General features: G+C 61.1%; 54 protein-coding genes and 3 tRNA genes (1 of these 57 only partly in view). 44 read left to right on the top strand and 13 right to left on the bottom strand.

Annotation, left to right across the window (positions count from 1 at the left end):
- On the top strand, positions 1-1466 hold the 3' portion of the coding sequence (gene typA / locus ACESSC_RS07375; protein WP_373162231.1) for a translational GTPase TypA. Its footprint begins 373 nt before the window's first position; only the last 1466 of its 1839 coding nucleotides appear in the window; its start codon lies off the left edge, out of view; it ends in the stop codon at positions 1464-1466.
- Between the two features lie 129 nt (positions 1467-1595).
- On the opposite strand, the gene ACESSC_RS07370 is transcribed toward typA, so the two are convergent.
- The 4 genes from ACESSC_RS07370 to ACESSC_RS07355 all read right to left on the bottom strand — a co-directional run bounded on the left by ACESSC_RS07370 (position 1596) and on the right by ACESSC_RS07355 (position 4128).
- The gene (locus ACESSC_RS07370; RefSeq protein ID WP_117716206.1) at positions 1596-2741 is read right to left on the bottom strand and encodes a DUF8173 domain-containing protein; all 1146 of its coding nucleotides are present in this window, start codon (positions 2739-2741) and stop codon (positions 1596-1598) included.
- Between the two features lie 106 nt (positions 2742-2847).
- Complete coding sequence (locus tag ACESSC_RS07365; RefSeq protein ID WP_229057814.1) at positions 2848-3537, bottom strand: trimeric intracellular cation channel family protein; 690 nt, start codon at positions 3535-3537, stop codon at positions 2848-2850.
- Between the two features lie 361 nt (positions 3538-3898).
- Positions 3899-3989: transfer RNA gene (locus ACESSC_RS07360), tRNA-Ser, on the bottom strand.
- 48 nt (positions 3990-4037) lie between these two features.
- A tRNA-Ser gene (locus tag ACESSC_RS07355) sits at positions 4038-4128 on the bottom strand.
- A gap of 505 nt (positions 4129-4633) precedes the next feature.
- Between ACESSC_RS07355 and rpsF the strand changes: the two genes are divergently transcribed.
- From rpsF to carB, 12 genes are all read left to right on the top strand, one after another.
- On the top strand, positions 4634-4927 hold the full coding sequence (gene rpsF / locus ACESSC_RS07350) for a 30S ribosomal protein S6 (protein ID WP_006235831.1): 294 nt from the start codon (positions 4634-4636) through the stop codon (positions 4925-4927).
- 48 nt (positions 4928-4975) lie between these two features.
- On the top strand, positions 4976-5428 hold the full coding sequence (locus tag ACESSC_RS07345; RefSeq protein ID WP_006235830.1) for a single-stranded DNA-binding protein: 453 nt from the start codon (positions 4976-4978) through the stop codon (positions 5426-5428).
- A 72-nt stretch (positions 5429-5500) separates the two neighbouring features.
- Complete coding sequence (gene rpsR / locus ACESSC_RS07340) at positions 5501-5767, top strand: 30S ribosomal protein S18 (protein WP_006235829.1); 267 nt, start codon at positions 5501-5503, stop codon at positions 5765-5767.
- 15 nt (positions 5768-5782) lie between these two features.
- Positions 5783-6322, top strand: a complete 540-nt coding sequence (gene rplI, locus ACESSC_RS07335; RefSeq protein WP_022094073.1) for a 50S ribosomal protein L9 — start codon at positions 5783-5785, stop codon at positions 6320-6322.
- Positions 6323-6540: 218 nt separating this feature from the next.
- A complete protein-coding gene (gene dnaB, locus ACESSC_RS07330) occupies positions 6541-7938 on the top strand; it encodes a replicative DNA helicase (protein WP_006235827.1) in 1398 nt (465 codons plus the stop codon).
- Positions 7939-8031: 93 nt separating this feature from the next.
- Positions 8032-9318, top strand: coding sequence for an adenylosuccinate synthase (locus tag ACESSC_RS07325; protein ID WP_055251352.1), 1287 nt, complete (start codon positions 8032-8034; stop codon positions 9316-9318).
- A 118-nt stretch (positions 9319-9436) separates the two neighbouring features.
- Positions 9437-10741, top strand: a complete 1305-nt coding sequence (purD, locus tag ACESSC_RS07320) for a phosphoribosylamine--glycine ligase (RefSeq protein ID WP_373162226.1) — start codon at positions 9437-9439, stop codon at positions 10739-10741.
- Between the two features lie 21 nt (positions 10742-10762).
- Entirely contained in the window at positions 10763-11458 is a 696-nt protein-coding gene (locus ACESSC_RS07315) for an NUDIX domain-containing protein (RefSeq protein WP_195404258.1), read from the top strand.
- Between the two features lie 247 nt (positions 11459-11705).
- Positions 11706-13478, top strand: a complete 1773-nt coding sequence (locus tag ACESSC_RS07310; RefSeq protein WP_373162224.1) for an ABC transporter ATP-binding protein — start codon at positions 11706-11708, stop codon at positions 13476-13478.
- A gap of 19 nt (positions 13479-13497) precedes the next feature.
- The gene (locus ACESSC_RS07305) at positions 13498-14463 is read left to right on the top strand and encodes a hypothetical protein (RefSeq protein ID WP_117584038.1); all 966 of its coding nucleotides are present in this window, start codon (positions 13498-13500) and stop codon (positions 14461-14463) included.
- Positions 14464-14670: 207 nt separating this feature from the next.
- Positions 14671-16110, top strand: a complete 1440-nt coding sequence (gene carA, locus ACESSC_RS07300; RefSeq protein ID WP_117646149.1) for a glutamine-hydrolyzing carbamoyl-phosphate synthase small subunit — start codon at positions 14671-14673, stop codon at positions 16108-16110.
- Between the two features lies 1 nt (position 16111).
- Entirely contained in the window at positions 16112-19426 is a 3315-nt protein-coding gene (gene carB / locus ACESSC_RS07295; RefSeq protein WP_373162220.1) for a carbamoyl-phosphate synthase large subunit, read from the top strand.
- Between the two features lie 172 nt (positions 19427-19598).
- On the opposite strand, the gene ACESSC_RS07290 is transcribed toward carB, so the two are convergent.
- The gene (locus tag ACESSC_RS07290) at positions 19599-20381 is read right to left on the bottom strand and encodes a GntR family transcriptional regulator (RefSeq protein ID WP_373162218.1); all 783 of its coding nucleotides are present in this window, start codon (positions 20379-20381) and stop codon (positions 19599-19601) included.
- Positions 20382-20690: 309 nt separating this feature from the next.
- On the opposite strand from ACESSC_RS07290, the gene ACESSC_RS07285 reads away from it, so the two are divergent.
- The 10 genes from ACESSC_RS07285 to ACESSC_RS07240 all read left to right on the top strand — a co-directional run bounded on the left by ACESSC_RS07285 (position 20691) and on the right by ACESSC_RS07240 (position 27397).
- Positions 20691-21128 carry a PTS sugar transporter subunit IIA gene (locus tag ACESSC_RS07285; protein WP_373162215.1) on the top strand — a complete coding sequence of 146 codons (438 nt, stop codon included), beginning with the start codon at positions 20691-20693 and terminating at the stop codon, positions 21126-21128.
- Between the two features lie 72 nt (positions 21129-21200).
- Positions 21201-21689, top strand: coding sequence for a PTS sugar transporter subunit IIB (locus ACESSC_RS07280; RefSeq protein ID WP_373162213.1), 489 nt, complete (start codon positions 21201-21203; stop codon positions 21687-21689).
- Between the two features lie 72 nt (positions 21690-21761).
- Positions 21762-22616: a PTS mannose/fructose/sorbose/N-acetylgalactosamine transporter subunit IIC gene (locus ACESSC_RS07275; protein WP_373162210.1), complete on the top strand. Its 855-nt coding sequence runs from the start codon at positions 21762-21764 to the stop codon at positions 22614-22616.
- 65 nt (positions 22617-22681) lie between these two features.
- Positions 22682-23440 (top strand): PTS system mannose/fructose/sorbose family transporter subunit IID, encoded by a 759-nt coding sequence (locus ACESSC_RS07270; RefSeq protein WP_373162272.1) that lies wholly within the window; start codon positions 22682-22684, stop codon positions 23438-23440.
- 195 nt (positions 23441-23635) lie between these two features.
- Positions 23636-23959, top strand: coding sequence for a hypothetical protein (locus ACESSC_RS07265; RefSeq protein WP_373162208.1), 324 nt, complete (start codon positions 23636-23638; stop codon positions 23957-23959).
- 87 nt (positions 23960-24046) lie between these two features.
- Positions 24047-24487: a MarR family winged helix-turn-helix transcriptional regulator gene (locus tag ACESSC_RS07260; protein WP_373162205.1), complete on the top strand. Its 441-nt coding sequence runs from the start codon at positions 24047-24049 to the stop codon at positions 24485-24487.
- 306 nt (positions 24488-24793) lie between these two features.
- Positions 24794-25036 (top strand): hypothetical protein, encoded by a 243-nt coding sequence (locus ACESSC_RS07255; RefSeq protein WP_373162203.1) that lies wholly within the window; start codon positions 24794-24796, stop codon positions 25034-25036.
- A gap of 379 nt (positions 25037-25415) precedes the next feature.
- Entirely contained in the window at positions 25416-25880 is a 465-nt protein-coding gene (gene purE / locus ACESSC_RS07250; protein WP_373162200.1) for a 5-(carboxyamino)imidazole ribonucleotide mutase, read from the top strand.
- Positions 25881-25915: 35 nt separating this feature from the next.
- Complete coding sequence (locus ACESSC_RS07245; RefSeq protein ID WP_373162197.1) at positions 25916-26914, top strand: class B sortase; 999 nt, start codon at positions 25916-25918, stop codon at positions 26912-26914.
- 87 nt (positions 26915-27001) lie between these two features.
- Positions 27002-27397: a molybdenum cofactor biosynthesis protein MoaE gene (locus ACESSC_RS07240; RefSeq protein WP_199411110.1), complete on the top strand. Its 396-nt coding sequence runs from the start codon at positions 27002-27004 to the stop codon at positions 27395-27397.
- Between the two features lie 90 nt (positions 27398-27487).
- On the opposite strand, the gene ACESSC_RS07235 is transcribed toward ACESSC_RS07240, so the two are convergent.
- Positions 27488-28717, bottom strand: coding sequence for a putative ABC transporter permease (locus ACESSC_RS07235; RefSeq protein WP_117776583.1), 1230 nt, complete (start codon positions 28715-28717; stop codon positions 27488-27490).
- Between the two features lie 286 nt (positions 28718-29003).
- Between ACESSC_RS07235 and purF the strand changes: the two genes are divergently transcribed.
- The 13 genes from purF (at position 29004) to ACESSC_RS07170 (ending at position 40055) form a co-directional block, all read left to right on the top strand.
- Positions 29004-30674, top strand: a complete 1671-nt coding sequence (gene purF / locus ACESSC_RS07230; RefSeq protein ID WP_373162194.1) for an amidophosphoribosyltransferase — start codon at positions 29004-29006, stop codon at positions 30672-30674.
- Positions 30675-30831: 157 nt separating this feature from the next.
- Positions 30832-31935, top strand: coding sequence for a phosphoribosylformylglycinamidine cyclo-ligase (gene purM, locus ACESSC_RS07225; protein ID WP_373162193.1), 1104 nt, complete (start codon positions 30832-30834; stop codon positions 31933-31935).
- Entirely contained in the window at positions 31925-32623 is a 699-nt protein-coding gene (gene purN / locus ACESSC_RS07220) for a phosphoribosylglycinamide formyltransferase (RefSeq protein WP_373162190.1), read from the top strand. The genes purM and purN overlap by 11 nt, the downstream gene beginning before the upstream one ends.
- Positions 32624-32766: 143 nt before the next feature.
- Positions 32767-33111 carry a type II toxin-antitoxin system RelB/DinJ family antitoxin gene (locus tag ACESSC_RS07215; protein ID WP_373162187.1) on the top strand — a complete coding sequence of 115 codons (345 nt, stop codon included), beginning with the start codon at positions 32767-32769 and terminating at the stop codon, positions 33109-33111.
- Positions 33108-33575 (top strand): PIN domain-containing protein, encoded by a 468-nt coding sequence (locus ACESSC_RS07210; RefSeq protein ID WP_373162186.1) that lies wholly within the window; start codon positions 33108-33110, stop codon positions 33573-33575. Before ACESSC_RS07215 ends, ACESSC_RS07210 begins: the two co-directional genes overlap by 4 nt.
- Positions 33576-33640: 65 nt before the next feature.
- On the top strand, positions 33641-34105 hold the full coding sequence (locus ACESSC_RS07205; protein ID WP_373162184.1) for a PTS sugar transporter subunit IIA: 465 nt from the start codon (positions 33641-33643) through the stop codon (positions 34103-34105).
- A 135-nt stretch (positions 34106-34240) separates the two neighbouring features.
- On the top strand, positions 34241-35461 hold the full coding sequence (locus ACESSC_RS07200; RefSeq protein ID WP_373162181.1) for a peptidylprolyl isomerase: 1221 nt from the start codon (positions 34241-34243) through the stop codon (positions 35459-35461).
- A gap of 54 nt (positions 35462-35515) precedes the next feature.
- A complete protein-coding gene (locus ACESSC_RS07195; protein ID WP_373162179.1) occupies positions 35516-35959 on the top strand; it encodes a GatB/YqeY domain-containing protein in 444 nt (147 codons plus the stop codon).
- Positions 35960-36230: 271 nt separating this feature from the next.
- Positions 36231-36962, top strand: coding sequence for an amino acid ABC transporter ATP-binding protein (locus ACESSC_RS07190; protein WP_055251548.1), 732 nt, complete (start codon positions 36231-36233; stop codon positions 36960-36962).
- 8 nt (positions 36963-36970) lie between these two features.
- Entirely contained in the window at positions 36971-37846 is an 876-nt protein-coding gene (locus ACESSC_RS07185; protein ID WP_373162176.1) for a transporter substrate-binding domain-containing protein, read from the top strand.
- A gap of 25 nt (positions 37847-37871) precedes the next feature.
- Positions 37872-38618 carry an amino acid ABC transporter permease gene (locus ACESSC_RS07180; protein WP_373162175.1) on the top strand — a complete coding sequence of 249 codons (747 nt, stop codon included), beginning with the start codon at positions 37872-37874 and terminating at the stop codon, positions 38616-38618.
- A 3-nt stretch (positions 38619-38621) separates the two neighbouring features.
- On the top strand, positions 38622-39260 hold the full coding sequence (locus tag ACESSC_RS07175) for an amino acid ABC transporter permease (RefSeq protein ID WP_055285379.1): 639 nt from the start codon (positions 38622-38624) through the stop codon (positions 39258-39260).
- A 171-nt stretch (positions 39261-39431) separates the two neighbouring features.
- Positions 39432-40055: a cytidylate kinase-like family protein gene (locus ACESSC_RS07170; protein ID WP_055251542.1), complete on the top strand. Its 624-nt coding sequence runs from the start codon at positions 39432-39434 to the stop codon at positions 40053-40055.
- A gap of 460 nt (positions 40056-40515) precedes the next feature.
- Here the strand turns inward: ACESSC_RS07170 and gltA are convergent, their stop codons facing one another.
- The 5 genes from gltA to glmU form a co-directional block, all read right to left on the bottom strand.
- The gene (gene gltA / locus ACESSC_RS07165; protein WP_089572633.1) at positions 40516-41925 is read right to left on the bottom strand and encodes an NADPH-dependent glutamate synthase; all 1410 of its coding nucleotides are present in this window, start codon (positions 41923-41925) and stop codon (positions 40516-40518) included.
- On the bottom strand, positions 41916-42755 hold the full coding sequence (locus tag ACESSC_RS07160; RefSeq protein WP_373162173.1) for a sulfide/dihydroorotate dehydrogenase-like FAD/NAD-binding protein: 840 nt from the start codon (positions 42753-42755) through the stop codon (positions 41916-41918). Before ACESSC_RS07160 ends, gltA begins: the two co-directional genes overlap by 10 nt.
- A 372-nt stretch (positions 42756-43127) precedes the next feature.
- Positions 43128-43757: an aminoacyl-tRNA hydrolase gene (gene pth / locus ACESSC_RS07155; RefSeq protein ID WP_195246394.1), complete on the bottom strand. Its 630-nt coding sequence runs from the start codon at positions 43755-43757 to the stop codon at positions 43128-43130.
- A gap of 225 nt (positions 43758-43982) precedes the next feature.
- Positions 43983-44969: a ribose-phosphate diphosphokinase gene (locus tag ACESSC_RS07150; RefSeq protein WP_089573682.1), complete on the bottom strand. Its 987-nt coding sequence runs from the start codon at positions 44967-44969 to the stop codon at positions 43983-43985.
- Positions 44970-45161: 192 nt separating this feature from the next.
- Positions 45162-46574 carry a bifunctional UDP-N-acetylglucosamine diphosphorylase/glucosamine-1-phosphate N-acetyltransferase GlmU gene (gene glmU / locus ACESSC_RS07145; RefSeq protein ID WP_373162171.1) on the bottom strand — a complete coding sequence of 471 codons (1413 nt, stop codon included), beginning with the start codon at positions 46572-46574 and terminating at the stop codon, positions 45162-45164.
- A gap of 204 nt (positions 46575-46778) precedes the next feature.
- Between glmU and ACESSC_RS07140 the strand changes: the two genes are divergently transcribed.
- The 3 genes from ACESSC_RS07140 to ACESSC_RS07130 are packed head-to-tail and all read left to right on the top strand — an operon-like array spanning position 46779 to position 50018.
- Positions 46779-47657, top strand: coding sequence for an energy-coupling factor transporter transmembrane component T (locus ACESSC_RS07140; protein ID WP_373162271.1), 879 nt, complete (start codon positions 46779-46781; stop codon positions 47655-47657).
- The gene (locus ACESSC_RS07135) at positions 47657-49300 is read left to right on the top strand and encodes an ABC transporter ATP-binding protein (RefSeq protein WP_373162170.1); all 1644 of its coding nucleotides are present in this window, start codon (positions 47657-47659) and stop codon (positions 49298-49300) included. Before ACESSC_RS07140 ends, ACESSC_RS07135 begins: the two co-directional genes overlap by 1 nt.
- A gap of 4 nt (positions 49301-49304) precedes the next feature.
- Positions 49305-50018 carry a DUF6580 family putative transport protein gene (locus ACESSC_RS07130; protein ID WP_373162168.1) on the top strand — a complete coding sequence of 238 codons (714 nt, stop codon included), beginning with the start codon at positions 49305-49307 and terminating at the stop codon, positions 50016-50018.
- A 536-nt stretch (positions 50019-50554) separates the two neighbouring features.
- On the opposite strand, the gene ACESSC_RS07125 is transcribed toward ACESSC_RS07130, so the two are convergent.
- Complete coding sequence (locus tag ACESSC_RS07125) at positions 50555-51373, bottom strand: exodeoxyribonuclease III (protein WP_373162166.1); 819 nt, start codon at positions 51371-51373, stop codon at positions 50555-50557.
- A 135-nt stretch (positions 51374-51508) separates the two neighbouring features.
- Between ACESSC_RS07125 and ACESSC_RS07120 the strand changes: the two genes are divergently transcribed.
- The 3 genes from ACESSC_RS07120 to ACESSC_RS07110 all read left to right on the top strand — a co-directional run bounded on the left by ACESSC_RS07120 (position 51509) and on the right by ACESSC_RS07110 (position 54789).
- Positions 51509-52261 (top strand): NAD-dependent protein deacylase, encoded by a 753-nt coding sequence (locus tag ACESSC_RS07120; RefSeq protein ID WP_373162164.1) that lies wholly within the window; start codon positions 51509-51511, stop codon positions 52259-52261.
- Between the two features lie 95 nt (positions 52262-52356).
- Positions 52357-54087, top strand: coding sequence for a dihydropteroate synthase (folP, locus tag ACESSC_RS07115; protein WP_373162162.1), 1731 nt, complete (start codon positions 52357-52359; stop codon positions 54085-54087).
- Positions 54088-54789 (top strand): hypothetical protein, encoded by a 702-nt coding sequence (locus tag ACESSC_RS07110; protein WP_373162159.1) that lies wholly within the window; start codon positions 54088-54090, stop codon positions 54787-54789.
- A 195-nt stretch (positions 54790-54984) separates the two neighbouring features.
- Here ACESSC_RS07110 and ACESSC_RS07105 read toward each other — a convergent pair whose 3' ends face one another.
- Positions 54985-55758 (bottom strand): type III pantothenate kinase, encoded by a 774-nt coding sequence (locus tag ACESSC_RS07105; RefSeq protein WP_373162157.1) that lies wholly within the window; start codon positions 55756-55758, stop codon positions 54985-54987.
- Between the two features lie 196 nt (positions 55759-55954).
- Here ACESSC_RS07105 and ACESSC_RS07100 point away from each other — a divergent pair.
- Both ACESSC_RS07100 and ACESSC_RS07095 read left to right on the top strand, forming a co-directional pair.
- Positions 55955-56031 (top strand) — tRNA-Met (locus ACESSC_RS07100).
- Between the two features lie 187 nt (positions 56032-56218).
- Positions 56219-56443, top strand: a complete 225-nt coding sequence (locus ACESSC_RS07095; protein ID WP_373162155.1) for a hypothetical protein — start codon at positions 56219-56221, stop codon at positions 56441-56443.
- The last annotated feature ends 116 nt before the right edge of the window (positions 56444-56559 follow it).

Genomic DNA, 56559 nt, shown 5'->3' with positions numbered 1-56559 from the left:
TGATCGTCATCAACAAGATCGACCGTCCGGGTGCCAACCCCGAGAAGGCCTACAACGACTGCCTGGACCTTATGGCCGACCTGGGCGCTACCGACGACCAGCTTGAGTTTGCCATGGAGCATGTCATCTACGCCAGCGGCGTCAACGGCTTTGCCCGTCATGATCCCGAGGACGGCAACATGGACATGTACCCGCTGCTCGACATGATCATCGACGACATGCCCGCACCCGAGGTTGACGAGACCGCTCCGCTGGCCATGCAGTGCGTGACCATCGATCACTCCAACTTCGTCGGCCGTATCGGCATCGGCCGCGTGTACTCCGGCACCATCCACCAGGGCGACCAGATCTTGGTCGTCAAGAACGACGGCTCCAGCGCCACCGCTACCGTCAAGCAACTCTTTACCTTCGACTACCTGGGCCGTACCGAGTGCCAGGAAGTCGGCGCCGGCGACATTGCCGCCGTTGTGGGCATCGACCGCACCGATATCGGCGATGTCTACACCGACCCCGAGAATCCCGTCGAGCTCGAGCCCATCGAGATCGACCCGCCGACCCTGTCCATCGTCTTTGAGGCTTCGACCTCCCCGCTCGTCGGCCGCGACGGCGATATCGTTGGCGCCCGTCAGCTCAAGGAGCGCCTGTTCAACGAGGCCGAGAACAACGTGACCATGAAGATCGAGGAGCTCGAGGACAAGAGCGGCGTCGAGGTCTCGGGCCGCGGCATTCTGCACCTGTCCGTTCTGATGGAGTCCATGCGCCGCGAGGGCTTTGAGTTCCAGGTCGGTCGTCCGCGCGTTCTGTTTAAGAAGGACGAGAACGGCAACAAGATGGAGCCTGTCGAGCAGGCCGTCGTCGAGTGCCCGGACGAGTGCTCGGGCAAGGTCGTTGAGGTCTTCGGCACCTCCGGTGGCATCATGACGAGCATGGATACCTCGGGCATCGTGACGCACCTTGAGTTTAAGATCCCGACGCGTGGCATCATGGGCCTTAAGAACCGCATCATGAACGTCACCCACGGCGAGGGCGTGTTCTACCACACCTTCCTGGAGTATGGCCCCTACGCCGGCGAGATCGGCAACCGCCAGAACGGCGCCATGATCTCCATGACCACCGAGAAGGCCGTTGCCTACGCCCTGGGTACGCTGCAGGAGCGCGGTCAGCTGTTTGTTGAGCCGGGTACCGAGTGCTACGAGGGCATGATCGTGGGCGAGCGCAGCAAGGCCGGCGACATGGTCGTCAACATCGCCCGCACCAAGAACCTGGGTAACCAGCGTTCCTCGACCTCCGACATCTCCGTGCAGCTGGTGCCGCCTCGCACCTTCTCTCTGGAGGAGGCGCTGGAGTACATCGCCGACGACGAGCTGGTGGAGATTACTCCCAAGAACATCCGCCTGCGCAAGCGTCTGCTCAACGCCACCGACCGTAAGAAGGCAGCCGTCCGCGCCGGCCAGGTCAACAAATAAGCGCTGGGGCTTATAACTGCCAATAAGAAAGGGCGTCGACCGCAATGGTCGGCGCCCTTTTTGGTGCAATGGGATCAGGTTGCTTTGCGCCACCACAAAGGTGCCTGGCCCTTTTGTGGTGGTTGGCGGCTAGGCGGTGGGGAGTTCCGGCGTATTAGCCGGCTGTTGCGACTTGAGGTGAGCGTTGCGCCAGATGATCTGGATAACATAGCCGAGCGTGAAGACAAAGGCCACGCCGCTGATGAAATCGCCTACGAGGGGGATTGCCGTAAGTGCACCTGCGATCACGCCGCCGGCGGCCGCCATGGCGTAGCGGTTCTGGCTGTGTCCGACCATGCGCGCGATCGCGCACCCTGCAAAGGCACTCGACACCAGCGCGATGCCAATAACACCGCACATGAGGGCTCCGGCAAGCGACAGACCAGCGATAGAGATAATTAGCAGTAGGACGGCGGGGACGATAGCAATCGTGCCCAGAAGACCGCTCACCCACAGGGGCATGGGGCGCTGGTGGAGCATGCCGGCGGCGCTGGCGGTTGCGCGCGGAAAGACGAGTTCGAGCAGTAGGGCGACAAAGCAGGCCGAGAGTGCCGCGGCGACGATACCGCCGATGACATCGTTAACGGTGGAAGTATCCTCGCTCTCGGTGCGGTCGATCTTGAGCGCGCCGACCTCGGCTCCCGCGGCGCGCTCGGGGTCCTCGGAGACGTGCGCGTTCACGGTGCCGGTGATGTGGGCGTTCTTGCCCAGGATGAGCTTATCGGCCCAAACCTCGACATCGCCCTCGACGGTGCCATCGATAGTCACCGTATCGCCCGCAAGCGCTGCCGACTTGGTAGAGCCGCGCAGGGCAACCGTCTCGCCTATCGCATAGAAACAGTTGGTGGTGCTGTCGGAATTGAGCACGACATGCTGGCCGGCAACGGTCACGCTGCCATCAACCGTAGTCTTGGCAATGTCGATGGTGCGCGCCGCCAAGCGGACGGCGCCGCCCACCGTGCAGTCGCGGATGGAGAGGCTCTCGCCTGCTGCAATTATGTCGCGGCCGATGGACGCATCGTCCAAGTTGAGGGCCTGACCTGCCCAGTACAGGTCACCTTCGACGCCTGACGAATTGGCGTCATTGTCGGTCGCAAGTACGTTGCCTGCGGTGTCTGTGCCGGCGAACGACGCCGTGGGAAGTGCGGTGACCGCTAGGGCGACGAGCGCGAATAGGATCGTGATGCGGACCCACGCTTTACGGCGCTGGGTCGACGGGAATTGATTACAGGGCATAGTGAATCCTTCGTCAGATGCTCGACATACACCTAACAGGGTACCCAACGCGTGGGCGCTCTAAAAGAACCTCTCGGTTGCATTTCGAAGGGTCGTGCCGTGCTGTTTACTTTTTACGGTGCAAGAAGCGCGCGATATCTTCTTCGGTGGGGCTTTTGATGTCAAAGCGCAGCGAGAGCCAGCGCAGACCCATGGTCACGACAACGCATACGACCAGCGCGGCGACATTGCTCATAATGCCGCTCATAACGAGACACACATAGCTTGTCGATCCGGCGATGGCGGCGATGGCATAAAAGTTAGTGCGTTGGAAAATGCCCGGAACCACGCCCATAAAGCCGTCGCGCAACATGCCGCCGCCCACCGCGGTGAAAAAGCCCATCATGATGCACACCGCCGGTGCAAAGCCGTAGACCAGCGCCTTGTCTGCTCCAGTGGCGGCGTAGATGCCGACCGAGATGATGTCGAGCAGGGGAATGAGTTTTTCGGGCTTGTCGACGATTGCCGGGAAAATATAGATGATGGCTGCCGTGGCAATGGAAAGCGGCAGCGCCATTGGCTGGTTGAGGATGTAGACGTTGCCCACCTGCAGCGTCATGTCGCGTAAAAGACCGCCGCCCAAGCCACAGACCACGGCAAGCGCGACCGCGCCCACCAGATCGAGCTTGTGCTCGCGCGCGACCAACACGCCCGAGATTGAAGCCGCGACGACGGCGAACATTTCGAGCCAAAACGGGATGGCGACCATGGCATCTGTGGCGTGTGAGGTAACGGTCATAGCGGCGACGACGGGCAAGATGGGGTCCTTTTGGTTGCGGGTTTAGACAATGCCCGTACATAGTACATGGTTGGCGGGCGTGGTGATCCTATTGCTCGGTAAACGGTCGGGACTGGGTGGGGGCGTAGGTTCCATGTTTGGGGATCTGGGTCGATGCTGAACGCGATGGGGGCGTGGCTGAATAGGAGGGATGTCCAAATTTTGAGCTTTGCTCAAAATTTATCCGGTCGGCTTACGCCGACCGCGCTGCGCTAAAAACGCGCCACGGGCGCGTTTTCTTTACGCTCCGCGCCCTGGCGGGTTCGAATCCCTCCTCCTGCGCGTTATTGAAATGTGCCCGAAAAGAAAAAGCCCCATTGCTGGGGCTTATACCATCTAATGGCGGAGGAGGAGGGATTCGAACCCTCGTGACCTTATACAGGCCAAACGGTTTTCGAGACCGCCGCATTCAACCACTCTGCCACCCCTCCGCGTGGGGTAAAAACAAAGCAGGCTCGAAGGCCTGCTTTGGAATTAACTGGCGGAGAGTCAGGGATTTGAACCCTGGAGACGCTTTTGACGCCTACACGATTTCCAATCGTGCTCCTTCGGCCACTCGGACAACTCTCCGTTAAATGCGAAAGTCAGTATACACGAGGAATCGCAAAGTGCAAACAGAAAAGTTGGCATTTTTTAAAACGCTTGGCCGTGCTTGGCGCTGCAGTGGGGCTTGAGGTCCCAAAAAACGGCTTCCGACCAGCGTGGTTGATCAACTCAATTGTTCAAAAAAGGGTATTCATAAGCGACTTGGCAATGAATTTAAAAATCTTTGGGTGGTGCTGTGGGCCACTGGTATGCATTTTGCGACCACAGCCTTGTGCCCGCTGACCTGCGGCTTGGCTCAGCTTGTCCCCACGGCACCGTATCTTGAACACAGATCCGTCAAGCATTTGGTCAGCATTTGGTTGGAATGCGCATGAAGTGCCGTGTGAGCATGGACATATGTGGAGGTCATGAGGTTGTAGCTGCATATTCTTGCAGCCTAGGAGGTTGAAAGATATTATTACCAAGTCTTTTCCTGCTTCAGGCGCACCTTCACGACCTGAAGCCACATTTGCCCAGAGGAGGTGACAATATGAAGGCTTATGAACTGCTGTTCTTTGTTGACCCGTCGCTCGACCCCGAGACTCGTCTCGCTGTTATGAAGCGTATCGATACCACGATCGCTGAGGGCGCTGGCAAGGTCGACTCCGTTGACGAGTGGGGCAAGCGCAAGCTCGCCTACGAGATCAACGACCTCACCGATGGTGACTACACCCTCATCAACTTCCACGCAGATCCTACCCAGATCGCCGAGCTTGATCGCGTCCTGCGCATCACCGACGCTGTGGTCCGCCACATGATCGTCCGTCGCGACGACCAGGAGTAAGACTGTCGTTTTGGACTGGGCTTGTGCCCCAAGAGGAAGTAGTGAGTTATGAGCATCAATCGAGTGAACATCACCGGTAACCTCACCCGCGATCCCGAGCTGCGCGCCACCGCCGGCGGAACCCAGGTTCTGTCCTTTGGCGTCGCCGTGAACGATCGTCGCCGCAACGCGCAGACTGGCGAGTGGGAGGACTATCCCAACTTTGTCGACTGCACCATGTTCGGCACCCGCGCCGAGGCCGTGAGCCGTTTCCTGGCAAAGGGAAACAAGGTCGCGATCGAGGGCAAGCTGCGCTACAGCTCTTGGGAGCGCGACGGCCAGCGCCGGAGCAAGCTTGAGGTCATCGTCGATGAGATCGAGTTTATGAGCTCCCGTGGTGGCCAGGGTGGCTACGACCAGGGCGGTTACGCCCCCGCAGCTCCCGCGCCCGCAGCACGTCCTGCCGCACCGGTGGCTACGCCGCCCGCGGTCGACGTCTACGATGAGGACATCCCGTTCTAAGGGTTGTTCACCTATTTTTGAGTGAGAGGCGGCTTCGGTTCGCCGAAGTTGCCAAACGAAAGGTATTTTGACATGGCTAATGATTTTTCTGCACGTCAGCCGCGTCGTAAGTACTGCCAGTTCTGCAAGGAGAACACTGAGTTCATCGACTATAAGGACACTCAGCTTCTCCGTAAGTACATGACCGACCGTGGCAAGATTAAGCCCCGTCGCGTCACTGGCGCTTGCACGCAGCATCAGCATGACATCGCCAACGCCATCAAGCGCGCCCGCGAGATGGCTCTCCTGCCGTACACCGTCCCCGTGGTTTCCTCTCGTGGCAACCGCGACCGCGGCTAAGAAGGGAGACGCATCATGAAGGTTATTCTTCTCGATGAGATCAAGGGCAAGGGCGGCGAGGGTGACGTCGTAGAGGTCGCTCAGGGTTACGCTGAGAACTTCCTGTTCCCCAAGAAGCTCGCTGTTGCCGCCACCAAGGGCAACCTCAAGCAGCTTGACGAGCGTCGCAACAACATCGCCAAGCGCGAGGCCGTCCGTCTGGCTACCGCCAACGAGACCAAGGCTGCCTTCGAGGGCAAGACGGTCACCGTTGACGTCAAGGTCGGCGACGAGGGCATCCTCTTTGGCTCCGTTACCGCCGCTATGATCGCTGACGCCATCAAGGCTCAGCTCGGTATGGACATCGACCGCAAGCGCGTCGAGCTCGGTAAGCCCATCAAGGTTGCCGGTGCCCACACCGTTGCCATCTCGCTGTACCGCGAGATCAAGGCCGAGGTTGTCGTTCTCGTCGGCGTTACCGCCGAGGAGCTCGCTGCCGAGGCTGAGGTCGAGGAGGCCGCTGAGGTCGCCGAGGCCGAGACCGCCGAGGTCGAGACTGAGGCTGCTGCCGAGTAGCATTTGCTGCAACGCAACAATCTTGTTCTAAGAAGGGCGCTCTGGGAAACCAGGGCGCCCTTTTGTTTTTTGCGCTGAGTGAGTGTCATGGTGAACGTTGCGTCGAAGTCCTGTATACAGGACCGTTCATCCGTTTGGTTCGGTGATGATTGGCGGCGCGCGGCGCGTTTTGGGACCGTGGCTGATACTATGGATGCTCGCAAGCGATATGAATGAGGATGCTCATGGCATATGACGATAGGGAGACCGGGCTGACGGTTGAGGACCGCGGCTCCAAGTTGGGTCTTCCCCAAAACCAAGATGCAGAGGCCAATGTACTGGCCGCTATGCTGCTATCGCCCGAGGTGGTCGAAGAGGCCCAGGTCGAGCTGCAGCCCGATGACTTCTACCGGCCCATTCATAAGACCATCTATACCGCGATGGTCGATATGTACAACAGCCGCATTCCCATCGACTCCATCTCGCTGATCGATTACCTGCGAAGCATCAACAAGCTTGATGCCGTGGGCGGCGAGGCCTACATTTTGGAGTTGATGGGTCAGACCCTGTCGCTCGTCAACTGGCAGCACCATGCCGCTATCGTTCGCCGCGATTCGATGCTGCGTGAGCTGATCGGCGCCACCAACGAGATCAACGCGCTGGCCTATAACGCTCCCACCGATACCAAAGAGGTCGTGGAGCTGGCCGAGAGCAAGTTGCTCAAGGTCACGGCGCGCGAGGTCAAGTCGAGCTACAAGACGCTGACCGAGTTTATGGTCGAGGCCTATAACGAGGCCGAGGAAGTGTGCCAGGCAGGCGGCCAGGCTGCGGGCGTGCCCACGGGCTTCCCGTCGCTCGACCGCATGCTCATGGGTTTTCGCGAGGGCCAGCTCATCATCATCGGCGCCCGCCCTGCTGTGGGTAAGACGTCGTTCGCCCTGAATCTGGCGCTCAACGCTGCCGCGGCCGGTTATACCGTCGGCTTCTTCTCGCTGGAGATGTCGGGCAAGGAAATTGCCCAGCGTCTGATTTGCGCCTACGCCATGATTTCGATCAGTGACTTCCGCATGGGCCGCATTAGCCCCGAGCAGTGGGCCAATATCAACGAGGCCACGCAGACCTTGTCCAAGCTCGATATTCTGATTGACGATACGCCCGGCACCACAGTGACCGAGATTCGCGCCAAGAGCCGCCGCATGCTCCACAACAAGGAGAAGGCCATCATCATCCTGGACTACCTGCAGCTGGTGAGTCCTCCGCCGGGACGCCGCTCCGAGAGCCGTACCGTCGAGGTCTCCGAGATGTCGCGTGGTCTGAAGATCATGGCCAAGGAACTCAAGATCCCGCTCATCGCGCTGTCGCAGCTCTCGCGTCAGGTCGAATCCCGTACCGGCAAGCGCCCGCAGCTTTCCGACCTTCGTGAATCGGGCTCCATCGAGCAGGACGCCGATATCGTTATGTTCTTGGACCGCTCCGCCGACGAGGCCGAAGCCTCGCGCGACGATCGACCCGACGAGGGCGTTACGCGTATCGTCGTGGCCAAGAACCGTTCGGGCCCGATCGGCGACGTCGACCTGATGTTCCTGCCGGCATCCACCAAGTTCTATGAGCTTGATGGGGCACATGCCGAGGAGTAGGACAGGCGCCCGTTGCACGGGTATACTGGGAATGTTTTGTGCTTCTGCGTGCCGGCGTGGCGCGTAGACAGTCCATGAATGTAAGGAGTAAACATGCCGTCAACCGTTTTGGTCGGTGCCCAGTGGGGCGATGAGGGCAAGGGTAAGATCTGCGACCTGGTCGCCGGCGACTTCGATGCCGTCGTGCGCTACTCGGGCGGCAACAACGCCGGCCACACCATCGTCGTCAACGGCAAGAAGTACGGCCTGCACCAGGTGCCCTCCGGCATCATGTATTCCGACCATGTGTCGGTGATCGGTAACGGCTGCGTCGTCAACCCCAAGGTTGTCCTTGAGGAGATCGACATGTTCGAGGCCGACGGCATCACCACCAAGAATCTCAAGATTAGCGGCAACGCGCATGTCATCATGCCGTACCACATCGACCTGGATGGCGCCTTTGAGCAGAAGCTCGGCAAGAAGAACATCGGTACCACCAAGCGCGGTATCGGTCCGTGCTATCAGGACAAGATGGCCCGCATTGGCCTGCGCATGCAGGATATGCTGGACGAGGCGCTGTTCCGCGACAAGCTGGAGACCGCTCTCGCCCGCGTGAACCCCGAGCTTGAGCTCATCTACAACCTGCCCACCTACACCGTGGACCAGATTTGCGACGAGTACCTGCCCATGGCCGAGCGCCTGCGTCCCTACATCACCGAGACGAGCCTGCTGCTCAACAACATGATCGATGAGGGCAAGGACCTGCTGTTTGAGGGCGCCCAAGCGACGTTGCTCGACATCGACCACGGCACCTATCCGTACGTGACGTCTTCCAACTGCACCGCCGGCGGCGCCATCACCGGCTCCGGCGTGGGCATGAAGAACGTCGACCGCGTGCTGGGCGTCATGAAGGCCTATATCACCCGCGTCGGTTCGGGCCCCATGCCCACCGAGCTTTCCTATGAGTCCGAGGCCGGTCACACGCTGACCGAGGAGGGCTATGAGTACGGTGTGACCACCGGTCGCCGTCGTCGCTGCGGCTGGTTCGACGGCCCCATCGCCAACTACGCCTCACGCGTCAACGGCCTCACCGATATCGCCCTGACTAAGCTCGACGTGCTTTCGGCCTTCGACACCATCAAGGTGTGCGTGGCCTACGACGTCGATGGCGAGCGCTACACCAGCGTGCCCGAGCATCAGGTGCGCTTTGAGCATGCCAAGCCCATCTACGAGGAGCTCCCCGGCTGGAAGTGCGACATCACCGGTTGCCGCAGCTTTGATGAGCTGCCGCAGGAGGCTCAGGACTACGTGGCGTTTATCGAGGATCTGGCACACACCCGCGTGACGTTCATTGGCGTCGGCGCCGGTCGCGAGCAGATCATCAACCGATTCTGGAAGTAATCGGGACTATTTGGTTATTGCGATATACCCCTTTGCAGCCCAAGCGGGCGGCCGAGGGGTATATTTGCTTGCAAAGGGCTCGCGCGGAGCGGGCCATTCATCCATAGAGGAGGCACCCTTGAAGGCGGACACTCAAACCATCGACATCCTGTTGTTGGGCAGCGGCGGCCGTGAGCATGCTTTGGCAGCTAAGCTCGCAGCATCACCGCGCGCCGGCAAGCTCTACATCGCGCCGGGCAACGGCGGCACCGCGAGCTGCGGCGAGAACGTTGTTCTCGACGACTGCGATCCTGCGGCCGTGGCGGCGTTTGCGCAGAGCCACGGATGCGGACTCGTGGTAATTGGCCCCGAGGCTCCGCTCGTGGCGGGTGTGGCCGACGCCGTGCGCGCGGCGGGTATTCTCTGCTTTGGCCCGGGTGCCGAGGGCGCCCAGATGGAGGGCTCCAAGCTGTTCTCCAAGCAGCTCATGGAGCGCGCGGGCATTCCGACGGCAGCCTACGGCTCGTTTACCGACGAGGCTTCGGCTCTCGCCTACGTGCGCGAGCAGGGCGCCCCGCTGGTCGTCAAGGCCGACGGCCTTGCCGCGGGCAAGGGCGTCATCGTGGCGATCGAACTTGAGCAGGCCGAGGAGGCCGTGCGCGAGTGCTTTGGCGGCACCTTTGGCGATGCCGGCAACACCGTGGTTATCGAGGAGATGCTGACCGGCCCCGAGTGCTCGCTTTTGGCCTTTACCGACGGCAAGACCGTGCGCCCCATGGCCACCTCGCAGGACCACAAGCGCGCGCTCGAGGGCGACAAGGGTCCCAACACCGGCGGCATGGGCGTCTACAGCCCGGTGCCCATCGTGACCGACGAGGAGCACGCCACCATGGTGGCGGTCATGGAGCAGACCGTGGCCGAGCTTGCTGCCGAGGGCATCGACTACCGCGGCTGCCTGTATGGCGGCTTTATGCTCACCCCCGCCGGCCCCAAGGTGCTGGAGTTCAACGCCCGCTTTGGTGATCCCGAGACTCAGGTTGTGCTGCCGCGCCTTAAGAACGACCTGGTCGAGGTCATGCTCGCCTGCGCCAACTGCGAGCTCGATCAGATTGAGCTCGACTGGCGTGACGAGTGGGCCGTGGCCGTTGTCCTGACGAGCGCGGGCTATCCCGGCAGCTACGAGAAGGGCAAGGTCATCACTGGCATTGAGGATGCCGAGGCCATGGAGAACGTGACCGTTTACCACGCGGGTACTGCCGTGGTGGACGGCCAGCTCGTGACCAATGGTGGCCGCGTGCTTGCCGTGACCGCTCTGGGCGACACGTTTGAGAACGCTCGCAACCTTGCCTACGAGGCTTGCGAGAAGATTGATTTTGAGGGCAAGACCCTGCGTCACGACATCGGCCTGCGCGCGCTGCGCGGCCGCGACGCCTGGGATGCCTAAAATCCGAGAGGAATGAGACGGATGGACGAGAAGAACGAAGAGCTCGTGGACGCGCAGATCGTCGAAGAGGACAGCCGCATGTATGGGCACGCCGAGGGCGAGCCTGGTGGCGAGGTCGCTGACGAGCCGGCGCTGGTGCTGGGCGACGACGACCCGCACGATGCCGAGCTGCACGAGAAGATTCTTTCGGAGGAGTGCGCCTGGAAGGGCAAGATCCTCGACGTCCACCGTCTTGAGGTTGAGCTGCCCAACGGTCGCCGCAGCGCCCGCGATATCGTTCGCCATCCGGGTGCGGCGGCCGTCGTGGCGCTGACCGAGAGCGGCAAGATCGTACTGGTGCGTCAGTACCGCACCGCCATCGACCGCGTGACGGTCGAGATTCCCGCCGGCAAGCTCGATCCAGGCGAGGATCCGCTCGATTGCGCCAAGCGCGAACTGCATGAGGAGACGGGCTTTAGGGCTGGTCGTATTCGCTTTTTGACGTCGATTGTCACGTCCTGCGGTTTTTGCGATGAGATCATCCGCATCTACTTGGCTACCAAGCTCGAGTTTGATGCGCCCAACCCCGATGATGACGAGTTTGTCAACGTGGACCTGGTGCCGCTGCACGAGCTGATCGACGCCGTGCTCGACGGCAAGATCGAAGACGCCAAGACCGTCGTAGGCGCGCTTGCCTGCGACAGCATCGCGCACCGCTTGGGCGGAGCGGAGCTCTAGGTTACGCGGTTTTACCAAACCGCGTAACGAGTCGACGCTGCAAACGCCCCTAAGCGGCAATCTGCCTTTCAATCGTCGCTCGCGTACCGAAGTACGCGTCGCTCCTCTTTCAAGGCACCTTGCTCGCTTAGGGACGTTTTCGCTGACGCTGCCAGAACATCGGCGTTATGCTTGTTGGGACGCTTTGTTTTCAGCCTGACCGGTTCAACCGGATTTCTCACGCTATTTATTTCTCTTCGAGGATTGCATGTTTAAAAGGTTTCTCTCGTATTACGAGCCCCAGATGGGGCTTTTTGTTGCTGATACTGTTTGCGCTCTGGTGCTTGCCGCCATTGACCTGGCGTTCCCCATTATCCTGCGCAATTTGACCGGTGGGCTATTTACTCAGGGTCAGGCTGCCATTATGCAGGCGCTCGGCATGATCGCGGTGGGCTTGGTGTTGATGTATGCCGTCCGCTGCGCCTGCCGCTACTTTGTGAGCTATTGGGGTCACGTGATGGGCGCGCGCATGGAGTCCAAGATGCGCGAGGACCTGTTCGACCAGTATGAGCGCTTCAGCTTTGCGTACTTCGACCGCAACAGCTCGGGCGACATGATGAGCCGCGTGGTCAACGACCTGTTCGATATCTGCGAGGCGGCGCATCACGTGCCCGAGTGGATCATCATCTGCGGCATCGAGATTATCGGCTCGTTTGTGATCCTCTTTACCATCGCCCCGGTGCTGGCGCTCGCCATGGCCGTGGTGACGGCGGCGTTTTCGGCCATCATGTTTTGGCAGAACATGCGCATGCGCGAGGTCTTTAGCGACAACCGCAAAAAGATCAGCGGCATCAATGCGCAGCTGCAGGATTCGCTGGCGGGCATGCGCGTGGTCAAGAGCTTTGCCAATGAGGAGACCGAACGCTTCAAGTTCCGCGCCTCAAACAATCGCTATCTTTCGTCCAAGGAGAACATGTATCACGCCATGGGCGTCTATACCGCGACGTATGGCCTGCTTTCGGGTGTGCTCTATGTGATCGTGGTGCTGCTGGGCGGCTGGCTGGTCGCCCAGGGGCAGCTGCAGGCGGTCGATATGGCGACCTTTGCACTCTATATTTCGCTGTTCTGCACGCCGCTCGAGACACTCGTCAATTCGGCCGAAACGTATCAGAAGGCTATCGCCGGCTTTAAGCGTATGGACGAGGTGCTCTCGACCGCGCCGGATATCCAGGACAAGCCGGGCGCTACGGATCTGCAGGTGACTGCCGGCGCCGTGGAGTATCACGACGTGTGCTTTAACTACGAGGATGTTGAGCTGGGCGAGGGCGATGCCGACGAGCGTCCCGTTATCGACCATATGGACCTGTCCATCAAGCCCGGGCAGACCATCGCTTTGGTTGGCCCTTCGGGCGGTGGCAAGTCCACGACCTGTTCGCTGCTGCCGCGCTTTTATGACGTGGCCGCCGGATCCATTAGCATCGACGGCCAGGACGTGCGCGATGTGACGCAGCAGAGCCTGCGTCGCGCCATCGGCCTGGTGCAGCAGGATGTCTATCTGTTTGACGGCACGATTGGCGAGAACATCGCCTACGGCAAGCCGGGCGCTACGGCAGGAGAGATCGCCGAGGCCGCCCGTCGCGCCAACATCGATGCCTTTATCGAGTCGCTTCCACAGGGCTATGACACGGTCGTGGGCGAGCGCGGCAGCCGTCTTTCGGGCGGACAGAAACAGCGCGTTGCCATCGCGCGTGTGTTTCTCAAGAATCCCAAAATCTTGATCTTGGACGAGGCGACGAGTGCTTTGGATAACGAGAGCGAGGAGGCGGTCCAGGAGTCGCTCGAAGAGCTGGCACGCGGCCGTACCACAATCATCATCGCCCACCGTCTCTCGACCATTAAACACGCCGATGAGATTGCGACCGTTGAGCATGGTCGCGTTGTGGAACGTGGCACGCATGAACAGCTTCTCGCCCGTGGCGGCACCTATGCCCGTTACTATCGAATGCAGTTCGAAGGTGCGCGTGCGCACGAGCTCGACTGATTGATATGACAGGAAGTTTATGGCTGACAAGAACCCTTTGACTCCGGAAGAAGTGACGGAGTTATTCTCCGAAATCGATGCATCCGGTGTCTTGGATCCCACGCTTGCCAAAAAGCGAACCGAGCGCATGCGTGAGAAGGAGGCTGCGGCCAAGCGCGGTGACAAAGCGGCGCTAGCGCAGCTGCGCAGCGAGGACCGCGCGAGCCAGGCAAAACATATCGACCCGCTGTCCGAGGATGATCCTTCGGGTTCGCAGGTGAGTCATACCATTACGAAGACCGCGATGGCCGTGGTCATTGGTATTTTGGTGCTGATCGTGGGCATGCAGATTGGCTACGGCGTGATGCGTCGCCTGAACACCGCCAACCTGTCCGAGAGCGTTTCGGTCGATACCGTTTCGACGGCGCTGAAGGGCGGCCTTGAGTGGGGCAACGGCTTTACGCAGTTCCCGCTCGACTTTACCGTCGATGAAGCCGATGAGCGTACGGGCACGGTCGAGGTGACGGTGTTGGACACATCGTCTGCCAACGAGCTCGAGCTGCTGTCCAACGGGCAGATTCAGGCCGCGGCGCTTGCGACCAACGCGTTGCTCAACGATAAGATCGACCGCGTGGTGTATAACGTTCACGCCTATATCGACGAGGATAGCAACATTCAGCACGATTCCTTCTTTGGCATGTTTCCCGCCCAGGGCCACCAGAGCGCCATCCTGACGTTCGTGTGGACCAAGAGCTCATCCAACGCTACGAGTATCGACTGGAAGATGCGCATCGTGAGTATGGATGACACCATCGCCGAGCGCATTCAGAAGCAGGTGAACTCGGTGTCGTCGTTGATTGAGGACCCGGTGGTGAGCCAGACCAAGATTGACGAGGAAAAGGCCGAACGTGACCTGGAGCATCGTCTGCATGGCCGCGAGATTTTCCGCGGCGGCAAGCCCGATCGCACACCGTCCGAACTGCTGGAGCAGGACAAGATAAAATAAGACGCCATCATCCCGCGTGAGCCACAAGCCCCGCGGGATGATTTTTCCGGGACGGGGATTAAAAAATCATTATGCATAGAAAGTCATAATTATCATTTCGTAAACATTTCGATGAAATTAACGCCATGAGGCATGCTTGCGGTTACAATACCGCGAGGCCTAACTACACACCTTTAAGCCGGTCCTGTGAGACCGGGAAGGAGAATTATGGCGAACAACCATACCGCGGGCGCTGCCGCCCGCACCTTCGCGCCCAGCGAGCTTTGCCAGCGTATGCTGGCCAAAACCAGCAAGGGCGCCTGCGGTCCCTGTATCCTGTATCTTGAGGATGGGACCATTTTTTATGGACGTGCATGCGGCGCCGAGGGCACCGCGACCGGCGAAGTCTGCTTCAACACCTCGCTTGAGGGCTACTTTGAGGTCATGACCGACCCGAGTTATGCCGGCCAAATTGTAACCATGACCTATCCGCAGATCGGCAATTACGGTATCGACGAGACCGATGTCCAGTCGGCCTTCCCCGGCGACGCCGTGCGCCCTGCGAGCGCTCCGGCTATGCGCGGCATGATCGTTCGCGACATGTGCGCCACGCCTTCTAACTGGCGCTCGGCCGTCAGCGTGCCGGAGTACCTGCGCGCTCACGGCATCGTCGCTATCGAGGGTGTCGACACCCGCGCTCTGGTGCGCCATCTGCGCGACAATGGTTCCAAGATGGGCATTATCTCGACAGAGATCTTCGACGTCGACGAGCTCGCCGAGCGTCTGGACGCAGCGCCCACGCTGGTGGGCGAGAACCTGGTCAAGACCGTGAGCTGTCCCGCGCCTCACGAGTTTGTGGCCGCCGACCTGCCTGCCACGCATGGCTTTGCGCTTGTGGCTGCCGCTCCTGCCCGTCACAAAGCGGTCGCCTACGACTGCGGTGTGAAGCGCGGTATTCTGGAGGGCCTGGTCCGTGCCGGCTGCGACCTCACCGTCGTGCCGTGGGATACGCCCGCCCAGCAGGTGCTCGACATGAATCCTGATGGCGTCTTTTTGTCCAACGGCCCCGGCGACCCCGATGCCGTGGTGGAGACCTACGAGCAGGTGCAGCAGCTGATCGGCAAGGTGCCGGTCTTTGGTATTTGCCTGGGTCACCAGATGATCAGCTTGGCCTGCGGCGCCCAAATGGAAAAGCTTAAATTCGGTCACCGTGGCGGTAACCAGCCGGTTATGAATCTGGTGAGCCGTCGCGTGGAGATCACCGCGCAAAACCACGGCTTTGGCCTGCTGTTCCCCAGTCTGGGCAAACTGATTCCGGAGCTTTCCGGCGGCGAAACCGAGCATGCGGCCGATGGCGACCTGCGCGCCTGGGTGCGTCGCGGCGTCGCGCCGGTCGTGATGAACGAGCGCTTTGGTCGCATTCGCCTGACACATGTGAACCTCAACGACGGCACCGCCGAGGGCATCCAGCTGCTCGACGCCCCGTGTTTCTCGGTCCAGTACCACCCCGAGGCTTCGCCCGGCCCCACCGATGCCCACTATCTCTTTACCGCCTTTACGCGACTCATGGACGGCGAGGAGAACTACCTGGACATCGACACCGCGAAGGACCGCCTCGCCGGCTGGAATTTCGCCGAGTCCGAGAACGCTGCGACCGAGGAGAACTAACATGCCTAAACGTACTGACATCAAGCGCATCCTCGTTATTGGTTCGGGCCCCATCGTTATTGGCCAGGCCTGCGAGTTCGACTACTCCGGCGCCCAGGCCTGCAAGGTGCTCAAGGAGGATGGCTTTGAGGTCATCCTGGTCAACTCCAATCCGGCGACCATCATGACCGACCCGGGCTTGGCCGACCGCACCTATGTTGAGCCTATCACCGCCGAGTTTATCGAGCGCGTGATCAAGAAAGAGCGCCCGGACGCGCTGCTGCCCACGCTGGGCGGCCAGACCGGTCTGAACGCCGCCGTCGAGCTGGCAAAGGACGGCACGCTCGACAAGTACGGCGTCGAGATGATCGGCTGCGACCTGGCCGCTATCGAGCGCGGCGAGGACCGCAAACTCTTTAACGAGGCCATGGCCGAGATCGGCCTGGAGGTCGCGCGCTCGGGCTATGCCTACAGCGTGGCCGACGCCGAGGCTATCGCCGAGCGCGTGGGATATCCCTGCGTACTGCGCCCGAGCTTTACCCTCGGTGGCGCCGGCGGCGGCATCGCGCATACCCACGAGGAGCTCGTCTCCATCGTGAGCCAGGGCCTTGAGCTCTCGCCTGCCCATGAGGTGCTGGTCGAGGAGTCCATCGAGGGTTGGAAAGAGTATGAGATGGAGGTCATGCGCGACCACGCCGGCAACGGCATCATCGTGTGCTCCATCGAGAACCTCGACCCCATGGGCGTGCACACCGGCGACTCCATCACCGTGGCGCCAGCGCAGACCCTCTCCGACCTTGAGTACCAGCGCATGCGTGTCGCGTCGCTCGCCATTCTGGAGAAGATTGGCGTCGAGACCGGCGGCTCCAACGTGCAGTTTGCCGTGAACCCCCAGACCGGCCGTCTGATCGTCATCGAGATGAACCCGCGCGTGAGCCGTTCGTCCGCACTGGCCTCCAAGGCCACGGGCTTCCCCATCGCCAAGGCCGCCGCTCGCCTGGCCGTGGGCTACACGCTCGACGAGATCGTCAACGACATCACCAAGGCAACGCCCGCCTGCTTTGAGCCCACGATCGACTACTGTGTGGTCAAGGTGCCGCGCTTTGCCTTCGAGAAGTTTAAGGGTACCGACCCCACGCTCACCACGCGCATGAAGGCCGTGGGCGAGATTATGGCGATCGGCCGCACCTTTGAGGAGGCCTTCGGCAAGGCCATGCGCTCACTGGAGGACGGTCACCAGGGCATCTGCGCCGGTGGCAAGGAGGGTGCCGACAAGCTGAGCGACGATGAGCTCGCTCAGGCCGTGGCAACCCCGACCGAGCACCGCATCTTCTTTGTGGTCGAGGCCCTGCGCCGTGGCTGGGACATCGCCCACATCCATGCCATCTGCGGTATCGATCCGTGGTACCTCAACCGTATCAACGACATGGTGCAGGTCCAGGAGAGCATCCGCGGCCTGCGTGTGGAGGATATCGACGCCGACGCGATGCGCCTGCTCAAGCAGTACGGCACGAGCGACGCCGAGATTGCCGCGCTGACCGGCTCGGACGAGCGCTTTGTGCGCGCCTATCGCAAGGGTCTGGGCGTGGTTCCCAGCATGAAGACGGTCGATACCTGCGCTGCGGAGTTTTCGAGCGCCACGGAGTACCACTACAAGACGTACGAGAACATCTACCGCACGAGCCCGGATGCCAAGAAGTGCGTGGCTCCCGACGAGACCACGCCGGCGGACAAGCCCAAGGCGATGATCCTGGGCGCCGGCCCCAACCGCATTGGCCAGGGTATCGAGTTCGATTACTGCTGCGTGCACGCGAGCTACGCGCTGGCGGCCCGCGGCTTCGAGACCATCATGGTCAACTGCAATCCCGAGACCGTCTCGACCGACTATGACACGTCCGACCGTCTGTACTTTGAGCCGCTCACCTACGAGGACGTCATGGACGTTATCGATGTCGAGCGCCCCGACGGCGTCGTGGTGACGCTCGGCGGCCAGACCCCGCTTAAACTGGCGCGCATGCTCGAGGAGAGCGGCGTCAACATTATGGGCACAAAGCCCGACGCCATCGACTTTGCCGAGGACCGCGAGCGCTTTGCCGCCCTACTCGACAAGCTGGGCATTATGTACCCGCCGGCGGGTCAGGCCACCTCGTTTGAGGAGGCCGAGGCCGTGGCCGCGCACATCGGCTACCCGCTGCTGGTGCGTCCGAGCTACGTGCTGGGTGGCCGCGGCATGATGATCGCCTACGATGCCGGGCATCTACGCGATTACATGGCCGAGGCTGCGCGCATTAGCCCCGACTACCCGGTGTACCTCGACCGCTTCCTGGAGGGTGCGATTGAGTCCGATGTCGATGCCCTGTGCGACGGCGAAGAGGTCTACATCGGCGGCATCCTGGAGCATATTGAGGAGGCCGGTATTCACTCCGGCGACTCTGCGACCTGCATTCCGCCGTTTAGCTTCAGCGAGAGCCTGCAGGCGAAGCTCCGCGAGACCACGCGCCGCATCGCGATGGCGCTGGGCGTACGCGGCCTGGTCAACGTGCAGTATGCCATCAAGGGTGAGACCGTCTACGTGATCGAGGCCAACCCGCGCGCCAGCCGTACCGTGCCGTTTATCTCCAAGGCCACCGGTGTGCCGCTGGCCAAATGCGCGGCGCGCATCATGGCAGGCGATTCCATCGCGAGCTTGGGCCTGCCGAGCGACGAACGTCAGCTGGACTGGTTCTGCATGAAGGAAGCCGTCATGCCCTGGGGTCGTTTCCCGGGCGCCGACGTCATCCTGGGGCCCGAGATGAAGTCGACGGGCGAGGTCATGGGCATCGCCAAGAGCTATCCCGAGGCATACGCCAAGACGCAGCTGGCGATCGACTACAAGCTGCCCGACCCGAGCGCTGGCAAGGTGTTCATCAGCGTGTGCGACCGCGACAAGCGTCACATCCTTTCGGTCGCGCGTATCCTGCGCTACCTGGGCTTTGATATCTGCTCCACCGAGGGCACGGCGCGCGTGCTTCGCGGCGGCAACGTGACGTGCGAAGTCGTGGAGAAGATCAGCGGCCCGCACGACGGCGAGTGCCCCAACATCGGTGACCTCATCGCCGATGGCAAGATCGCGGTAATCATCAACACGCCGTACGGTCCGGGCTCGCGTGGCGATGGCTACCTGCTGCGTACCGAGGCCGTGCGCCGCGGCGTGACCTGCGTGACCGCGATGTCTGCCGCCAACACGTACGTGAGTGCCATCGAGGCGGCGCGCGAGGACCAGCAGGGTCACGGCAGTGCCAACGACATGGGCATGGACGTCATCGCCCTGCAGGACCTGCCGCAGCACACGGTGTAATGTGACCTGGTCGGCCGGGGCGGGAGGGGCCGAGATTTCCCCCTTTCGCTCCGGCTGCAAGCAGAGTCGCTCAGGAGGAAACTCGGCCCCTCCCGCCCCGGCCTGCGGTGACTTGGCTGCACCGTGTGCTGCCGAAGGGACTTTGCGCGATGACTAGGGCTGAATAATAAAGCTACTGTGACAACGCCGTGAACGTCGTCTTGTCGGCTGCTATGTGTACGTGCAGCTCGGCTTGGCCGTCGCAGCTGATGAGCACGCCGACCTCGAACGGGTTGCCTTCCTTGTCGTAGGTGGAGCGCACGATCCGCATCGCCGCCTTTCCCGTTACCTGCCCCAACAGGCTCGCTTCGTGCTTGTCGAGGTTGATCGCCTCGTAGACCGCATCGACGCTTGCCGGCAGGATACCGGTTTTCTCGGCGATATAGGCGTAGAGCGATCGCTCCAGGTCCCTGTGCGTCAAGTCGGGGCAGAGTGACACAGGGACATAGACGTAGTTGAGTTCCATGGGCTTGTCGTCGGCCAGGCGCAGGCGACGTATCTCCCATACGGGCGTGCCCGCGGGCACCTTGAGGCCGGAGGCGATGCCTCGGACGGCGGGGATGCTCTCGAAGTTGAGGATGCGCGAACTGGGTTGCCTTCCCGCTTCGCGCATGCGTACGCTGAAGTTGAGGGCGAGGTCGATCCCCGGCGCGGTTGTCCGGGGCTTGATAAACGTCCCCTGACCGCGCTTGCGTATCACACGACCCTCCGCCACCAAATCCTGAAAACAACGACGGACCGTCGCGCGCGATAGCCCCAGACGGTCGCAGATCTCGAGCTCGCGGGGTAGCGGCGTCTCGGTGTCGAGCGTCTGGCTTGCGATGAGCAGGACGATACGTTGCTTGAGTTGGATATAGAGCGGTGTGTCGCCCTCGCGGTCGAAGGGCTCGGAGGCGAGAAACGATATCAAGTCCATGGGATACCTCCATGTTGCGTGTTGACAGGACATAGCGTAGCGAAAAGGCCATAACGATCGAATTCTAGGCAAAAATAGTTGAGCTATGTTAGGAACATACAAAACATAGCTTGAAGACAAGCCGTCTACCTGCACTTTTAGAAATACGCCGATGGAAAAATAATTTAGTTGTCAAAATAGTTGCTACCGTTAACCGATGAATAGTTGCCGTTCGCAACTATTTGCTTGTATCGAACATACGCGAAAATAATAATGGTCTCGACACAAAGCAAAGCCGTGCAGTGCACGCAATGTCGAGGGGAGACCGCCATGCGGTATCTGGTAATGGTCAGCCACGGAACACTCGCTCCCGGTTTGCACAGCGTCCTCAAGATGCTCGGCAACGACGCCGCCAACATCTTGTCGACGAGCTTGGTCGATGGCATGGGTGCCGACGAGTACGTTGAGAATCTTAAGGCGCTGCTCGCCCCCGTCGCAGCCGACGACGAGGTCGTCCTGCTTGGTGATATCGTGGGCGGCTCTCCGCTCACCAACGCCATGAACACTCTGGCCGAGAAGGGCCTGCTTGCCCACACTGTCGCCTTTGGCGGCATGAACCTGCCCATGGCGATGACCGCGATGATGGGCCTATCCACCATGGACCTCGATTCCCTCAAGCAGATGATGCTGCAAGAGGGCAAGAACGGCATGTCCGAGCTCGTGATCCCCACCGATGATGGCGAGGATGACGAGGACGACGATATCTAGGCCCAAGAGCCAAACCGTGTGAGATGGGGCGCGGCGCCAAGTGCCGGCCCAAAACAGAAAGGGGAGAACGCAATGATTTCGTTCATCCGCATCGACGACCGTATGATCCATGGCCAGACCGTCACCCGTTGGTCACTCGAGTATCCCTGCGACGGCCTGATCGCCGTCAACGACGCCGCGGCATCCAACCCGGTGCTCAAGGAGGCCTACCGCAGCGCTTCGCAGAAGAAGACTTTCGTATGGACCAAGGAGCACTTCAAGGAGGTCGCGCAGAAGGTTCTCGACAGCGAGACGCAGTACTTCCTGATCACCAAGAACCCGCAGGATATGAAGGAGCTGCTGGTCGACTTTGGCTTTAAGCCCGGCATGAACCACGTCGTCGTCGGACCCTGCAACGATCGCCCCGGTGCGACCAAGCTCGGCAACAACCAGTCGATCACGCAGGAAGAGGCCCAGGCGCTCGAAGACCTCACCAACGCCGGCTATGAGGTCGAGTTCGCCCTCATCAAGGAGAAGTCCATCGGTACCTGGCCCAAGTTCCGCGGCCAGTTTGGTTTCTAAGCAAACGCTTCGCAGCATTTTGGTCCTAACGGTCCCACGAGGAGGGACTGAGGAATAAAGAAAGGGGAAAGCATGACTATCAATGCGTTCCAAGCCGCGCTGTTCGGCCTGTTCGCCTGCCTGGCCTCGATGCCCGGCATGGGCGGCACGACGTTCGGCAACTACACCCTGGGCCGTCCTCTGGTCGCAGGTCTCGTCGTCGGCATCATCATGGGCGACATCCAGTCCGGCATCTTGGTCGGCGCCGCCATCCAGGTTGTCTACATCGCCCTCGTGACCCCGGGCGGAACCGTCTCCGCCGACGTCCGCGCCGTTTCCTACATCGGCATTCCTCTGGCGATCCTGGCCATCAAGGCGCAGGGCATCGACCCGGGTTCGACCGAGGCCGCCGGCATGGCTGCTTCCCTCGGTGCCGCCGTGGGTACGCTCGGCACCGTCCTGTTCTATGGTACCGCGACCATCAACCTTGTGTGGCAGGGCATGGGCTGGAAGTGGCTCGAGAAGGGTGACCTGCACAAGCTCTACCTCGTCGACATGGTCCTGCCTTGGATCGGCCACATCCTGTGTTCCTTCATCCCGACGTTCATCATCACCATGGGCGGCGCCAACATGGTCGACCTCATGAAGACCTACATGCCCATGGACGGCATCGCCATGAAGACGCTGTTCACCGTCGGCTCGCTGCTGCCCACCGTCGGTATCGCCATCCTGCTCAAGCAGGTCATCTCCAAGCCCACGGACTTCCTGACCTTCTTCTTCGGTTTCACCCTGTCCGCCGTCATGGGCTGCAACCTGATCGCTGCCGCCGGTATCGGCTGCTTCTTCGCCCTGGTCCACTACGAGATCGTCTCGCTCAGGATCGATATGGAGAACGCCCCCAAGGCCGCTATCGCCTCGAGTTCTGATGAGGAAGAGGAGGACATCTAATGGCAGAGAAGAAACTCTCCAAGAAGACCCTGAGCAAATCGTTCCGCAACTAGGCCTATGGCAACCTGACCTGCTTCTCGCAGGAGCACATGCAGACGTTCGGCTATCTGTGCGCCATGCTCCCGATCGTCGAGGAGCTGTATGAGGACAAGGAGCAGCAGAAAGAGGCTCTCCAGACCTACAGCGCCTTCTTCAACACCGAGCCGCAGATCGGCACCATGGTCGTCGGTATCACCGCTGGCCTCGAGGAGGCCCGCGCTAACGGTGAGCCCGTCGACGACGATGCCATCAACGGCATCCGCGCTGGCCTCATGGGCCCGCTCGCAGGCCTCGGCGACTCCCTGATCGTCGGTACACTGATCCCGATCCTGCTCGGTATCGCCCTCGGCCTTTCGACCGGTGGCTCTCCGCTCGGCGCGATCTTCTACATCGTGGTGTGGAACGCGCTCATGTACTTTGGCATGAAGTTCGCCTACAACTCCGGCTACGAGCTGGGTGGCAAGGCGGTCGAGGCCCTCGTCGGCCCCAAGGCCAAGGCCCTGCGCGAGTCCATCGTCATGGTCGGCACCATGGTTATCGGCGCCGTTGCCGCAACCTGGGTCTCCATCACCTGCAGCCCCAACCTCACGCTGCCCGGCGGTGGCGCGTTCCAGGATACGCTCGACGGCGTGTACCCCAAGCTCCTGCCGCTGCTGTTCACCGTCTTCTGCTGGTACATGATGACCAAGAAGAAGGTCAACCCCATCGTCATGATGCTGATCCTGGTCGTTATCGCCTTCGTGGGCGTGCTCATCGGCTTCTTCGACCCTGCCCTGAGCTACTAGCCTCACATCCCAGTCCCTTGTGAAGGGTCGTGCGGACCTGTTTCGCACGGCCCTTTTTGGACGGCGCCGTCCTTCAAGGGCAATATGGCCCGCGACCTCCATCGCCTTACACGAAACCCGCTATATTGCTCTTGAAAGATGACGCACACGACACAACCGTACGCCCAGGTGGCGTGGCCTGCTAAAGGAGGACCTATGCACGAGAAGCATGGACACGACCTTTCCAAGGAGGAGCTCGTCAAGGAGGCCAAGCTCCAAACCGATGCCATCCAGCGCCTCAACGTGTGGCTGAGGTTGGGCTACTCCCTGGTTGCCGTGGGGTTCTTGGTCGGAATGTGGGGCATGCAGGGTGGCCCCAACTGGGGTGTTCCGCTCGGCATCGCGTGTTTGGTGATCGGTGTGCCCATGTCGATCATCCTCAAGGTCGGCACGAACAACGCAAAGAAGAATGTCGAGCGTATGCTTGCCGCCGCAGGTGTGGATGTTGATGAGCTTATGGGACGCAAGAGCGAATCGTAGCCATCGGATCGAGACGGTGGGGTATAATCAATTTTTGTTGCGAGTGGCAACTAAAGACGAGATATAGCGCTAAAGGTTTGACTGGCTGTGGATTACGACGAGGTAGCAAGAAAACTGATTGTATATTCGCGCTCCCTTGCAAAGGGTTCGCTGAGCGCGGCCGGTGGCGCCAATGTGGGCGAGACGCCGGTCCTGCAATATCTTTCGAGCGCCGATGGAGACGTGATTCCGTCCGAGATTGCCAAGAAGCTCGGTTTTAGCCGTGCGCGCATGTCGCATATCCTCGATTCGCTTGAGACCAAGGGCTATGTCACACGTCGCCCCGATCCTTCGGACCGCCGTCGCGTGCTGGTGAGTGTTACCGAGTCCGGGCGCGACTATGCAGCTAAAAAGAATGCAGAGAGCGTGGCGCTGCTCTCCAACCAGCTCTCCTCGCTCGGCGAGCATGACGCTAAGGAACTCGTGCGCATCCTCAACAAGGCCTACAGCCTTACCTACGACGTTGACGATTATCTCGATAATCTGTAAGAGCGGGCCGGCTGAGGTAATCGAGCCCGACGGGGTACGCCGGTGCGTGTGTCCCCCAAGAGGGCCGCGGCCCTCGCTTTACCGGAGCGATCTGAGGACTCGCGTCTTTCGCTTCGGACTGCTGTGCAGGGTCAATCAGGCGAAGAACTCACCCGTGTCGGGTTTGCGATAACTTGGCGAACATTATTACGCGAAATCTAGGATTTCTCAAAAACGCGAAGTAGATGATATATTGTACTTCGCGTTTTTGAGTTAATCTTAATTTTGCGAAGTGGGCCGGGTTCCTATATCTATCCGGACGAGCGGATGAGATTTTCCTACATTGCGGATGTGCTCGAAACGCTTATCCTGCGTGACATCAGGCAAAAATATCGCATACGCAACGCGGAGCTTGGAACGAAAAAGCTCGATCCTTTGCGCCGGATTCGAGACGCCTATCCTAAGTACATCATCGCCCGGACTGGCCACGAAACGACCGACTGGGACGGTATCAAGGTCATCGATCTTGCGCATTGGCTCATGGGTGAATCAGACGAATTGATCTTCTAGCGCGCGATGGCGTGGGTTGAAATAATCGAGCGAGGATTTTGTCCCGCGGGGAGGCTGATGCGGCTCTCTTCGCGGGACTTTTTGCTCGCTCGATCGAATTCTATTCTTGAAAAGCTGCCCATCACCCCCCCCATAAACCTCTCATTCAAACAAAATTCAGCCAACGTATGTCATAGCAATCCCCGGTAGGTCCCCGGGTGCCCCGCGGCGCGCTGGGTTATTTATCTGAGCGACTTTGCGAAGCAAGGGGAGCGAAGATAAAAACCCAGCCCGCCGCGGGGCACCCGGGGACCGCAGGGACGGGAGCAGCTATACTACTCTCAGTAGTTAAGGGTCGCGGATTCGCTGCGTCACCGCTCTCAACAGGAGGTCTATGTTTATGGCAGATCAGAAGCCGGTTGTCGGGATCATCATGGGTTCCAAGTCCGATCTGGGCGTTATGGAAGGCTGCACCGCCGAGCTCGAGGCACTGGGTGTGCCCTATGAGCTCGTCATTGCGAGCGCGCACCGCACGCCGGCGAAGGTCCACGAGTGGGCTTCGACTGCCGCCGATCGCGGTATCAAAGTGATTATCGCCGCCGCCGGCAAGGCCGCTCACTTGGGTGGTGTCGTGGCTGCCTTTACGCCGCTGCCGGTTATCGGCGTGCCTATGAAGACGAGTGACCTGGGCGGCATGGATTCGCTGCTATCGATGGTGCAGATGCCTTCGGGCGTGCCCGTGGCCTGCGTTGCCATCAACGGCGCCAAGAACGCCGCCATCTATGCCACACAGATTCTGGGTGCTTGCGACCCCGAGTACCGCAAGGTTATCGAGAGGATGAAGCAGGAGATGGCTGACGCCTAAGCGTTCCGCCGTTTCACCGCAGTATAAGGAGAGCCATGTCCGATTATCAGGGAAAACGATTCAAGGCTTCTCAGATTCCCGATCCGTCGAAGCCAGGTGCTGCCCGTGCGGCACAGCAGGGTCGGACATCCTCTCCTCAGCAGCCGCGCGCGCCGCGCCCCGTGACACCGGCGACGCATCGTCGACAGGACGCGCCGGCCGCATATCGTCCTTCGTCTTATAGCTCCGCTAAGAAGCCGCCCCGGTCTTCATCGCATGCCGCGCCGTCGGATTGCACCGAGCCGCCGCGCAAAAAGCGCCGCTCCATTATTCCCATTCTGCTCATCATCATCGGTATCGGTCTGATTGTCGCCGCCGCCGCTATTTTTATTAATGCCCAGATTGGCTATAAGCAGGCGAGCGATTCGTATCAGAAAATCGAGAAGCAATATGTAAGCGATAAGGATGCCAGCGGCGTGCCGATTATCGACTTTGATGCGCTTGCTCAGACGAACCCCGAGATTGTGGGTTGGATTTACGTGCCGGGAACCAACATCAACTATCCCGTGGTGCAGACCAACAACAACTCCAAATACCTCAACACGTTGTTTGATGGCACGTCCAACGCGTCCGGCGCCATTTTCCTGGATAGCGATGACACCGCGCCGGGAATGGTCGACCAGCAGACTACGATCTACGGCCACCATATGAACGATGGGTCGATGTTCAACGTGATTTCGGATACGACTGACCAGGCAACGTTCGATAGTATCGAGTTTGTGTATTACATCACACGGGATGCTACGTATAAGCTGCGACCACTGGCGACCAAAGTTGTCGAGGACACGTATGCCAAGGCGCGCACGCCCAATTTTGAGGGCGATGACGGACTCAAGAACTACCTGTCCGAGATGCTCGACGGCGCTTCTGCCGTGGCGAGTGATGCTACCGATCGTGCCGCTTCGGCAACTAAGGTTGTAACGCTCGTGACCTGCCGTTCGCTGTCGCTGAGCAACACGCGCGCCGTCATGGTGCTCACGCCGGTCGAGGAATAAGTTGTTCGAGAGTAGCTAAAAAGCCCCGTCCCAAATTGGCTATTCGACGACGGTAAAGGAGAAACGATGCTTGAGAGTGGCAAATTGATGCCTTCGATTGATGCTTGGCTGCGCGAGGCCAAGGCCGATGCTTCGGCGGCAGGCTGCGGGATGTATCTGACGCATAACGGTGTGGTGCGTGCGACGCCCAAGGCCGAGGTGCGCGGAGTCGAGACCGATGGCGTGGCACCAGGCCACAGGGTGGGCGGCATGGTCTTTGACTACGACGCCGAAAAGGTACGGTCTGCTATCGAGGCCACGCGCGCGATGCCGGGTATCGGCTATGTGCGCGTGTGGCTGGCAAGCGGCGAGCTTGCCGTAGGTGACGACATCATGCTCGTGCTTATCGGCGGGGACATTCGCCCGCACGTGGTCGATGCGCTGCAGGCGCTCGTTGGCACCATCAAGAACGAATGCGTGAGTGAGGTCGAGCGCGAGGCATAGAGGATTGCGTCGATAGAAGGATCGTTTATAAAAATGCCCACCGGTACGTGTGATACCGGCGGGCATTTTGCGTTTTGGGCGCGGTGAGCGCTACACGCGCGTCGCATCCTTGGGGCTCATGGTCATGCTCTGGAAGCGGTTTTCCATGTACTCGTTATCGAAGTGCTCTCCGTAGAACTGTGCGACGGGAATGTCCGGCTCCGTGCCGTTAACGCGCTGGTACCAGTAGTCGAGCGACTGCAGCGTCATGACGCCGTCGACCAGCATGATAACGGTAAAGATGACGGTGGCCGAGTAGCGGCTCTTCCAGGGGATCTTGTTGATAAGCTTAAGCAGCCTCGGCAGCAGCAGCTTGATCCAGATGAGGCCGCCCAGGCCCCACAGGCAGGCGAAGCCCGTGCAGGTGCGTCCGCCCGTGAGGACCACGAGCGGATCGGGCAAACCGAACAGCGTTATGTGCGAGTAGCTCCACGAGACCACGCCAAACGCGGTCTGCATAAACCAGCCCACGAACACCTCAAAGCTGGCGCCGAGCAGGGCGCTCACCAGGAAAATGATGATGGGGTTCTTTTTGTAGAAGCGGTTAAGCACCATGGTCATGAGCACGGCGCCAAATCCGTAGATGGGACTGAAGGGACCAAACAGCATGCCGGCGCGGTTCTGGTAGACGCCCGGGTCGTCGACCGTCATGTGCCAGATGTCCTCGGCGATCAGGCCGAGCACGCAGCAGACAAAGAATACCCAGAACAGGTTGAAGTAGTTGAGCTTGATGTAGCCTTCGCCGGTTTCATCGCGCCCGAGCATGCCCTCGGCGGCGGCATCGCGGTCGAGCATCTCCTGCAGGCGGCGCTGCAGTTCGCGCTCCTGGCGCAGCGTGGGGTCGACGGTTGCTGAAAGTGCAACGAGGATGCCGAGCTGGATCGCGGGACGCAGCAGGAAGGGCCCGATGCCCTGGAGCATCACGTCGACCAAAAGCTCGACGACGGTGAATGCAATAAGGATGTAGGACAGGCGGGCGGCGTTGCGGCGCTGGTTTTTGATAAGGTCCAGGCCAAAGATGATTAGGATGACGGCACTTGCCGCAGAGAGCATGATGCCGGCGACGATAAGGCCGACTGCGACGAGCGTGTTGTCGCCGAGCTTTTCGGTGGCGTTGCCGTTAACAAGTGCCGTGATGACCTGCCACATAAAGGCAGCGACCGACGGGAGCGTGCCCACGCCGGAAAGGATGCACAGGACGGCGTACACCTTAATGATGAGGGGAATCTTCTTGACCTCTGTGGCGCTGGGGACGCTGGGGTCGAGTTCGTTTCGATCCATACAGAACCTTTCTCGCTTTGTTGTAGGTTATAAGGATACGCCGCCGACCTGCCAAAAGACAGGACGAACGTCCCAATTGCAACTTTGTAATCCCCAACGGTGGACGCGGCGGCCATCTGGGGGGCGCGGGCGCTTGCACTGGACAGACCGATAAAATGTTTGGCAACAAAACTGATTATTAGCTCGGTGGGCTTTTAAAAAGCGCTGTTCATGCGCGGGAGTGCTTGTCTTGCCGTGCGTATAATAGGGCAGGTAACGCCAAATAACGAGGCTCTGAGGGGATGCCATGTCTCAAGAAACCATCCACGCGGCCGAGCGCGCCGCGGGACAGGTGAAGACCATGTCGACGTATGATCCGGACTCCGACCAGCTGCATGAGGAATGCGGCATTTTTGGTGTGTGGGCACCCGATCGCGATGTGGCTCGACTGACGTACTTTGGTCTGCGCGCGCTGCAGCATCGCGGCCAGGAATCGGCGGGAATCGCCGTGGGCGACGGCGGCACGGTTATGGTTCGCAAAGACCTGGGACTGCTCGATCGCGTGTTCTCCAACGCCGACCTGTCGACGCTCTCCGGCCAGCTGGCCGTGGGCCACGTGCGCTATGGCACCGCCGGCGCCAAGAGCTGGGAAGCCTCGCAGCCGCATCTTTCCACCATCAACAGCGTCATTATCGCGCTCGCGCACAACGGCACCCTCGTCAACACCGACGAGCTGCGCCGTCAGCTGATCGAGCTGGGCGTGCCGTTCCTCTCCAATTCGGATTCCGAGGTCGCGACCAAGCTTATCGGCTACTTTACCCAGCGTACGGGCCACCTGCGCGAGGGTATTCGCAAGACCATGGAGCTCGTGCGCGGCGGCTACGCCATGACGCTCATCAATGAGCAGGCGCTCTACGCATTCCGCGATCCACACGGCATTCGCCCGCTCGTGCTGGGCAAGCTGGTGGACGAGGGTCTGGACCAGGCCGATGCCGCAGCCGTTTCGCAGCTGCCGTCGCAGGACGGCGCCGCAACGGTCGACTCCGCCGTCCGTGTCACGCGCGCCGGCGGCTGGGTCGTTGCTTCCGAGACCTGCGCACTCGACATCGTGGGTGCCGAGTATGTCCGTGACGTCCGTCCCGGCGAGATCTTGCGCATCAGCGCCGAGGGTCTGGTATCCGAGCAGGGCGTGCCTGCGGCCGAAGAGCCCGCCAACTGCATCTTTGAGCAGGTCTACTTTGCCCGCCCCGACTCCATCATGAACGGCAAGAGCGTCTATGCCTGCCGTTACGACATGGGTCGTCAGCTGGCACATGAGGAGCCTGTCGAGGCCGACCTGGTCATCGGCGTGCCCGACTCCGGCCTGCCGCCCGCGGAGGGGTATTCGCACGAGAGCGGTATTCCCTTTGGCGAGGGCCTTATCAAGAACCGCTACGTGGGCCGTACGTTTATCGAGCCTACGCAGGAGTTGCGTGCCATGGGCGTGCGTATGAAACTCAACCCGCTGCGCGACAACATCGAGGGCAAGCGCCTGGTCGTCATCGACGACTCCATCGTGCGCGGCACCACCATGGTGCAGCTCGTCAAGATGCTGCGCAACGCCGGCGCCAAGGAGATTCATATCCGCATCAACTCGCCCGAGGTCATCTGGCCGTGCTTCTACGGTATCGATACCGACGTGCAGTCGCAGCTTATCAGCGCCAACAAGACGGTCGACGAGATTTGCGAGTATATCGGCGCCGATTCGCTGGCCTTCCTTTCGGTCGAGGGCCTGCTTAAGGTCATGCCCAAGGGCGGTTACTGCGATGCGTGCTTTACCGGCCGCTACCCCGTGGCGATTCCCGAGAGCTTTGGCCGCGACAAGTTTATGGAGGGATTTAAGCCCCGCAACCTGGACAAGCCGCTGCACTTTGACGACGACGCCGTGATCGAGAAATACGACGACCGCAGCTGGGAAGAGGAGCACGGCGAGGCATAAAACCTGCCATATGGGGACAGGTTTATTTTGGTAGGTTTTACCTGCTGTTTTGTTGATATGACGGCGCGTGCTGTTATGGCATGCACCGAATCGAGGACAACTATGAGCACCGTTTGGCGCCCGCGCGGCGCCACGGTAGTGGGAGAGGAAGGCTCAGATGAGCGACAGCAAGCATGTGACGTACGAGGACGCCGGCGTCGATACCGCCGAGGGCGGTCGCGCCGTCGACGCGATTAAGCAGATGGTCAAGGATACCAACCGCCCCGAGGTTATCGGCGGTATCGGCGGCTTCGGTGGCCTGTTCTCGGCCGCCGCGCTTAAGGATATGGAAGACCCGATCCTGATCAGCGGTACCGACGGCGTGGGCACCAAGCTCGTGCTCGCCCAGATCATGGACCGTCACGAGACGGTGGGCCAGGACCTGGTCGCTATGTGCGTCAACGACATTCTGGCTTCGGGCGCCGAGCCGCTGTTCTTCCTGGACTACGTTGCCATCGGTCACATCGAGGCCGAGCACATGGCAAAGATCATCAAGGGTGTGGCCGACGGCTGCAAGCTCGCGGGCTGCGCGCTCGTGGGCGGCGAGATGGCCGAGCACCCGGGCGTCATGGCTCCGGCCGACTACGACCTCGCCGGCTTTACCGTGGGCGTCGTCGACCGTCCCAAGATGCTCGACCCTGCGAACGTTCGCCCCGGCGATGTGATCCTGGGCCTGCCTTCCACCGGCGTGCACTCCAACGGCTACTCGCTCGTGCGCAAGGCCATCGGCGTCGACGGCATCAAACCGGGCACGCCCGAGGCCGCCGCTAAGGCCGAGGAGCTGAGCCGTCCGCTCGAGGAGCTTGGTGGCGCTTCGCTGGCTGACGCCCTGCTGGCCCCCACGCGCATCTACGTCAAGCCGATTCTGGAGCTGCTGCGCGGCGGCGCCAACGTGCACGCCATCGCCCACATCACTGGCGGCGGTATTACCGAGAACCTCAACCGCGCGCTCGCCGACGACGTCGACGCCGTGGTCACCCGCAACGGCGCCGAGATGGGTTGGGACGTTCCGCCCGTCATCACCTACGTGTCGCGCCAGGCCGAGCTCGCGCCCAACGAGGCATGCAAGACCTTTAACATGGGCGTCGGCCTGTGCCTGATCGTCGCCCCCGAGGACGAGGCCGCGGTTACCGAGGCCCTGGTCGCGCTGGGCGAGAAGCCGTTCCGCGTGGGCGAGTGCGTCGAGGGTTCCGGTAAGGTCGTGTACTCCGATGAGCGCTAACGAGCAGATGGCTGCTAGTGAGGGCCTGTGCTTTGTGCCCTACACCCGTCCGACCGGCACCGATACGGCAGAGCCGCTCAAGATCGGTGTGCTCATCAGCGGCTCCGGCACCAATCTGCAGGCGCTGATCGATCTGATCGCCGCCGGCAAGCTCAACGCCTCGATTGAGCTTGTGGTGTCGAGCCGTCCTTCGGCCAAGGGCCTGCAGCGCGCTGAGCGCGCGGGCATCCAGACGCTCACGCTGTCCAAGGATGTCTACGCCGACCCTATTGCCGCCGACGAGATCATCGCGCACGAGCTTCTCGAGCGCGGCTGCGAGTATGTGGTCATGGCCGGCTACATGCGCATGGTGCACACGCCGCTGCTGGCGGCGTTTCCCAACCGCGTGGTCAACTTGCATCCGGCGCTGCTGCCGAGCTTTACCGGTGCGCATGCGATCGACGATGCCTTTGCGCGCGGCGTCAAGGTAACTGGTGTGACCGTGCATTTTGCCAACGAGATTTACGACAACGGCCCCATCATCGCCCAGCGTGCGCTGGCTGTTGAGGAGGGCTGGGACGTCGACACGCTCGAGGAGCACATCCATGCGATTGAGCACGTGCTGTATCCCGAGGTTGTTCAGATGCTCGCCGACGGCCGCGTCCACGTGCTGGAGAGCGGCAAGGTGGCAATTGACCCGGCACGTTAGTCGTGTGCAAGAGCGTTCATTGAGCGTTCTCTGGGACGTAAACGATCTAGAAAATCTGACAGGGCCTCGTCCGCGAGCGGGCGGGGCCCTTTTGTGCGGTCTGCTCTGTTTGCTATACTGCTAGCAAGTAGAGAGGAGTCACTATGGGTACAGCAACGGTGCAGCTCAACACGCGAATCGACCCTATGCTCAAGGCCGGTGGCGATGCGGTCCTGACTCGTAATGGGTTGGGGCCGAGTGACGCCATTCGTGCGCTTTGGACCTATCTTGCCGAACATCAAACGTTGCCGGGATTTATGGTGACGGATGGGTGCGAGACGTCTCGTGCGAAGAGTCTTGCCGAGCAGGGGTGTGGCCTGGCTTTTTCCTCGTTGGGATTGAGCGCGTCGGATTTTGCGCCAGGCGAATCATCGGCGGAAGACTGGGATGCCGTACGCGATGATATGTATGATGCGATGATTGCCGACATAGAGGTGAATTGCCGATGATTGCGGCGAAACGACTCTTGGTAGACACGAACGTTTGGCTCGATTATTACCTGCAAGAGGGAGCGTTTGGCGAAGCGACGAGATTGGTTGAGCTGGCCGAAGCGGGAAAGATCGACCTTCTGTACGCGCCAACGACGGCAAAGGACCTGTTCTATATCTTGCCTCGGCGTCTCGCTCGGCGGAACGTGAATGGGGATAACGCGTCGTTCATTCCGGCTGCGTGGGCCTGTATCGAGCATATGATGCAGGTGGCAACGGCCTCTCCGCTTTCGTTGGCGGAGTGCGAGATGGCGCGCATGCTCGGCAAGCGTATGCCTGACCTCGAGGACAATCTCATCATTGCATCGGGCGATACGGCGGATGTCGACTATGTTGTCACGAGCGACCGACGCATGTTGGAGGTGATGCCCGAGGTATGCCTGACGCCCGCGCGCGCACTCGAGCTCATCGGGGTCCTCGGCTAACCTTGCATACTCCGTTTCGCTATCATATTGAGCATTGTGGCCCTCATGCAACTTTGGAGGACGGTATGGCGGATAACGAGGCGCTGTTTACGCCTGAGCTGGTGTTTTTTGATTGGGAGTGTGCGACGCCGGATGAGGTGTTCGCGCGGCTTGAGGGCGAGCTTGCCCCGCGCGGCTACATTGCCGACGGTTGGCTCGACGCCGTTCGCACGCGTGAGGATGCCTATCCCACGGGTCTTGCCATGCCGACGGCAAACATTGCCATTCCGCATACCGATCCGAGGTTTGTGGCCAAGCCCTATATCGCGGTGGTGAAGCCCGCCGCGCCCGTGACATTTAACGCTATGGCTGGCATGGGCGCTCCGGTGCCGGCGCAGATCGTCATCAATCTGGGCATTGCCGAGCCGGGCGGCCAGGTCGAGGCCCTGCAGGCGCTTATGAATATCTTTATGGACGCCGATGCCGCAGCCGACGTGCTCGGCCAGACCACGTCCCAGGGCATGGTCGACGCCATCCGCCGCCACTTTTAAAACCGGCACTTGGGGACAGTCCCTAACTGCCGGCAGAAAAGGAACGTCCCCAAGTGCCAGGGTTGCCCCCTTTGTCGCGGGGGCCGCGTTGTGACACAATGGCGTTTGTTCGATTCGTGATGCGAAAGGCCAACTATGGCAAACAAGAAAAAGAACTCTGAGGCCGCGCCGACGCCCGAGCAGCAGGCTCGCGCCGCCTCCAGCTCTCGTAAGAAGCAGCGCAAGACGTACGTGTCTAAGACCGTCAAGATCGTCCTGGTGGTTATCGGCGTGCTGGCAATGCTGCTTTCCGTCTCGGCGATGGCGTGCTCCGGTCTCATGTCGCAGGCAGAGGATACCTCGGGCTACAAGCTGACCGGCGGTGTTGCCGCCACCATCAACGGCACCAACCTCACCGAGGACACCGTGACCAAGCAGATCATGAGCATGCGCACGTCCTATGGTTATACCAAGGACAAGGATTGGGCGCAGTACCTGGTCAACAACGACCTTACGCCCAAGAAGTATCGCAAGCAGCTCATCGATTCCTACACGCAGCAGATTCTGCTTCAGCAGGCGCAGAAGGAAAACGGCGTGACGGTGTCGGATGAGGAGGTCGAGAAGGCTTGGAAGGACGCGTGCAAGAGCGCGGGCGGTGCCAAGGCCTTTAAGAAGACCCTCAAGACCTACGGCTATACCGAAGACACCTACAAGGATTCGCTCAAGGAGAGCCTGGCGCAGCAGAAACTCAAGGATGCCGTCGCGCCCACGAGCAAGCCCAAGGACAGCGAGATTGTCGATTACATCAACGAGAACCTGTCGAAGTACAACGATGCCCGCTGCTCGTCGAACATCCTGATCAAGGTCGATTCCGACGCATCCGACGAGGACAAGGCTGCCGCAAAGGCCAAGGCGCAGGAGTGCCTGGACAAGATCAACTCCGGCGAGCTGAGCTTTGAAGACGCCGTGAAGCAGTATTCCGACGACACCGGTTCCAAGGAGAAGAAGGGCGACGTGGGCTGGGACAAGCTCACCACCTTCGTCGACAGCTACCAGACGGCACTCGAGGGGCTCAACAAGGGCGATGTGAGCGACGTGGTCGAGTCGACGTACGGCTATCACATTATCAAGTGCACCGACTACTTCCATGTCGATAGCCAGGTCGATGATATCAAGCAGGTACCCAAGGCCATCAAGAAGTACGTCTCCAACGTGGTGAAGACGCAGGCGGCCAGCACTGCATATAGCGAGTGGCTTGAGCAGTACAAGAAGGACGCCGACATCACCGTCAACCCCATGCCCAAGGACGTACCCTATAACGTGAGCCTGAAGGGTGTCACCAAGAGCTCGACCGGCAATTCGTCGACGACTGAGTAATCATGGGGCGGCGCTCGCGTGAGCGCCGCCCACGCTATTGAGGAGGATTTGCAGATGACCAACGAAGAGCTGCAGCAGGAAATGATCGCCGCCATGAGGGCCAAGGACAAGGTTCGCCTGTCCATCATTCGCCAGGTTAAGGCCGAGGTGAAGAACATCGAGGTCAACGAGCGCCGCGACGTGACCGAGGAAGACGTCAACAGCATGATCAAGCGTCTGATCAAGCAGACGAGCGAGACGCTGGAGATGTCCATCAAGGCCGGCACCGACCAGGAGCGTACCGACAACCTGACCGAGCAGGTCAAGATTCTGGAGAGCCTTCTGCCCGCGCAGGTTTCGGGCGAGGAGCTCGAGGCCCTGATCGAGCGGGTCATCGCCGAGCTGGGCGCCACGTCCAAGAAGCAGATGGGCCAGGTCATGGGCGCTCTGGGTAAGGCCACTGGCGGCAACTTCGATAAGCCGGCAGCAGCAAAGATCGTTGGAGCCAAACTCGCGTAGGGACCGAGCGGCATATAGTTGATTTTGAGGGGGCGTGACCATTGCGGTCGCGCCCCTTTTTGATGGCAGCTGAAGGGCACTCATTGGGGACAGACTTAAATGAGTGCCCACTTCCCGGGTACTCATTTAAGTCTGTCCCCAATGAGTGCCCGAGTGCCCAATGAGTGGGTGGAAGATTGCGGGTTCTTTACGGGAATGTAGTGTGGGCTGCGGAAACTTGGTTCTTTCCGTACAATAGTTCAACTCGTGTAAACGCAGGGAAGGGACATTCATGGCAGACATGATCGAGATCAAGCATCTCAACAAGTACTTTGGCGACCTGCATGTGCTCAAAGATATCAACCTCACCGTCAAGCGCGGCGAGAAGCTCGTAATGATCGGGCCTTCCGGCTCGGGTAAGTCGACGCTCATCCGTTGCGTCGACTATCTGGAGGAGCCCACGTCGGGCGAGGTCATCATCGACGGTACGCCGCTTACCAAAAAGAATCACCTGGAGATGGCTCGCAAGTATAGCTCCATGGTGTTTCAGCAGTTCAACCTGTATCCCAACATGACGGTGCTCGGCAACCTGACGCTCGCGCCCATCAAGCTGCAAAAGAAGAGCAAGGAGGAGGCGACCGAGATTGCCATCGCCGCACTCAAGCGCGTCGGCATGGCGCATAAGGCCGGCGAGTATCCGCAGAATCTCTCGGGTGGTCAGCAGCAGCGCATCGCCATCGCCCGTGCCCTGTGCACCAAGCAGCCCATCATCCTGTTTGACGAGCCGACTTCGGCGCTCGACCCCGAGATGGTCCAGGAGGTTCTGGACGTTATGATTGAGCTCGCGCAGGAGGACATCACCATGATCTGCGTGACGCACGAGATGGGCTTTGCGCGCCAGGTGGCCGACCGCGTCATCTTTATGGAGGACGGCCGCATCCTGGAGGAGGGCACGCCCGAGCACTTCTTCGATAACCCCGAGAACCCGCGCTGCCGCGAGTTCCTGTCCAAGATTCTGCACTAGGCACGGTGATGGACATGACGGATATGACGAGGGCGGCCGTGTCGCGCCGTCACTTTTTGCAGCTGGCTGGCGCCAGCATGCTTGCGCTGACGGGGACCGCGCTTACCGGTTGCGGCAACTCCACCAGCGGCGAGGGCTCCGACAAGGGCTCCAAGCTTGCGGCCATCAAGTCGCGTGGCCATCTGAATGCCGGCGTTAAGAAGGACGTTCCCGGCTATGGCTATTACGACACCGCCAAGGGTCGCTTTGAGGGCATGGAAGTTGATTTGTGCTACCAGATCGCCGCTGCCGTCTTTGGTGTGAGCTACAAGGATGCTCGCGCCCAGGAGCTAGTCGAGTTTACCGACGTAACGCCCAAGACGCGCGGCCCGCTGATCGATAACGGCCAACTCGACGTGGTCGCGGCGACCTACACCATCACCGACGAGCGCAAGAAGAGCTGGGATTTCTCGACGCCGTACCGCACCGATTACGTGGGACTCATGGTCAAGAAGCGTTCGGGCTTTACCTCGATTGAGGACCTGGACGGCAAGGTCATCGGCGTGAGTCAGGGTGCTACCACGCAGGGCCTGATCGAGCAGATGATCAAGGACAACGGCTTTAGCTGCAAACCCGAGTTTAGGGCCTTTAGCGGCTACCCCATCATCAAGAGTTCGCTCGACGCCGGCAATATCGACGTCTTTGCCATGGACCGCTCCACGCTGGCCGGTTACATGAACGAGACCGTCGAGCTGTTGCAGCCCGAGGTCAAGTTTGGCGAGCAGGGTTACGGCGTGGCGACCAAGAAGGGCTGTGACCTTTCGGCCGTGGTCGATCAGGTGATTTGCGATCGCCTGGCCGATGGCTGGCTCGACCAAGAGGTCAAGACCTGGGGTCTTGTATAGGCGCATCGTCCAAGGAGGGAATCAAATGCTCGAAGGATTATTTGACGCCGACCGTTGGTCGACGACATTTCAAAACATGGGGCCCTTCTGGGGGGGCTTTGGCGTGACGCTGCAAGTGGTCGTTGCCGGTCTGTTGCTGTCGCTGGTACTGGGCACGCTGCTGGGCGTGTTCTCTACCACTCGCTCGCGTGTGTTGCGTGCCATAAGCCGCGTGTACGTGGAGTTTTACCAGAACACCCCGTTGCCCGTGCAGGTGCTCTTTATGTACATGGCCGGTCCGCAGTTTTTGCAGGCCATAACCGGTGCCGACCAGCCGGTGCGCATCGCGCCGTTCGTGCTGGGCTTCTTGGGTGTGGGCCTGTATCACGCGGCCTACATCTCCGAGGTCATCCGCACCGGTATCGAGGCGGTTCCGCGCGGTCAGATGGAGGCGGCCCAGAGCCAGGGCTTCACCCGTGCGCAGGCGTACTGGTACATCGTGCTGCCCCAGACGTTCAAGATCATTCTGCCGCCGCTGTGTAACCAGGCGCTCAACCTGGTCAAGAACACGTCGGTGCTGGCGCTTGTGGCCGGCGGCGACCTTATGTACCGTTCCGACAACTTTGTGAGTCTGTACGGTTACCTGCAGGGATACATCGTCTGCTGCCTTATGTACTTCATCATCTGCTTTCCGCTCGCCATGCTGGTGCAGTGGCTCGAGCGCCGCTCCAAGGAACGTCCGCGCGGCGTGAGCCTGGCCGAGCTGGGGCTCGACAACGTAGAGGAGGCCTAGCGCATGGAAATCTTCAACGCGACCAACCTGCTCTACATTTGGGGCGGCTTTGTTAAGACCATCGAGATCTCGGCGCTGTCGATCTTTTTCTCGCTCATCTTTGGCACGGTGCTGGCGCTCGTTAAAAGCTATGCGCCCCGCCCGTTCCGTATTTTGGTGAGTGCCTATATTGAGCTGTTCCGCTGCACGCCGAACCTGCTGTGGATCCTGTTTATCTACTTTACGGTGCAGGGTTTGGACATTGTGATTTCGACCATCGCCTTTACGCTGTTTACCAGCGCTGTTATGGCCGAGATTGTGCGCGGCGGCCTCAACTCGATTCCGCGCGGCCAGTTTGAGGCAGCGCAGAGCCAGGGCTTTGGCTTCTTTGCCACCATGCGCTACATCATTCTGCCGCAGACGTTTAAGACGATCATCCCAGCGCTGTTTAGCCAGTGCACGACCGTCATTAAGGACAGCTCGTATCTTTCGGGTATTAACGTGGCCGAGCTCATGTACACGGCAAACGTCGTGATGGCCCATGCGATCGACCTGTCGCAGGTGCTTATGCTCTACGGCCTGGTGTTTGCGATGTACTTTGTGCTCAACTTTGGTATCTCGCTGCTGGTGAGGGCGTATCAACGCCGCATCGTGGCCGCATAGTCCTGCTTCCCCAAGCACGGCACCTTGCCCCTCAATCGTCGCTTGCGTACATTTAGTACGCGGCGCTCCTCTTTCGGGGCAATCTGCCGCACTTGGGAAACCAGGACGGTCGTAAGTGACAAAATGGGAATCAGGAATCGCCTATTTCTCATCTGTTAGAAAGGAATCGCGATGAGCGATCTGGAGAATAAGAAGAATCCTGTGGTCATTACCATCGCGCGCGACTTTGGCGCCGAGGGCCACGAGATTGGTCGCATGCTTGCCGACGAGTTGGGGATTCCGCTGTATGACAACGAGCTGCTGGTGCGTGCGTCGCTGCGCGCGGGCGAGTCGCTCGATAAGATGGCCGCCTATGACGAGCGCCTGGCTGTGGAGAACATGGCGTTTCTGCCCGACCGCTACGATGCCCGTTCGTACTCGGACAAATTATTCCAAAAGATGAGCCAGGTCATTTTGGACCTGGGCGAGACCGAGAGCTGCATTATCGAAGGCCGCCTGTCCGATTACCTGCTGCGTAACAACCCCAACCACATTGCCGTATTGGTGACCGCTCCTTTTGAGGACCGCGTCGAGATTGTGCGCAAGAAGCGCGGCCTTAATAAAAAGAAGGGCGCCAAGCTGGTCAAGCAGCAGCAGAAGGCGCGCGAGGCGTTCTATAAGCGCTACAGTGCCGGAAAGTGGAAGATGACGAGCGGCAAGGATATCGTCGTCAACCGCGCCAAGCTGGGCCGCGAAGGCTGCAAAGACGTCATAGCCGCTGCCTACCGCTACAAAGTGGCTCAACTCGAAGGCTAGCCGACCAAAAACCATCACAAAGGGTACAGGCACCTTTGTGGTGGTTTTTGTTTTAGGCCGAGGGGAAGGCCTTGGCGGCAGTGCCTATCCTCGGCTTTTGCATAGTCTCGATCTGTAACACCAAGCCAGCGAAAATGGCTCTAACTGTTACAGATTGAGATGAACCGTTCGGCCGTCAGCCCAACGTCTTGATCTGTAACACCAGGCGGCATATTTGGTCTCTAACTGTTACAGATTGAGATGCAGCGTGGCCGGCCGGCACAATATCTCAATCTGTAACAACTGCAGGGCTCAACGGACTCCAGCTGTTACAGATTGAGACAAAACGACCGGGCAAGTCCCAAACCACCACAAAGGTGCCTGCCCCATCGTGGTGGTTTGGGCGGCCGGCATAAAAAAGTCCCCGCCGGGCGTGTGCTCGACGGGGACCTTGCCGTTTGGTGGCTAGCGCTGTAGGTGATTACTCGCCCAGCAGGCTCTTGGTGATGGAAGCGGCGGCCTTCTTGCCGGCGCCCATCGCCAGAATGACCGTAGCGGCACCGGTGACGATGTCGCCGCCGGCCCAGATGCGGGGATCGGTGGTCTGGCCGGTCTCCTCGTCAGCGACGATGTAGCCCCACTTGTTGAGCTCCATCTTGCCGCCGATCTTGGCAGCGAAGGGGTTGGCGTTGGTGCCGATAGCCGAGATCGCGACGTCGCAGGGGATCTCCTCGATGGCGCCCTCGATGGGCACCGGGCGACGACGGCCGGACTCGTCAGGCTCGCCGAGCTCCATCTTCTGGACCTTGACGGCGCACACGGAGCCGTCCTCGCCAGCGACAAACTCGAGCGGGGAGACGAGCGGCAGAACCTCGACGCCCTCGGCCTTAGCATGGTGCAGCTCGGCGCGACGGCAGGGCATCTCGTCCTCGGTACGACGGTAGGCGATGATGGCGTGCTCGGCGCCCAGGCGCTTGGCGGTACGGACGGCGTCCATGGCCACGTTGCCGCCGCCAAAGACAACGACGTTCTTGCCGTGCTTGGTGGGGGTGTCGTACTCGGGGAACTTGTTGGCCTTCATCAGGTTCACGCGGGTGAGGTACTCGTTCGCGAAGAAGACGTTGGGCAGGTTCTCGCCGGGGACGTTGAGGAACTTGGGCAGGCCAGCGCCGGTCGCCACGTAGATGGCGTCGAAGCCCTGCTCGAACAGCTCCTCGGCCGTGGCCATGTTGCCCACGACGGAGTTGTACTCAAACTTGACGCCCATGTCCTCCAGGCCGTCAATCTCGCGTTTGACGACCGCCTTGGGCAGACGGAACTCGGGGATGCCGTAGACCAGCACGCCGCCGCCGGTGAAGAAAGCCTCGAAGACGGTAACGTCAAAGCCGTTACGGGCGAGCTCGCCGGCGCAGGTGATGCCGGACGGGCCGGAGCCGACGACAGCGACCTTCTTGCCGTTCTTGGGGGCCATCTTGGGCGTGGAGGCGAGCTCGGGGCGGTCACCCAGGAAGCGCTCGAGCTGGCCGATGGCCACGGGCTCGGACTTCTTGCCACGGATGCACTTGCCCTCGCACTGGTTCTCCTGCGGGCAGACGCGGCCGCAGATGGCGGGAAGCATGGAGTCCTCGCGAATGGTATCGAGAGCGCCGCCGAAGTCCTTCGCGCGGATCTGCTCGATAAAGCGGGGAATGTTGATGTTGACGGGGCAGCCCTCAACACAGAACGGCTTCTTGCAGTTGAGGCAGCGCTCGGCCTCGGCCAGCGCCATCTCTTCGGTGAAGCCCTTGTCGACGGGGCGGAAGTCGCAGGCGCGCTCGGCAGCCGGCTCCTCGTTATCGGGGGTGCGGGGCGACTTCATATCGGCAACGAAACGACCGTTAACTAGTGGCATGCGCAGCTCTTTTCCTCATAGGCCTTGAGGGACTCGCCCTCTTCGGAACGGTAAGCGGCCTGGCGGGCACGAAGGTCATCCCAGTCGACCAGGGTGGCATCGAAGTCGGGGCCGTCGACGCAAGCGAACTTGGTCACGCCGCCCACCTCGACGCGGCAGCAGCCGCACATGCCGGTGCCGTCAACCATGATGGGGTTGAGGGACGCGGTGATGGGGGTGTCGTACTTCTGGGCGGTGAGGGTCGAGAACTTCATCATCGGAACGGGGCCGACGCAGAAGACCTGGCTCACGGCTTTGTCCTGCAGCAGACGCTCCAGCGGAGCGGTGACAACGCCCTGCTCGCCGTAGGAACCGTCGTCGGTGGTGATGTGGATGTGGTCCTCGTCGAGGAGCTCGCGGAACTGGTCCTCCATGAGCAGGAGGTCCTTGGTGCGGGCGCCCATGATGGCGTGCACCTCGTGACCGGTCTCGACCAGGTGCTTGGCGACCGGGAAGGCAATTGCCAGGCCGACGCCGCCGCCAATGACGGCGCAGGGGCCCTCGGCCATCTCGGTGGGAACGCCCAGCGGGCCCACGACGTCGCGCAGCGACTCGCCGGCCTCGTAGGTGGAAAGCATCTCGGTGGTCTTGCCGATCACCATGAAGATGAACTCGACCCAGCCCTCGTCACCGTTCCAGCCGGCCAGGGTAAACGGGACGCGCTCGCCCGTCTCGCTGGCGCGAACCATGAGGAACTGTCCAGCGTGCGCATGCTTGGCGATTGCAGGCGCCTCAATGCGGAACTTGAACACCTTCTCCGAGAACTGCGTCTTCTCCAGGATCTTATACATAGAACCCCTCTCTTGTTAGGGCTGCCGAACCGTGCCTCCACGGAAATGGACGGTAGCCCGAATAAAACCGTACGCGCACAGGCGTTGTGCAGACATACGGTGCAAATTATACCCTCATGGACATGCTGTTTACGTGTGTCTTCGGCGGTTGGGAAAAGGGTTTATCCACTTCGACCTACCAAATAGGGATAGGTTTATTTTGGTCGGTTTTATCAGGCAAAACGGCAAAGGGGGCCGGCCTCGGGTTGTGATGAGGCCGGCCCCCTTTGGGGTGTTATGCGTGTATGGCGGCGCGGGGTTTATTGCGATGCGGCCACCGGGGCGTTTCTGTAGATAGAACCTGCCAAAATAAACATCCCTAAACGGTAGGTTTTAGTGCTTGCCGTTGGCGGAGGCGGCGCCGTTGACGTGGTCGCGGGCATAGATCACGCCGTGCACGATTGCCAGGCCGGCGGCGTCGGCGGCGCGGGCGCAGGTGTCCTGGAAGTCCTCGGCCTCGCGGGCGCGCAGCTGCTTGAGCACATAGTCTGCCACGGCCATCTTGCCGGGAGGGTTGCCGATGCCGGTGCGGATACGGCTAAAGTCGCGGCTGCCCATCTTGTCGATGATGGAGCGCAGGCCGTTGTGGCCGGCGTGGCCGCCGCCCACCTTGACACGTACGTCGCCGGCGGGAATGTCGAGCTCGTCGTGGATTACAAGCAGCTCCTCGGCCTTGATTTTGTACTCGCGGCAAAGCTTGGAGATGGGTCCGCCCGAGGTGTTCATGTACGACTGCGGCTTGACCAGTACAATCTGGCGCTTGCCACCCTCTTCCTCGGGATCGTTGATGTTGATGAGTGCGACCTCGGCGCCGGCCTGGTTTTTCCAGTACGTGACGCCGGCCTGACGGGCCAGCTCGTCAATCGCCTTAAAGCCGGCGTTGTGGCGGGTCTCGGCATATTCCTCGCCCGGGTTGCCAAGCCCGGCAACCATGCGAATCTTAAGCGGCTGTGCAGCTGCCATATTTGTCCTTCCGTTACACATAAAAGTTTAATCAACGACAAAGGCTACCACGCCCGCCGAAGGCGAGACTTCGTTTCAGCGAAATCCCACCAGACAAAAGAGCGGCCGCGGCAGAGCGAGCCGTCGGAACAGAAGAAACCCCCGCGCGACCTTTGCGAAGCAAGGGGGAGCGCGGGGGTTTCTTCTGTTCCGACGGCGATGCGCCGGGTTGCAAGGACGATGCGATTACAGCGCGAAGTCGCCGCCGACGAGCGTGGAGACGGGCTCCTCGTGGTAAACGGCGGAGATGGCCTGAGCGAACTCCTCGGCGACTGAGATAGTCTTGATCTTGCCGCCGACCTCGACGGGAATGGCATCGGTGACGACGCACTCGACGATGGGGGCGTCGTTCAGGCGTTCGATGGCCGGACCGGAGAAGATGCCGTGGGTGGCGCAGACGTAGATGTCGCCGGCGCCCATAGCCTTGAGCTCCTTGACGTTGGCGCACAGGGTGCCAGCGGTGTCGATCATGTCGTCGTTGATGATGCAGGTCTTGCCCTTGATGTCACCGATGATGCCCATGACCTCGGCGGCGTTGTGACGCGGACGGCCCTTGTGGGCGATGGCTAGGTCGCAGCCGAGCATGTCGGACAGCTTCTTGGCGGCCTTGGCGCGGCCCACGTCGGGGGAGACGACAACCAGGTTGTCGGTGTCGAAGTGCATGTCGTTGTAGTACTGGCCAAACAGCGGCAGTGCGGACAGGTGGTTAACCGGGATATCGAAGAAGCCCTGGATCTGGCCCTGGTGCAGGTCGAGGGTGATGATGCGGTTGACACCGGCGCGCTCGAGCAGGTTGGCGACGAGGCGGGCGGTGATGGGCTCGCGCGGGCCGGCCTTGCGGTCCTGGCGGGCATAGCCGTAGTGAGTGATAACGGCGGTGATGGAGCGGGCGGATGCGCGCTTGGCAGCGTCGGTGGCGATGAGCAGCTCCATGAGCATATCGTTGACGTTGCCGCCGGCCACGGACTGAATCAGGAAGACGTCGGCGCCGCGGACGGTCTCGTCGTAGCGGGCGTAAATCTCACCGTTGGCGAACTGCTTTAGCGTAAGGCCCGAAAGCTCGACCCCAAGGTACTCAGCGATCTTCTGAGCGAGGGGACGGTTGGAGGAACCGGAATACACGCGGATGGACTTGCGCATATTCTCCGACTTCTCGGGATCATTAATCGGCATTACCCTTCTCCTTTATACATCGAATGCCATATAGATGCCTTGTTGCATTGTAACCGTGCGGCGGGGTTGATCGGGTCTTGATAACGTCTTTACCGTCAACGGACACGAACCGACCACTCATCCGGTCGCGCAGGTCACGATAGAAAAAGGAGCCGTCCCCATGGAACAGCTCCTTTTGTGCTTGGTAAAACGTTATACCTCGTCGTCCTCGTGCAGGCGGCGGCGATAATCGGCAGCCCAGCCCTCAATATTTACCTGACGGGCGCGGCCCAGACCGAGCGCGTCTGCCGGGACCGGCTCGGTGATGACGGAGCCGGCGGCCACGAGTGCACCGTCGCCGATCTGAGCGGGCGCGACCATCATGGTGTCGGAGCCGATGAAGGCATCCTTGCCGATGACGGTCTTGTGCTTGTGCACGCCATCGTAGTTGCAGGTGATGGAGCCCGCGCCCACGTTGACGCCGGAGCCCATGGTGGTGTCGCCGATGTAGGACAGGTGTGGCACCTTGGAGCCCTCGCCGATCGTGGACTTCTTGATCTCCACGTGCGTACCGGCCTTGGAGCCATCGAGCATGTGGGTGCCCGGGCGCAGGTAGGCGCGCGGGCCGCAGTCGACGCCGTTCTCGATGACGGCCTCGATGGCGATGGTCTCATCGATGGTGCAGCCGCTGCCGACGGTGGTGTCGGTGAGGCGGCTGTTGGGACCGAGCTGGCACTCCTCGCCCACGGTGACGTGGCCGATCAGGTGCGTCTGCGGCCACACGATGGTGTCGCGGCCGATGGTGGCATCGGGGCCGATCCAGGCCTGCGTGGGGTCGATGAAGGTAACGCCCTCGGCCATCCAGTGCTCGTTGATGCGGTCGCGCGCGATGGCGGTAAGCTGCGCGAGCTGGATGCGGCTGTTGACGCCCAGGCCGTCGCGGTAGTCGTCGCAGTGGAAGATGGAGACTGCCTGGCCGTGACCCTTGAGGATTTCGAGCATGTCGGGCAGGTAGTACTCGGACTGCGCGTTGTCGTTGCCGATCTCGTTAATGTGGGCGGCGAGCTGCGCGCCGTCGAAGGCGTAGCAGCCGGCGTTGCACTCGAGTAGCTCGGCGGCCTGCTCGGGCGTGCAGTCCTTCTGCTCGATGATGCGTTCGATCTGACCATCGGCGCCCAGCTTGATGCGGCCGTAGCCGAAGGGGTCGGGCGGGGTCATGGTCATGACGGTGCAGGCGAGCTCGCCGGTGGCGACGGTCTGCGCGAACTTGGCGACGGTGTCGGCGGTGATGAGCGGCAGGTCGCCGTTGAGCACAACGACGGGGCCTTGCGTGATGCCGCAGGCTTCGAGCGCGACCTTGACGGCGTGGCCGGTGCCCAGGCGCTCGGTCTGCTCGACGCACTCGACCTTGGTGGCGCTGTTGGCGTAGGCGCCATCGATGAGGGCGCGCATCTCGTCGGCGTGGCTGCCGATGACGACCACGACGCGGCTGCAGCCGGCCTTGATGGTGGCGTCGACGATCCACTGGACCATGGGCTTACCCAGGATCTTGTGCGAAACCTTGCAGTGGTTCGACTTCATGCGGGTGCCCTCGCCGGCAGCGAGGATAATTGCGGTTGCGTCCATGTGATCTCCTGTTACGTTATAGAGACGTGTGTTTGGAAACGATACACGGCGCAATATGATACCGCAGGCATATGACGAGCGCGTAACGATTGACGCATTGCCGCCGATGTCGGTGCCGTTGACGCGGTGTTTGCGCTGGTTGTGTATGGTGGCGGCGCTGCGGCGTTGACGTTTGAGCGAGGGGATGGGGTGCCCGTGGATATCATGCGAGAGGAATCGGGCAACGAGCCCGTCGCGGCATTCTCGATGTCGCATCCGGCTGTGCCGGCACTCTATATAGTGCTGACGCTGGGGCCCACTATGTTCTCGATGCAGCCGGTGCTGATTGCGCTGTCACTTGCGGGCGGGCTGGCGTATGGATTTGCGATGCGTGGGGCTGCCCGCACGCTGGGCGCACTCCGCTGGCAGCTGCCGGTGATTTTGATTATCGCGCTGCTCAATCCGCTGTTTAGCGCCTCGGGTTCGACGGAGCTGTTCCGTATTGGCATGCGCGCGGTGTATCTGGAGAGCATGGTATACGGCCTGTGCATGGGCGGGCTGTTTGTGGCGAGCGTGTTGTGGTTTGAGGCGGCGGCATCGATGCTCGAATACGACAAGGTACTCGCGCTGCTGGGCAATGCCGCGCCGGTGATTGCGCTCATGATCTCGATGTGCATGAGGCTTATCCCGCAGTTTTTGCGCCGCGGTCGTACGGTGCTGGCGGTGCAGGATGCGATTGATGTGCCGGGCCGCGCGCCGGCCGACCCCGTGCGTTCGCGTTTGCGGGCATCGAGTGTGTTGATGGGCTGGGGCATGGAAGATTCGCTGGAGCGCGCGGACGCGATGCGCTCGCGCGGGTGGGGTGCCGCGACGCGTCGTACGACGTATGCGCGGTATCGACTGGGGCGCAGCGACGTTGCCGCGCTGGCTGGGCTTGCGGTGTTTGGTGCCGCCGCGGTGGCGGTGGCATGGACCGCGACAACGCAGTATTCGTTTTATCCGCAGCTCTCGGTGCCGGCGCCGTGGCTGGGCTATGTCGTGTACGCTGCCTGGATGATGCTGCCTTGCGCGTCGCACGCGATTGATGAGAAGAGGTTTGGCTGATGGCTCGGTTGGATAGGGGCCCGGTGTCGGGCGCGGCGTGCGGCCCGGATATTCCGGCGATTGAGGTGCAGGGCCTTAGTTTTGCCTATCCCGGGGCCGAGGCACCGGTGCTCGAGGGGCTTGATTGGCGTGTTCCCCAAGGTGCATTTGCGCTGCTTGTTGGCGGTACCGGTTCGGGCAAGTCGACGCTGCTGTCGCTGCTCAAGCCCGAGATCGCGCCGGCGGGCGAGCGCACTGGTGATGCGCGCGTGCTGGGCGAGAACGTTGCCGACATGGACGTGCGGGCATCGGCGGAGCGCGTGGGCTATGTGTTCCAGGATCCCGAGAACCAGATCGTGTGCGAAACCGTGTGGCACGAGATGGCGTTTGGCCTGGAAAACTTGGGGCTAGCACGTGATGAGATGCGCCGTCGCGTAGCTGAGACCAGCTATTTCTTTGGTCTGGAGGACTGGCTTCATCGCGATACCGATACGCTTTCGGGCGGCCGCAAGCAGCTGCTGTCGCTTGCCGCCGTCCTGGCGCTGCGTCCGCGTGTGCTGCTACTCGACGAGCCCACGTCTCAGCTCGATCCCGTTGCCGAGAAGAATTTTCTGCACGCGCTGTTTCGCGTGAACCGTGAGTTGGGCTGCACGGTTGTTGTGGCTACGCATCAACCGCGTCCAATGCTCGAGTATGCGACGTGTGCGTACCGGATTGAGGACGGTCGCGTGCGCGAGGTGGCGGATATGGCTTCTTTGGGACGCCGAGAATCGTTGTTTTCCGACGACATGTTGGGGTGGGGTGCCGTCCGATGTGCAAAAAACGGAGTATTCAGCAGGCGTGAGGACAATTTGGGCTCTCTGGAGCCGCCCGGGGACGTATCGAGCGCGAAAAAAAGTTCGAAATTGGACAAATCGTCCGAATTTGTGGCGCAAACGTCGCTCGAGAACGGCTCGGAAGCCTTCCCGCGCACGGATGGGAGCAGAATACTCCAAAAAATGCACGGCGGGTCGGCTACCACCCTGGCAGGGAGCTGGTTTCGCTACGATCGCGCGGGCGGTTGGGTGCTGCGCGGGCTCGACGTGGCGTTTTCGGCCGGTGCGGTGCATGCAGTCGTGGGCGGAAACGGCTGCGGCAAGTCGACGATGCTCTCGGTGCTGGCCAAGACGGCTAAGCTGCAGCGTGGCCGCATGGTGCGCGGGGCGGCCTCGGCTGCGCTGCTGCCACAGAATCCCAAGGCATTGCTGGTCGCCGAAACGGTGCGCGACGAGCTGATGGAATGGGCTTCGGCCTGCGGATACAACGAGGCCGCAGCACGGGAGCAGACAGCGCGCCTGGGCCTGGCGGGCTTGGAGGCGCGTCACCCGTACGATCTTTCGGGCGGTCAGCGCCAGCTGCTTGCGTTGGCAAAGCTGCTGTTGATTGGTCCGGAGCTGCTACTGCTTGATGAGCCCACCAAGGGTTTGGACTTGGCCAGCCGCCGCATCATCGCTCGCGCCCTGCGTGACCATGCAAATGCCGGCGGTACCGTCATCATGGCCACGCACGACTTAGACTTTGCCGAGCAGGTGTCCGACGACGTCGCCATGATGTTCGACGGCGAGATCGCCTGCATGGAGCCGCCGACCGACTTCTTTGCCGACAACGTGTTTTATAGGGCGTGATGGGATGGCGGATTATCGCATCGTGCGCCTACTCGCAAAACTGGAGATACCGCTGCTGCTGGCGGTGCCAGCCGTGATGGCTGCGGCGTTGCTGGCGGGCGTTGAGCAGGCGGCGCTCGCCATGCTTGTCGTGGTGGCGCTGGTGCTTGCGCTGTTCTTTGCAGGCTACGAGGCGTCGCGACCGGGTCTGCGCCAGATTATGCCAACGCTGGTTCTGGCGGCGTTGGCCGCGGCGGGGCGCATCTTGTTTGGCCCCATTCCCGACTTTAAACCCGTGAGTGCCATCGCCATTATCGCGGGGGCGACGCTTGGCCGCCGCAATGGTTTTATGGTTGGCGCGCTGGCGGCGCTGACCAGCAATTTCTTTTTTGGACAGGGCATGTGGACGCCGTGGCAGATGTATGCTTGGGGGCTCGTGGGATACGTTGGCGGTGCGCTGGCGCATGCCGGCGCTTTTGATCGCGCCGATGGCACCGTGCGTATGCCGGCGCTGCTGACCTACGGCTTTGCTTCGGGTTTGCTGTACGGCGTTGTGATCAACGCCTACGACATTATCGGTTTTGTTCAACCGCTCACGTGGGCGGGTGCCATGGCGCGTCTTGCCACCGCCGTACCGTTCGATATCATGCACGGCCTTGCGACCTGCGTGTTTTTGGTCGCCCTGTACAAGCCTTGGTGCCGGCGCATTAACCGTGTCGTCGTGAAATACGGGCTGTAGGGCTGGTTGCGCCGGGGCGGGAATCAATACTGCCGAAGTGCCATTTTAAAACTATGCCGGTTTACGGGGCCAGATTGGCACAAGCAGACCATGCCGGCTATTTTTGAAATAGAGCAAGCCGTTTACCTGCGGTTTTATTATTTCGGAATTGCGTATGGTTGGGGGTTCGCGATTCAGCCCCGTAAACCGGCATAGTTTTGGAATGGCCGGCTGATATGACGGGCATCGTGGTCCTCAGAGAGCCAAATTGATCCATTTTCTTCCGTCCCCAGATGTCCCCAGGGAATCAGTTGACGGCGCTTGCCATGAAACTGGCCCATCTACTACGTTTAAGCTGCTACCCCCAACCATAACCACGTTTTATGAAAAATCGCAGGCTTTCTACCTGCGGTTTTCTTTTTGCGTTGTTCGCTGTGGTTGAGGGTAGTGGCTTAAACGTAGTAGATGGGCGTGTTTCGTGGCGGATGGGTCACGCGGATGCCCTCACGAGGCCCAAAATGATCCGTTTTCCTCCGTCCCCAGGGGATCAGTTGGGGCTAGAGCTCTAGCGTGAGGGTGACGGGGCAGTGGTCGCTGCCAAAGATGTCGCCACGGATACCGGTGTCGCGAACGTTGGTGGCGATTGAATCACTTACCAGGAAGTAATCGATGCGCCAACCGGCGTTGTTCTTGCGGGCATTAAAGCGGTAGCTCCACCAGCTGTAGACGCCCTCGACATCGGGGTTTGCCGTGCGCCAGGTATCGGTAAAGCCGGCGTCGAGTAGCTCGGTAAACTTGCCGCGCTCCTCGTCCGAAAAGCCGGCGTTGCCGCGGTTGGATTTGGGGTTCTTAAGGTCGATCTCCTCGTGCGCCACGTTAAAGTCGCCGCAAGTTACGACGGGCTTGCCGGTCTCGCGTTCAAGCGCGCTCAAAAAGCCGCGATAGGCATCGTCCCAAGCCATACGCACGTCGATGCGGGCGAGTTCGTTTTGCGCGTTAGGAGTGTAGACATCCACAAACCAGAACTTGTCGAACTCCAGCGCGCAGACGCGGCCCTCGGTTGCGGCTTGGGCGACGAGTACGGCCGCCTCGCCCTCGCCGGCGTGGGGTAACAGCGCGTCGGCATGCAGCACGCACAGCGGTTTCTGGCGGCTAAAGACCGCAGTGCCCGAATAGCCTTTACGCTCGGCGTAGCTCCAGGTTTGGTGATAGCCGGGCAGGTCAATATCGACCTGGCCCTCTTGCAGCTTGGTCTCTTGCAGCGCCAGGATGTCGGCATCGAGCTCCTGCGCGATCTGGATAAAGCTCGGGTCCTTTTTGAGCACGGCGCGCAGGCCGTTGACGTTCCACGAGGCAAAAGTGTAAGTCTGAGGCATGGTGTCCTTTCGACGGGGTTGGCAGGCTTAAGATTAGCGCAACAGGGGCGCCGGCGGGCTCCGCGTGTGCCGACTCAAAGGCTGCGTGCATGACATCGCCCGACGCGGCCCGACCAACACGGACGGAGGACTCATATGACGCAGGCAATATCGGACCCCAAGCAGGCCTCCGCGGCGCTGGCGGAGCTGTTCGACGCCCACGAGCGCGTGGTGTTCTTTGGCGGCGCTGGTGTTTCCACGGCAAGCGGCATTCCCGATTTTCGCAGCGTGGACGGCCTGTATCACCAGCAGTTTGCCTATCCGCCCGAGACCATGCTGTCGCACAGCTTTTACGAGACGCATCCGGCGGAGTTCTTCGACTTCTACCGCACCAAGATGATCGCGCTTAACGCTAAGCCCAACCGCTGCCACACCAAGCTGGCCGAGCTGGAGCGCGTCGGCAAGCTTGATGCCGTGGTGACGCAAAATATCGACGGCTTGCATCAGATGGCGGGCTCGCAGCGCGTGTTTGAGTTGCACGGATCGGTCCATCGCAACATTTGCCAGACGTGCGGCGCGCTCTATAGTGCCGAATGGATTTGCTCGCGCGAGCACGAGGACGCCGCGGGCGTGCCCGTGTGCCCCGCGTGCGGTGGTCGCATCAAGCCCGATGTGGTGCTCTACGAAGAGCCGCTCGACGAGCATGTGTTGACCGGCGCCGTCGCCGCCATTGCCGTGGCCGATGCCCTCATCGTGGGCGGAACATCGCTCGTGGTGTACCCGGCGGCGGGTCTCACACACTACTTTACCGGCGATACGCTGGCCATATGCAACCTTGCTCCCACCGATCAGGATGCAAATGCCGACCTGCTGATTTCTTGCGACATCGCGGCCGCGTTTGCGTTCTAGCCCGCGCGCGCGGATACAATAGAAAGACTGAGTGCAAAGCGACCCCGCCGCCAGCTCCCCAAGCTCGGCGGCGTGGGCATTTTAGGAGGATGTTCATGGCGAACGACAGCAAGACATGGCGGTGCGGAAAGTACGAGCTCAGCTTTGACCGTCCGCGCATCATGGGCGTCCTCAACGTGACGCCCGATTCGTTTAGCGACGGCGGGGAGCACTTCGACCCGGATGCCGCCATCGAGTACGGCCTGGCGATGCTTGACGCCGGCGCCGACATCATCGACGTGGGCGGTGAGTCCACGCGCCCCGGCTTTACCCCGGTTAATCCCGACGAGGAGGCTCGCCGCGTGCTGCCCGTGGTGCGCGCGCTGGCCAAAGAGGGCGCCATCGTCTCGATCGACACGCGCCACGTGGCGGTTGCCAAGGCGGCCGTGCGCTGCGGCGCCTCGATCGTCAACGACGTGACGGGCTTCACCGACCCCAAGATGGTCGAGTTTGTTAAGACGAGCACCTGCGGCGTCATCGTGATGCATGCCGGCGAGGTCGCCGCGCCTACACGCACGCACGCAACGGTGCAGCTCGATACCTCGGCTGCGGCGTTTGTTGCCGAGAAGGCGCGCGAGGCGGCTGCCGAGGCCGCGCGTGAGGCTGAGAAGCCGGCTCGCCGCCGTCGCGGCAAGTTGCTGGGCGAGCCTAAGCCGGAGGCCAAGCTTCCGGGCGGCGTGGTGCAGCCCTCGTTGCCGTTTGGCGATCCGGAGCCCGCGACCGAGCCTGCAAGCGAGCGGGAGACGCCGGCCGCCGAGCAGGCTGCTGCCGCCGAGACCGTCGCGCCCGCGCCCGAGGCCACCGAGGCCGCATCGGAGCCCAATGACCGCCTGGCCGCCATGATGCGCCGCAGCGCCCGCCGCGAGGAAGCCTACGTGCCCACCTCGCAGCTCCGCCGCTTCACCCTGCCCGATTCGGCGCCCATCATGCGCCGCGTCATGGGCTTTCTGTCCGACCAGGCCCGCGCGCTCATCCACGCCGGCGTGTCGCGCGACCGCATCTGCATTGATCCCGGTCCGGGCTTTGGCAAGACGGCCAACGAGGACATCGTCATCCAGCGCGAGACTGCCAAGATGGCGTCACTGGGTTATCCGCTCATGTGCGCCGTATCGCGCAAGCGCTTTGTGGGCGCCGTCTCGGGCGTGACCGAGGCCGCCGAGCGCGATGCCGCTACGTTTGGCGTGTGCCTGGGCGCCATCCAGGCCGGTGCCAACATTGTGCGCGTGCACGACGCCGCGGGCTTTGCGCAGTTCCTGAACGGCTACTGGGCGGTTGCCAAGCCGCAGCCGCGCCGCGCGTTTGTGGCCGTGGGCTCCAACCTGGGGCATCGCTGTGACAACATCCGCGCCGCACGCGACATGATCGCCGAGATTCCACTCACCTGCGTGTCCAACTCCTCCAAGATCTACGAGAGCGAGCCGGCCTACGAGACGCGCCAGGACGCGTTTGCCAACGCCGTCATCGAGATTAAGACCGAGCTGGCTCCGCTGGTGCTGCTTGACGAGCTCATGAAGATCGAGGCCGAGCTGGGCCGCGACCGTTCCAAGAAGGCCAAGGCCAACGGCCCGCGCACCATCGACTTGGACCTGCTGTGGATGGACGGCGAGACCCACGGCGGCAAGAAGCTGCGCCTGCCGCATCCGCTGATCGGCGAGCGTGACTTTGTGCTGGTGCCGCTCGAGGACCTGATGCACGACCCGGCTCGGTTCTTCCGCTACAACGGCGTCGAGGTCAAGGAGCCCGAGGATCGCGTGGGCCATATCGTGGGCGAATTGGGGCGTATGTAGATGATTGAGATGAATGCTGTGGCCGTTGGCACCGAGCTTGACGCCGCGCGCGACGCGGGTCGCGAGGGTGCGTCCGCGGGCTGGTGCGCGTGGAGCGCGGGCGAGGCGTCGCTGACGTTTTCGCTGGTCGTGCGCCCCGATGTGAATATGCACGCCTTCCACGGCCTGCCGTTTGTGGCCGCGATGGGCATGATGGACGCGCTCGTGGGCACGGCTTCGACGCCGGGGTTGGGCCTTGCCGGTAAAGTGGGTATCCAGTGGCCGAGCGATATCGTGTGCGGTGCGCCTGCGTTTGAGACGTCGCTCGCGCGTGTTGCCGTGAACGGCGGTGCCGGTGCCGCGGGCATGTTCGGTGCCGTGACGGTGGATATTGAGCGCTCGGCGCTGAGCGAGCTCGGTGTGGATGTGGCCGACGAAGCGCTGGTCGAGGCGCTGTCCGCCGCCGTGCTGACCCGCGTGGACGCCTGGGCGGTTGTTGCCAACACGCCGCAGGGCGCTGCCGGTCCGCTGGCTCCCGTGCTGGGCGAGTATTTCGATATGGTGCCGCTGCTGGGCCGCCAAGTTGCGGCGGTGTCGCCCAACGGCCTGCCGCTCGCGGTCGGTGTGTTCGCGGGTCTGGACATCTGGGGCCGCGCGACCATCAAGACCGATGCCGGCGAGCAGGAGTTTCCGCCCGAGGCCGTACGGATTCGCGGGCTGTAACGCGAGGCGCCCGCGCCCAAAGATAACGATGACAACGAAGCTCTCCTCGGCTGTGCCGGGGAGGGCCTCGCTTGTTTGGGGAATGGGTTACCAGCGTCCTATTCCCCAAAACTGAAAAATTTTCGATTTTGAGGAATAGGGCCGATGTGTTGCCTAGTTCGCCGCTCGCGCTCGCGCTCGACTTAAGCCCCTGTCTTACCCCAGCTCCTGCATGCGGTGGTAGATTTCGCAGATACCCTTGATGGTGAGTTGTCCGTCGACCACGTCGAAGGCATCGGTCGAATCGGCGACGATGCCGGCGAGACCGCCCGTGGCGATAACGGTGGCGTCTTCGCGTCCCAGCTCGCGCTTCATGCGTGTGACCAGGCCCTCGGCCATGGCGGCGGCGCCCATCACGGCGCCGACCTTGATGCATTCCTCGGTGTCGCGACCGATGGCGTGCTCGGGTGCCTCGAGCGGCACGCTGGCGAGCTTGGCGGCACGGGTGGCAAGCGCGTCCATGGAGATGCGGATACCCGGCGCGATCGCTCCGCCAATGTAATAACCGTCCTCATCGATGACGTCGATATTGGTCGCGGTGCCAAAGTCCACCACGATCGCCGGCGCGCCGTAGAAAGTTTCGGCCGCAACGGCGTTGGCGACACGGTCGGCGCCTACGGCCTGGGGACGCGCCGCACGCAGCTTGGTCACCGCGGCCGTCTGCGGTCCGATGACGATGGCGTCCACGGCAATGCGGTCGGCTACGGCGTGCCATTCGCGCGAGAGCTGCGGCACTACGCCGGCAAAAGCGATCGCGTCGACCGCATCGAGCGAAAGGCCGTACATCTTAAAGAAACCCATCAGGCGCACGTGGATCTCGTCGGCGGTATAGGAGCGGTCGGTGGGCATGCGCCACGACTGCACCAGCTCGTCTCCGTCAAACAGGCCCATGGCCGTCTGCGTGTTTCCCATATCGATAGCGAGCAGCATGTCTACTCCCGGTGTTGGCATAAAGGGACGCGCACCATTGTATACGTGCCGTCGACGGCGCTCGGCTGCGATTCGTTTACGGTGATATGGTCTGAGGGGCTTAAATATGAAGGAATTATGCTCTACGAGATTTTCCTTGCCGTTTACCGAACTCCCGCGTAATATTCTTTCTTGCGCACATGAGGCGCCCAGACATTGCGGGGTGGAGCAGTCTGGTAGCTCGCCGGGCTCATAACCCGGAGGTCGTAGGTTCAAATCCTGCCCCCGCGACCAAGAACTTGCAGCTCGTCGGCCTAGCCGGCGAGCTTTTTTGTTATTCCGGGACTGTTCTCTCAGCCCAATTCCCAACATCTCAAACAAAATCTCGATCTGTAACATCTAGACCCGATTTGGGCGGCCAGGTGTTACAGATTGAGATTTTCTGCCGGGACGGTTTTGGTTTGTCTCGATCTGCTCCAATGTGCCCTGCGTCTTTATGGGTCTTGCCACGTCGTTCTTCACGTTTATGCTGCAGCAGCCGATCAACTTTGGCCACCTCTTCGCATTCTGGGCCTTTGGAATCGCGCTCGCGGTTTGCCTGGTTATGTCGGGAACGCTCGTGTGCTCGGCAATCTTTGGAAAAGAGCGCGCTATTCAGGCGCTTACGCCGCTCGATGTGCTCGAGGCACAGCGGAACCATAAATAAGAAAACTCGATTATCAGGGGCGGACGCCGTGAAGCACACTGCCCATTACAGTCTGAAGTGGGCCACCGATAAATTTCGATGGCGAGCATTCGGCGCATTGCCTACGATACGGGCAA

Origin of the sequence: Collinsella aerofaciens, from assembly GCF_964243765.1 — a bacterium.
Classification (GTDB): domain Bacteria; phylum Actinomycetota; class Coriobacteriia; order Coriobacteriales; family Coriobacteriaceae; genus Collinsella; species Collinsella aerofaciens_BU.
The sequence above is the reverse complement of the archived record's forward strand: the minus strand, read 5'-3'. Positions and strand labels throughout refer to the sequence as shown.

Bases quoted from the DNA above. Each gene is read 5' to 3' on its own strand.
- ACESSC_RS07370 (WP_117716206.1), bottom strand. From the start codon at position 2,741: ATGCCCTGTAATCAATTCCCGTCGACCCAGCGCCGTAAAGCGTGGGTC.
- rpsF (WP_006235831.1), top strand. From the start codon at position 4,634: ATGAAGGCTTATGAACTGCTGTTCTTTGTTGACCCGTCGCTCGACCCC.
- ACESSC_RS07345 (WP_006235830.1), top strand. From the start codon at position 4,976: ATGAGCATCAATCGAGTGAACATCACCGGTAACCTCACCCGCGATCCC.
- rpsR (WP_006235829.1), top strand. From the start codon at position 5,501: ATGGCTAATGATTTTTCTGCACGTCAGCCGCGTCGTAAGTACTGCCAG.
- rplI (WP_022094073.1), top strand. From the start codon at position 5,783: ATGAAGGTTATTCTTCTCGATGAGATCAAGGGCAAGGGCGGCGAGGGT.
- dnaB (WP_006235827.1), top strand. From the start codon at position 6,541: ATGCTCATGGCATATGACGATAGGGAGACCGGGCTGACGGTTGAGGAC.
- ACESSC_RS07325 (WP_055251352.1), top strand. From the start codon at position 8,032: ATGCCGTCAACCGTTTTGGTCGGTGCCCAGTGGGGCGATGAGGGCAAG.
- ACESSC_RS07315 (WP_195404258.1), top strand. From the start codon at position 10,763: ATGGACGAGAAGAACGAAGAGCTCGTGGACGCGCAGATCGTCGAAGAG.
- ACESSC_RS07310 (WP_373162224.1), top strand. From the start codon at position 11,706: ATGTTTAAAAGGTTTCTCTCGTATTACGAGCCCCAGATGGGGCTTTTT.
- ACESSC_RS07305 (WP_117584038.1), top strand. From the start codon at position 13,498: ATGGCTGACAAGAACCCTTTGACTCCGGAAGAAGTGACGGAGTTATTC.
- carA (WP_117646149.1), top strand. From the start codon at position 14,671: ATGGCGAACAACCATACCGCGGGCGCTGCCGCCCGCACCTTCGCGCCC.
- carB (WP_373162220.1), top strand. From the start codon at position 16,112: ATGCCTAAACGTACTGACATCAAGCGCATCCTCGTTATTGGTTCGGGC.
- ACESSC_RS07290 (WP_373162218.1), bottom strand. From the start codon at position 20,381: ATGGACTTGATATCGTTTCTCGCCTCCGAGCCCTTCGACCGCGAGGGC.
- ACESSC_RS07285 (WP_373162215.1), top strand. From the start codon at position 20,691: ATGCGGTATCTGGTAATGGTCAGCCACGGAACACTCGCTCCCGGTTTG.
- ACESSC_RS07280 (WP_373162213.1), top strand. From the start codon at position 21,201: ATGATTTCGTTCATCCGCATCGACGACCGTATGATCCATGGCCAGACC.
- ACESSC_RS07275 (WP_373162210.1), top strand. From the start codon at position 21,762: ATGACTATCAATGCGTTCCAAGCCGCGCTGTTCGGCCTGTTCGCCTGC.
- ACESSC_RS07265 (WP_373162208.1), top strand. From the start codon at position 23,636: ATGCACGAGAAGCATGGACACGACCTTTCCAAGGAGGAGCTCGTCAAG.
- ACESSC_RS07255 (WP_373162203.1), top strand. From the start codon at position 24,794: ATGAGATTTTCCTACATTGCGGATGTGCTCGAAACGCTTATCCTGCGT.
- purE (WP_373162200.1), top strand. From the start codon at position 25,416: ATGGCAGATCAGAAGCCGGTTGTCGGGATCATCATGGGTTCCAAGTCC.
- ACESSC_RS07245 (WP_373162197.1), top strand. From the start codon at position 25,916: ATGTCCGATTATCAGGGAAAACGATTCAAGGCTTCTCAGATTCCCGAT.
- ACESSC_RS07240 (WP_199411110.1), top strand. From the start codon at position 27,002: ATGCCTTCGATTGATGCTTGGCTGCGCGAGGCCAAGGCCGATGCTTCG.
- ACESSC_RS07235 (WP_117776583.1), bottom strand. From the start codon at position 28,717: ATGGATCGAAACGAACTCGACCCCAGCGTCCCCAGCGCCACAGAGGTC.
- purF (WP_373162194.1), top strand. From the start codon at position 29,004: ATGTCTCAAGAAACCATCCACGCGGCCGAGCGCGCCGCGGGACAGGTG.
- purM (WP_373162193.1), top strand. From the start codon at position 30,832: ATGAGCGACAGCAAGCATGTGACGTACGAGGACGCCGGCGTCGATACC.
- purN (WP_373162190.1), top strand. From the start codon at position 31,925: ATGAGCGCTAACGAGCAGATGGCTGCTAGTGAGGGCCTGTGCTTTGTG.
- ACESSC_RS07215 (WP_373162187.1), top strand. From the start codon at position 32,767: ATGGGTACAGCAACGGTGCAGCTCAACACGCGAATCGACCCTATGCTC.
- ACESSC_RS07210 (WP_373162186.1), top strand. From the start codon at position 33,108: ATGATTGCGGCGAAACGACTCTTGGTAGACACGAACGTTTGGCTCGAT.
- ACESSC_RS07205 (WP_373162184.1), top strand. From the start codon at position 33,641: ATGGCGGATAACGAGGCGCTGTTTACGCCTGAGCTGGTGTTTTTTGAT.
- ACESSC_RS07200 (WP_373162181.1), top strand. From the start codon at position 34,241: ATGGCAAACAAGAAAAAGAACTCTGAGGCCGCGCCGACGCCCGAGCAG.
- ACESSC_RS07195 (WP_373162179.1), top strand. From the start codon at position 35,516: ATGACCAACGAAGAGCTGCAGCAGGAAATGATCGCCGCCATGAGGGCC.
- ACESSC_RS07190 (WP_055251548.1), top strand. From the start codon at position 36,231: ATGGCAGACATGATCGAGATCAAGCATCTCAACAAGTACTTTGGCGAC.
- ACESSC_RS07185 (WP_373162176.1), top strand. From the start codon at position 36,971: ATGGACATGACGGATATGACGAGGGCGGCCGTGTCGCGCCGTCACTTT.
- ACESSC_RS07180 (WP_373162175.1), top strand. From the start codon at position 37,872: ATGCTCGAAGGATTATTTGACGCCGACCGTTGGTCGACGACATTTCAA.
- ACESSC_RS07175 (WP_055285379.1), top strand. From the start codon at position 38,622: ATGGAAATCTTCAACGCGACCAACCTGCTCTACATTTGGGGCGGCTTT.
- ACESSC_RS07170 (WP_055251542.1), top strand. From the start codon at position 39,432: ATGAGCGATCTGGAGAATAAGAAGAATCCTGTGGTCATTACCATCGCG.
- gltA (WP_089572633.1), bottom strand. From the start codon at position 41,925: ATGCCACTAGTTAACGGTCGTTTCGTTGCCGATATGAAGTCGCCCCGC.
- ACESSC_RS07160 (WP_373162173.1), bottom strand. From the start codon at position 42,755: ATGTATAAGATCCTGGAGAAGACGCAGTTCTCGGAGAAGGTGTTCAAG.
- pth (WP_195246394.1), bottom strand. From the start codon at position 43,757: ATGGCAGCTGCACAGCCGCTTAAGATTCGCATGGTTGCCGGGCTTGGC.
- ACESSC_RS07150 (WP_089573682.1), bottom strand. From the start codon at position 44,969: ATGCCGATTAATGATCCCGAGAAGTCGGAGAATATGCGCAAGTCCATC.
- glmU (WP_373162171.1), bottom strand. From the start codon at position 46,574: ATGGACGCAACCGCAATTATCCTCGCTGCCGGCGAGGGCACCCGCATG.
- ACESSC_RS07140 (WP_373162271.1), top strand. From the start codon at position 46,779: ATGCGAGAGGAATCGGGCAACGAGCCCGTCGCGGCATTCTCGATGTCG.
- ACESSC_RS07135 (WP_373162170.1), top strand. From the start codon at position 47,657: ATGGCTCGGTTGGATAGGGGCCCGGTGTCGGGCGCGGCGTGCGGCCCG.
- ACESSC_RS07130 (WP_373162168.1), top strand. From the start codon at position 49,305: ATGGCGGATTATCGCATCGTGCGCCTACTCGCAAAACTGGAGATACCG.
- ACESSC_RS07125 (WP_373162166.1), bottom strand. From the start codon at position 51,373: ATGCCTCAGACTTACACTTTTGCCTCGTGGAACGTCAACGGCCTGCGC.
- ACESSC_RS07120 (WP_373162164.1), top strand. From the start codon at position 51,509: ATGACGCAGGCAATATCGGACCCCAAGCAGGCCTCCGCGGCGCTGGCG.
- folP (WP_373162162.1), top strand. From the start codon at position 52,357: ATGGCGAACGACAGCAAGACATGGCGGTGCGGAAAGTACGAGCTCAGC.
- ACESSC_RS07110 (WP_373162159.1), top strand. From the start codon at position 54,088: ATGATTGAGATGAATGCTGTGGCCGTTGGCACCGAGCTTGACGCCGCG.
- ACESSC_RS07105 (WP_373162157.1), bottom strand. From the start codon at position 55,758: ATGCTGCTCGCTATCGATATGGGAAACACGCAGACGGCCATGGGCCTG.